At 71.4% G+C, this 56295-nt stretch carries 38 protein-coding genes and 2 pseudogenes; 12 read left to right on the top strand and 28 right to left on the bottom strand.

From position 1 onward, the window contains the following. The coding region (locus tag EAO72_RS09070) for a discoidin domain-containing protein (RefSeq protein ID WP_148016734.1) at positions 1–1112 on the top strand (1112 nt) is incomplete at its 5' end. A gap of 231 nt (positions 1113–1343) precedes the next feature. Here the strand turns inward: EAO72_RS09070 and EAO72_RS09065 are convergent. The 8 genes and pseudogenes from EAO72_RS09065 to EAO72_RS09030 form a co-directional block, all read right to left on the bottom strand. Further along, positions 1344–8915: a non-ribosomal peptide synthetase gene (locus tag EAO72_RS09065; protein ID WP_148016733.1), complete on the bottom strand. Its 7572-nt coding sequence runs from the start codon at positions 8913–8915 to the stop codon at positions 1344–1346. Then, positions 8912–20437 (bottom strand): non-ribosomal peptide synthetase, encoded by an 11526-nt coding sequence (locus EAO72_RS09060; RefSeq protein WP_315986295.1) that lies wholly within the window; start codon positions 20435–20437, stop codon positions 8912–8914. Before EAO72_RS09060 ends, EAO72_RS09065 begins: the two co-directional genes overlap by 4 nt. A gap of 163 nt (positions 20438–20600) precedes the next feature. Beyond that, positions 20601–23498 (bottom strand): annotated as a pseudogene (locus tag EAO72_RS44280) (non-ribosomal peptide synthetase); the annotation flags it as partial. A gap of 396 nt (positions 23499–23894) precedes the next feature. After that, a complete protein-coding gene (locus EAO72_RS09055) occupies positions 23895–24113 on the bottom strand; it encodes an MbtH family protein (protein WP_148016732.1) in 219 nt (72 codons plus the stop codon). Positions 24114–25459: 1346 nt separating this feature from the next. Continuing rightward, positions 25460–25684, bottom strand: coding sequence for a hypothetical protein (locus EAO72_RS09045; RefSeq protein ID WP_148016731.1), 225 nt, complete (start codon positions 25682–25684; stop codon positions 25460–25462). Between the two features lie 166 nt (positions 25685–25850). After that, positions 25851–26456, bottom strand: coding sequence for a maleylpyruvate isomerase family mycothiol-dependent enzyme (locus EAO72_RS09040; RefSeq protein ID WP_261991383.1), 606 nt, complete (start codon positions 26454–26456; stop codon positions 25851–25853). Between the two features lie 155 nt (positions 26457–26611). After that, entirely contained in the window at positions 26612–27277 is a 666-nt protein-coding gene (locus EAO72_RS09035; protein WP_261991382.1) for a Fic family protein, read from the bottom strand. Next, complete coding sequence (locus EAO72_RS09030) at positions 27267–27989, bottom strand: hypothetical protein (protein WP_261991381.1); 723 nt, start codon at positions 27987–27989, stop codon at positions 27267–27269. Before EAO72_RS09030 ends, EAO72_RS09035 begins: the two co-directional genes overlap by 11 nt. Positions 27990–28282: 293 nt before the next feature. Here EAO72_RS09030 and EAO72_RS09025 point away from each other — a divergent pair, with 293 nt between their 5' ends. Continuing rightward, on the top strand, positions 28283–28783 hold the full coding sequence (locus EAO72_RS09025) for a metallophosphoesterase family protein (RefSeq protein ID WP_148016739.1): 501 nt from the start codon (positions 28283–28285) through the stop codon (positions 28781–28783). Between the two features lie 198 nt (positions 28784–28981). On the opposite strand, the gene EAO72_RS09020 is transcribed toward EAO72_RS09025, so the two are convergent. Further along, a complete protein-coding gene (locus EAO72_RS09020; RefSeq protein ID WP_148016729.1) occupies positions 28982–29464 on the bottom strand; it encodes a lamin tail domain-containing protein in 483 nt (160 codons plus the stop codon). 588 nt (positions 29465–30052) lie between these two features. Between EAO72_RS09020 and EAO72_RS09015 the strand changes: the two genes are divergently transcribed. From EAO72_RS09015 to EAO72_RS09005, 3 genes are all read left to right on the top strand, one after another. Further along, positions 30053–30313 (top strand): hypothetical protein, encoded by a 261-nt coding sequence (locus tag EAO72_RS09015; protein ID WP_148016728.1) that lies wholly within the window; start codon positions 30053–30055, stop codon positions 30311–30313. A gap of 296 nt (positions 30314–30609) precedes the next feature. Next, complete coding sequence (locus EAO72_RS09010; protein WP_148016727.1) at positions 30610–31482, top strand: oxygenase MpaB family protein; 873 nt, start codon at positions 30610–30612, stop codon at positions 31480–31482. 174 nt (positions 31483–31656) lie between these two features. Further along, positions 31657–32967, top strand: a complete 1311-nt coding sequence (locus EAO72_RS09005; protein WP_148016726.1) for a PP2C family protein-serine/threonine phosphatase — start codon at positions 31657–31659, stop codon at positions 32965–32967. A 144-nt stretch (positions 32968–33111) separates the two neighbouring features. On the opposite strand, the gene EAO72_RS09000 is transcribed toward EAO72_RS09005, so the two are convergent. From EAO72_RS09000 to EAO72_RS08980, 5 genes are all read right to left on the bottom strand, one after another. Further along, positions 33112–33447, bottom strand: a complete 336-nt coding sequence (locus EAO72_RS09000) for a MerR family transcriptional regulator (protein WP_148016725.1) — start codon at positions 33445–33447, stop codon at positions 33112–33114. Positions 33448–34307: 860 nt separating this feature from the next. Then, positions 34308–37397: a glycoside hydrolase family 38 N-terminal domain-containing protein gene (locus EAO72_RS08995; RefSeq protein ID WP_148016724.1), complete on the bottom strand. Its 3090-nt coding sequence runs from the start codon at positions 37395–37397 to the stop codon at positions 34308–34310. A 78-nt stretch (positions 37398–37475) separates the two neighbouring features. Further along, positions 37476–38543, bottom strand: a complete 1068-nt coding sequence (locus tag EAO72_RS08990; RefSeq protein WP_261991380.1) for a glycoside hydrolase family 76 protein — start codon at positions 38541–38543, stop codon at positions 37476–37478. Positions 38544–38693: 150 nt separating this feature from the next. Further along, complete coding sequence (locus tag EAO72_RS08985) at positions 38694–38939, bottom strand: DUF397 domain-containing protein (RefSeq protein WP_148016723.1); 246 nt, start codon at positions 38937–38939, stop codon at positions 38694–38696. Next, positions 38936–39802: a helix-turn-helix domain-containing protein gene (locus tag EAO72_RS08980; RefSeq protein ID WP_148016722.1), complete on the bottom strand. Its 867-nt coding sequence runs from the start codon at positions 39800–39802 to the stop codon at positions 38936–38938. The genes EAO72_RS08985 and EAO72_RS08980 overlap by 4 nt, the downstream gene beginning before the upstream one ends. Before the next feature lie 136 nt (positions 39803–39938). On the opposite strand from EAO72_RS08980, the gene EAO72_RS08975 reads away from it, so the two are divergent. From EAO72_RS08975 to EAO72_RS08965, 3 genes are read left to right on the top strand one after another with little or no spacing between them, the layout of a single operon-like run. Further along, positions 39939–40391 (top strand): ATP-binding protein, encoded by a 453-nt coding sequence (locus tag EAO72_RS08975; RefSeq protein WP_148016721.1) that lies wholly within the window; start codon positions 39939–39941, stop codon positions 40389–40391. A 29-nt stretch (positions 40392–40420) separates the two neighbouring features. Beyond that, on the top strand, positions 40421–41041 hold the full coding sequence (locus EAO72_RS08970; RefSeq protein ID WP_261991379.1) for a DUF4333 domain-containing protein: 621 nt from the start codon (positions 40421–40423) through the stop codon (positions 41039–41041). A 58-nt stretch (positions 41042–41099) separates the two neighbouring features. Beyond that, entirely contained in the window at positions 41100–42302 is a 1203-nt protein-coding gene (locus EAO72_RS08965; protein WP_148016736.1) for a serine/threonine-protein kinase, read from the top strand. 258 nt (positions 42303–42560) lie between these two features. Here the strand turns inward: EAO72_RS08965 and EAO72_RS08960 are convergent, their stop codons facing one another. From EAO72_RS08960 to EAO72_RS08925, 7 genes are all read right to left on the bottom strand, one after another. Then, complete coding sequence (locus EAO72_RS08960; RefSeq protein WP_148016720.1) at positions 42561–42764, bottom strand: cold-shock protein; 204 nt, start codon at positions 42762–42764, stop codon at positions 42561–42563. Between the two features lie 405 nt (positions 42765–43169). After that, on the bottom strand, positions 43170–43508 hold the full coding sequence (locus EAO72_RS08955) for a MerR family transcriptional regulator (protein WP_148016719.1): 339 nt from the start codon (positions 43506–43508) through the stop codon (positions 43170–43172). Positions 43509–44440: 932 nt separating this feature from the next. Further along, a complete protein-coding gene (locus EAO72_RS08950; protein WP_148016718.1) occupies positions 44441–44860 on the bottom strand; it encodes a DUF4260 family protein in 420 nt (139 codons plus the stop codon). Positions 44861–44956: 96 nt separating this feature from the next. Further along, positions 44957–45880, bottom strand: a complete 924-nt coding sequence (lgt, locus tag EAO72_RS08945) for a prolipoprotein diacylglyceryl transferase (protein WP_148016717.1) — start codon at positions 45878–45880, stop codon at positions 44957–44959. 235 nt (positions 45881–46115) lie between these two features. Beyond that, positions 46116–46664, bottom strand: a complete 549-nt coding sequence (locus tag EAO72_RS08940) for a TetR/AcrR family transcriptional regulator (protein WP_148016716.1) — start codon at positions 46662–46664, stop codon at positions 46116–46118. Positions 46665–47156: 492 nt separating this feature from the next. Further along, positions 47157–47612 (bottom strand): VOC family protein, encoded by a 456-nt coding sequence (locus tag EAO72_RS08930; protein ID WP_148016715.1) that lies wholly within the window; start codon positions 47610–47612, stop codon positions 47157–47159. An 81-nt stretch (positions 47613–47693) separates the two neighbouring features. Continuing rightward, on the bottom strand, positions 47694–48272 hold the full coding sequence (locus EAO72_RS08925; protein ID WP_148016714.1) for a dienelactone hydrolase family protein: 579 nt from the start codon (positions 48270–48272) through the stop codon (positions 47694–47696). A gap of 85 nt (positions 48273–48357) precedes the next feature. On the opposite strand from EAO72_RS08925, the gene EAO72_RS08920 reads away from it, so the two are divergent. After that, the gene (locus EAO72_RS08920; protein ID WP_148016713.1) at positions 48358–48951 is read left to right on the top strand and encodes an ArsR/SmtB family transcription factor; all 594 of its coding nucleotides are present in this window, start codon (positions 48358–48360) and stop codon (positions 48949–48951) included. A 27-nt stretch (positions 48952–48978) separates the two neighbouring features. On the opposite strand, the gene EAO72_RS08915 is transcribed toward EAO72_RS08920, so the two are convergent. From EAO72_RS08915 to EAO72_RS08905, 3 genes are read right to left on the bottom strand one after another with little or no spacing between them, the layout of a single operon-like run. Continuing rightward, complete coding sequence (locus tag EAO72_RS08915; protein WP_148016712.1) at positions 48979–50073, bottom strand: sensor histidine kinase; 1095 nt, start codon at positions 50071–50073, stop codon at positions 48979–48981. Further along, the gene (locus tag EAO72_RS08910; RefSeq protein ID WP_148016711.1) at positions 50066–50785 is read right to left on the bottom strand and encodes a response regulator transcription factor; all 720 of its coding nucleotides are present in this window, start codon (positions 50783–50785) and stop codon (positions 50066–50068) included. Before EAO72_RS08910 ends, EAO72_RS08915 begins: the two co-directional genes overlap by 8 nt. A 9-nt stretch (positions 50786–50794) precedes the next feature. Next, on the bottom strand, positions 50795–51499 hold the full coding sequence (locus EAO72_RS08905) for a VanZ family protein (protein ID WP_148016710.1): 705 nt from the start codon (positions 51497–51499) through the stop codon (positions 50795–50797). A gap of 130 nt (positions 51500–51629) precedes the next feature. Here EAO72_RS08905 and EAO72_RS08900 point away from each other — a divergent pair, with 130 nt between their 5' ends. Continuing rightward, positions 51630–52286 (top strand): maleylpyruvate isomerase N-terminal domain-containing protein, encoded by a 657-nt coding sequence (locus EAO72_RS08900; RefSeq protein ID WP_148016709.1) that lies wholly within the window; start codon positions 51630–51632, stop codon positions 52284–52286. 105 nt (positions 52287–52391) lie between these two features. On the opposite strand, the pseudogene EAO72_RS08895 reads toward EAO72_RS08900, so the two are convergent. Further along, positions 52392–52553, bottom strand: a pseudogene (locus EAO72_RS08895) (type II toxin-antitoxin system Phd/YefM family antitoxin); the annotation flags it as partial. Positions 52554–52691: 138 nt separating this feature from the next. Here EAO72_RS08895 and EAO72_RS08890 point away from each other — a divergent pair. Both EAO72_RS08890 and EAO72_RS08885 read left to right on the top strand, forming a co-directional pair. Next, a complete protein-coding gene (locus EAO72_RS08890; protein ID WP_187284979.1) occupies positions 52692–53300 on the top strand; it encodes a TetR/AcrR family transcriptional regulator in 609 nt (202 codons plus the stop codon). A gap of 49 nt (positions 53301–53349) precedes the next feature. Then, positions 53350–53970 (top strand): SRPBCC domain-containing protein, encoded by a 621-nt coding sequence (locus tag EAO72_RS08885; protein WP_148016707.1) that lies wholly within the window; start codon positions 53350–53352, stop codon positions 53968–53970. 19 nt (positions 53971–53989) lie between these two features. Here EAO72_RS08885 and EAO72_RS08880 read toward each other — a convergent pair whose 3' ends face one another. The 3 genes from EAO72_RS08880 to EAO72_RS08870 form a co-directional block, all read right to left on the bottom strand. Further along, positions 53990–54814, bottom strand: a complete 825-nt coding sequence (locus EAO72_RS08880; RefSeq protein WP_148016706.1) for an HAD family hydrolase — start codon at positions 54812–54814, stop codon at positions 53990–53992. Next, positions 54811–55638 (bottom strand): inositol monophosphatase family protein, encoded by an 828-nt coding sequence (locus EAO72_RS08875; protein WP_148016705.1) that lies wholly within the window; start codon positions 55636–55638, stop codon positions 54811–54813. The genes EAO72_RS08880 and EAO72_RS08875 overlap by 4 nt, the downstream gene beginning before the upstream one ends. After that, positions 55635–56295 (bottom strand): HAD family hydrolase (locus tag EAO72_RS08870; protein ID WP_148016704.1); only part of this gene is annotated, 661 nt, incomplete at its 5' end. The genes EAO72_RS08875 and EAO72_RS08870, both read right to left, overlap by 4 nt.

The raw sequence follows: 56295 nt of genomic DNA, 5'->3' as shown, positions 1-56295 counted from the left end.
TCGGCAGCGCCGTCGCCTTCGACCACGTCACCCTGGCCTGGGAGTCGGCGGCTGCGAGCAGGTACCAGGTGCAGGGGTCCGACGACGGAGAGAACTGGACCGAGCTGACGCGCTTCCCGGAGGCCGAGCTGACGAGCCGCGGCGGCTGGCTCTCCGTGGACGGCAGGGCTGGGCTGGTGGTCCGTGACTCCGCGCATCCCCTCGCCGTCTACGGGGACATGGTGGTGTTGTCCGACGGTCCTGCCGAGGCCCTCACCGTGGAAGGGCATCCGAACGGAGATCCCGTCGCGCTGAAGGCGGCGGCGTCCCAGGAGGCGCCGCGGGCCGATGACTCCGCCGTTCATGCCAGTACCGCCGGCGGGCACCTGAGCCTGTTCAACCTCTCCCCCGACTCCGTGAAGACGGTGGTGGCTCTGCCCCGGCAGGGCGCCGGCATCGTTCTCTACGCCGGTTCGCAGACGGTGACCGTCTCCGGCACGGACTTCGCGGCCGAACTGCGCGGCGCGAGCGCCGCCGTCGCCCCGGCCCGGTTCACCCTGCGGCCTGCGACGGGGCGGTCGGTGCCGACGGGTGTCCGGGCGGATGTGGTCGACGCCGCGACCGTGCGGCTGACCGGGCCGTCCTGCGACCTGCTCGTCACTGCGGCCGGTGCCGGTGGACGGCACACGAAGGTCCGGCTGCGCCGCGGCCGGACCGCGACCGTGTCGCTGCGCGACGCCGTCCCGTATCCGCTCGACGATGCCGCGCTGGGATGCGACACGTTCCCGAACGCGCCGCGCCCCGCGGGCATGTCGGACCCGTCGGCCGCGGTGGACGGCGACCGGCACACGTCGTGGACACCGGGATCCGACCGGGCCCGGATGGTCGTGGACCTCGGCTCGGTGCTCCCCGTCGGGCGGGTCCGGGCGGAGTGGACGACGAGCAGGGTGCCCGGGGCGACGGTCGAGTTCAGCGACGACGGCGTCACCTACCGGTCCGGCGGGACGCTGCGGGGCCGCAACGCCACGACCGGCCTCACCGCCGGCACCACCGCACGCTATGTGGCGCTCGACGTCACGGGCTGGCGCAGCGGCCACGCACGCCTCAGGTCCTTCTCCGTGCTTCCGCGGTAAGGACTCCTGGCACCGCCCGCGCACCGGGCACGGCTTCGCCGGCAGCACGAGTCGCCGCCGACGGAGCCGTGCCCCCGGCCGGCCGGGCGGCACGACGTCCTGGTGGCCGGTGGTCGGTGCGCGCGTGCTGCGGTCTCGCCGAACCGTGTGGCGGGGCACCGACGCAGCATGTGCTTTGGCCCCGCGGGTCCGGGTCGCCGGTCCGTGCGGCCGTCCGGCGGGATACCGCCGCTACGGCGTGGTCGGTTTCCCCGGTGCCCCCGGTGCGGGCAGGAAGCCTGATCCGTGGAAGTACGTCAGATAGCGGATCAGGATCTCGTCGGTCAACGGTGGCTGGCGGACGCCCACGGCCGCTGCCGCGTCGGCCGTGCGCCGTGAGTCGAAGCGGCGCCGGTCCGCCGCCTCGTGGCCCGCTCGTCCCTCATCGCCGAGGAACAGCTGTGCCGCGTTGTCGGGTTGCGCCGCGACCCGGGCCTGCCACTGCTCCGCGGGAACGGTGCGCAGGTCATGGCCGAGGCCGGCGGCCGCTTCGAAGACCCGGTCCAGACCCGGCGCCTCCGGGTTGGTGAAGTGGTACGCCTGCGCACCGGGCCGGCCGGATACGGAGAGGGCCACGACCGCGGCACTGACGTAGTCCACCGGGACCCAGTCCGTCGACCCGTACGGCAGGTCCGGGACCGCGCCCGCCTGGAGGCAGCCCTTGACGAGCTGCCAGAGCAGGTCGCGGTCCTGACAGGCGCCGGTGGACGTGTCGCCGCTGATGCGTCCGGGGCGGTGGACGGTCACCGGCAGCCCGCGGTCACGGGCCAGGCCGACGAGTTGCTCGGCGACCCATTTGCTCTGCGCGTACCCGTCCGGCAGGGCGGGAGAGGGGCCCGTCGGGGTCGATTCCGTGATCGTGACGGGGCGTGGACCGGGAGCAGGGGCGTACACGCCGGTGGTCGAGATGTAGTGCATGCCGGGTGAGTCCGAGTCGGCGAGCAGACGCAGGAGTTCCTCGGTGCCGGCCACGTTGGGGGCGCGCAGATCACCGTAGGCGGCGGCGAAGTTCACGCGTGCGCCGTTGTGCAGGACCGGGCCGAGCCGGCGGACCAGGGCGGTGCGGCCCGCGGCTGAGAGCCCCAGGCCCGGGGCGGCGAGGTCACCGGGAACGGGGTTGATCAGGTCCGCGTACCGCGGTCGCCACAGGCCGTAGTGCTCCAGGTTGGCCCGCAGCCGGTGTCCCGCTCGGTGTTCGTCCTCGGCCCGTACGAGGCAGTCCACGGGGCCGCCGGTCGTCTCGATGAGGTCGCGGAGGAGGAAGGCGCCGAGGAAGCCGGAGGCGCCGGTCAGGAGCGGGCGGGCGGAAGGGCGCAGGGGCCTGCGGGCGGGGGGCGTGGCTTGACGCCCCGTCCCGCGGATGTCCGATGCCAGCCGGACCTCGGCGGCGAGGTCGGGGGTGGCCGCCTCCTTCCGTTGTGCCTCCCCCGCCCCGCTCCTCAGCAACCGGTCGACGCCCTCGACGGTGGGCGCCGCGAACAGGGCCCGCAGGGAGGGACGTCGGCCGCACCGTTCCCCGATCCGCCGGGCCAGGGTCACGGCCAGCAGCGAGTGGCCGCCGAGGGCGAAGAAGTCGTCCGTGACGCCTACCTCGGGCACACCGAGCGTCTCCGCGAACACCTCGCACAGGGCGTGTTCGCGCGTGGTGCCAGGCTTACGGCCTCCTGTCGGTGCCGTGTGGTGGGGCGCGGGCAGAGCGCGGCGGTCCGTCTTGCCGTTGGGCGTGACGGGCAGGGCCCCGAGACTGACGTGGGCGGCCGGGATCATGTGCTCGGGCAGGGTCGCGGCCAGATGCGCGCGTATGTCGGTCTCGTCCGGCCCGGGCGTACCGCCCGCGGGCACGGTGTACGCGACCAGGCGCCGGTCGCCGGGGCGGTCCTCCCGGACGGCGGCGCAGGCCGCTGCCACGCCGGGCAGGGCGGTGAGCGCCGCTTCGATCTCGCCGAGTTCGACGCGGAACCCGCGGAGCTTGACCTGGTCGTCGACTCGCGAGACGTAGACGAGTTCGCCGTCGGCCGTCCAGCGCACCAGGTCGCCGGTGCGGTACATGCGGGCCCCCGTGCGGTCGAACGGGTCGGCCACGAAACGGGAAGCGGTCAGAGCGGGCCGGCCATGGTAGCCGCGGGCGACTCCTTCGCCGGAGACGTACAGTTCACCGGCCACGCCGGGCGGCACGGGTTCCAGCCGGTCGTCCAGGACGTGGACGCGGGTGCCGTTGACGGGGGCGCCGATGGACACCGTGCGGTCGGGGGCGAGCGGACCGGCCGCGTGCTGGAAGCCGCTCATGGTGGCGCAGACCGTGGTCTCCGTAGGGCCGTACGCGTTGACGAGGAACCGGTCCCGCGCCCAGGCGTGCACCAGGGCCGGCGGGCATGCTTCGCCGGCGAGGACCATGGTGGTGCCGACGGGCAGCGAGCCGGGCGGCATCACCGCGAGTGCGGCAGGCGGCAGGGTGAGGTGGGTGACGCCCCGCTCGCGGACCAGGGCGGCGAGGGTGGGGCCGGGCAGCAGGGCGTCGCGTTCGGCGATCTCCAGGCAGGCCCCGGAGAGCAGCCCCATGCACAGTTCCCAGAACGCGGCGTCGAAGCTGACGGACGCCATGTGCAGCACGCGGCTGCCCGGGGTGACGCGCAGCCGCTCGCTCTGGGTCTTCGCCATGGCGCCGACGCCCCGGTGGGTGACCACGACGCCCTTCGGCCGGCCGGTGGAGCCCGACGTGTAGATGACGTACGCCGGGTGTGCCGGGTCCGGGGACGGAACGGGAACGGCGTGTGCGCCCGTGGTCGAGCCGCTCCCGGGCTCTTCGGCGTACAGGTGCGGCACGGAGGATGTGGGGAGGCGGCGGTGGATGGCGGGGGTGGTGAGCAGGAGACGTGGCCGGGCGTCTTCGAGCATGTAGGACAGGCGTGGGGCCGGGTAGTCGGGGTCGAGGGGCACATAGGCGGCCCCGGCCTTCAGGACGGCGAGCAGCGCCACGACGAGTCGGTGCGTGCGGGGCAGGGCGACGGCCACCCGGTCTTCGGGGCCGATGCCCTGTGCGGTGAGGTGGTCGGCGAGGGCGCCGGAGAGCGTGTCGAGTTCGCCGTAGGTGAGGGTGGTGTCCGCGTCGCGGACGGCCGGGGCCCCGGGGGTACGCCGTACCCACTGCTCGAAGAGCACGGGAAGCGTCGGCCCGGGCAGTTCCCCGGCGGGCCCCGTCCCCCAGGCGCCGACGCGGTCGCGCTCGGCGGGCGTGAGCACGTCGTACGTGTGCAGCGGGCGATCCGGGTCTGCGGTGACGGCGCCGAGCAGCAGAACGAGCCGGTCGGCGAGGGCGTGGACCGTTGTGGCGTCGAAGAGTTCCGTGGCGTAGTCGACGGCGGCCCGCATGCCGCTCGGGGCGCCGTTCTCGTCGTACGTCTCGGTGAAGGCGAACGACAGGTCGAACTTGCTGACCCCGGCGTCGACCGGCACGCCGCTGACCGTGAGGCCGGGCAGGTCGATGTCCGCGGCAGCGGTGTGGTTCTGGAGGACGAGCATGGTCTGGAAGAGCGGATGGTGGCTCTGCGCGCGGGCGGGGTTGAGCAGCTCCACCAGACGCTCGAAGGGAACGTCCTGATGCGCGTATGCGGATAGGTCGAACTCCCGCACGCGGTGAAGCAGTTCACGGAACGTCGGGTCGCCCGTGAGGTCCGTGCGCAGCACGAGCGTGTTCGCGAAGAAGCCCACCAGGTCCGAGGCCGCCTCTTCGGTGCGGCCTGCGACGGCCGTACCGAGCGGAATGTCGTCACCGGCGCCGTGCCGGGACAGTACGGTCGACAGGGCGGCCTGAAGCACCATGAAGACGCTGCATCCGCTGGTACGGGCGAGGTCTGCGAGCCGTCGCGCGGTGGTGCGGTCGAGGGCGAAGTCGTAGGTGGCTCCCGTGTGCCGGGGCACGGCGGGACGGGCGCGGTCCCAGGGCAGTTCGACGATCTCCGGGATGCCTGCCAACGCTTTCTGCCAGTAAGCGAGTTGACGTGAGACGACGCTTTCGGGGTCGTGCTCGTCGCCGAGCAGGCGGCGCTGCCAGAGCGTGTGGTCGGCGTAGTCGACGGGCAGCACGGTCAGCGCGGGGTCCTCGGAGCGGACCCGGGCCCGGTAGGCGGCGCGCAGGTCATGTGCCAGGGGCGCCAGGGACGAGCCGTCGGCGGCGATGTGATGGATCACGAGCACCAGGACGTGGGCGTCTTCGGCCAGGCGCAGCAGGGTCGCCCTGAGCGGGAGCCGGTGCTCGATGTCGATCGGTTCGGCCGTGGCGGCCCTGATCCGGTCGGCGGCCTTGTCCTCGTCGACGGCTTCCCGCGTGAACGGGAGGCGGACCTCCTCCGCGGCGGTGATGTGCTGGTGCGGCCCGTCTTCGTGTTCGGGGAAGACGGTGCGCAGGGCTGCGTGCCGGCCGACGACGTCGCCCAGTGCCCGGTGCAGGGCTTCCGGGTCCAGCGGTCCGTCGATGCGGACGGCGAGGGGAATGTTGTACGTCGCCGAGGGGCCTTCGAGCCGGTGGAGGAACCACAGGCGCTGCTGGGCGTACGACAGCGGCAGCGTGGCAGGGCGCTCCTGCGGGACGAGGGCCGGGCGGGCAGGACGGTTCTCGTTCTGCAGGGCGGCGGCGAGCGCGGCCACGGTGGGGTTCTCGAAGAGGGTGCGGATCTCGGTCTCGGTGTCGAGGGTGGTGCGCACGCGGCCTGCAAGCCGGGTGGCGAGCAGGGAATGGCCGCCCAGGGCGAAGAAGCTGTCGTCGACGCCGACGCGTGGCACGCCGAGCACGTCGGCGAACAGTCCGGCGAGGATCTCCTCAAGTGCGCTGCGCGGCATCCGGCCTGTCGTGCCGGGCGGGGTGGCGGGCACGGGCAGGGCGGCCCGGTCGAGTTTGCCGTTGGGGGTCAGTGGCAGCACGTCGACCGGCTGGATGACAGCCGGCACCATGTACGCGGGCAGGTGGAGCGCGACGTGCGCGGCGAGCGGCCCGGGTTCCGCGGTGTGTCCTGGTGCGGGGACGACGTAGGCGGTGAGGGTCCGGTCGCCGGGCAGGTCCTCGCGGACGAGTACACAGGCGGTGCCCACGGACGGGTCGGCGCGGAGCACCGTCTCGATCTCCGCGGGTTCGATGCGGTGGCCGCGCAGTTTGATCTGCTGGTCCGCCCGGGCCAGGTAGTGCAGGGTGCCGTCGGTGCCTCGGCGCACCAGGTCTCCGGTGCGGTACATGCGTGCCCCGGCGCCGGCGAACGGGTCGGCGACGAAGCGGGTGGCGGTGAGGCCGGGCCGCCCCAGGTACCCGCGGGCGACACCGGCGCCCGCGACGTACAGCTCTCCTTCGGCGCCCGCCGGCACGGGCCGCATCGCCGTGTCCAGGACGTGGGCGCGCATGCCGTCGAGCGGCCGGCCGATCGGGGCCGCCCCGCCGGGATCGGCGTCGGGGCGCACGCGGTGGGCGGTGGCGAAGGTGGTGGATTCCGTGGGCCCGTAGACGTGGAGGACGACCGTGTCCCGGTGGGCGGCGGCGAGGCGCTGCAGGACGCCGGGCGCGGCGGCCTCGCCACCGGTGGCGACCAGGCGCAGCAGGCCGAGGGCGTCCGTGTCCGTTTCGGCCAGTACGTTGAACAGGGCGGTCGTCAGGAACGCCGCTGTCACGCCGTGGCGGGCGACGAGGTCCCGGAGCACGGCGGGCTGGAGCGTGCCCTCGGGCGCCACGACGYCGCGGCCGCCGTTGAGGAGCGGGGCCCAGATCTCGAAGGTGGACGCGTCGAAGACGTACGCCGAGTGCATCAGGACGGCGTCGGCCGCGCCGTCGTCCCAGTTCCGGTCGGCCGCGAGGGCTGTCACGTCGGCGTGGGTGACTCCTACGCCCTTGGGCAGTCCGGTGGAGCCGGAGGTGAACATCGTGTACGCCAGCCGGGTGCCGCCCGTGACAGCCGGGAGGGTTCCCGGGGTGTCCGGGCCTCCGTGGCGGACGCGGCCTGCGGCGTCGACGGTCAGCACGGTGATGCCCGGGTCCAGCTGACGTACCCAGGGGTGTGTGACGGCGTTCTCGTCGACGATCAGGACGCGCAGGCCCGCCACCTCCGCCGCACGGTTCAGCCGTTCGGTGGGCCACCGCGGGTCGAGAGGCACGTAGGCGGCACCCGCGCGCAGGACGCCCAGGGAGGAGGTGACCGTGGCGGTCGAGCGGGCCACGAGGATGCCGACGCCGTCCTCGGATCCGGTCCCGAGGCCGGTGAGGGCTCGCGCCAGGTCGTCGGAGAGGTCATGGAGCTGCCGGTAGGTCACTTGCTCCGCCGCGCCGGAAACAGCCACCGCGTCCGGGTGTTGGGCCGCGCGCCCGGCCACGGCGTCCGGGATGCTCTGCTCCCCCGCCGCGCGGCGCAGTTCGGCGCCGGTCCCCTGGGTGAGCAGTCTCTCGCGCTCTCCGTCCAGGAGGAGGGGTATCGCGTCGGCGCGTCGGTCGAGCCCCTGAGCCATCACGGTCAGCAGGCGACGCATGCGGGCGACGGTGCGGGCCACCTCGTCGCGGTCCAGGACCGCAGGCCGGTATCCGAAGGTGATCCTGAGGGCGTCGCCCGGCGCGATGGTGAGGGTGAGGGGGTAGTGGGCCGCGTCCGTGCCGCTGAATCCGGTGACGGCCAGGCCGGGCAGTCCCTGTTGCGCGGTGCGCAGGGCCTCGTCGTCCATCGGATAGTTCTCGAACACGGTCAGGGTGTCGAAGAGTTCGTCCAGGCCGGTGACCCCCCGTATCTCGGTCAGTCCCAGGTGCTGGCTGCCGAGGAGGCGGCCCTGTTCCTCCTGAAGCCGGGTCAGGAGTGCGGCCAGGGTTTCGCCGGGTGTGGTGAGCAGGCGTACCGGCACGGTGTTGATGAACAGGCCGACCATCGACTCGATGCCGGGGATCTCGGGCGGGCGACCGGACACGGTGGCGCCGAACACGATGTCGGGGCGGCCGGTGAGGTGCCCGAGCACAAGACCCCAGGCGCCCTGGACCAGGGTGTTGAGGGTGAGCCGGTGGGCGCGGACCGTCTCGCGGAGCCGGTGGGTCGTGGCGGCGTCCAGGTCGAGGACGAGCGTTTCGGGCAGTTCTGCGGAGCCGGGGGCACTCGCGCCGCGGGGCCCTGCGAGCAGGGTCGGGGCCTCGATTCCGGCCAGAGCCGTGGACCAGGCTTCCAGGGCGGCTGTGCGGTCCTGCTGCGCGAGCCAGTGGAGGTAGGCGCGATAGGGGGTGACCCGCGGCAGCGCGCAGTCGTCGCCCTCCGATGCGTACAGCTCGAACAGTTCCCGTACGAGGAGGGGCATCGACCAGCCGTCGAAGAGGAGGTGATGGCTCGTCATGACCAGGCGGTGGCGCCGGGGCGCGGTGCGCAGCAGCGTGAACCGCATCAGGGGCGGAGTGGTCAGGTCGAAGCGGCGGGTGCGGTCGGCGGCGAGGAAGGCGGTGAGGCGTTCCTCCGCCGTGCCTGCGCCCCCCGTGGCCGTCAGGTCTCGTTCCTCGAGCGGGACGGGAACCTCGGCGGCGACAGCCTGTACGGGCTGGTCCAGGTCCTCGTGGAGGAAGCCGACCCGAAGGTTGGCGTGCCGCCGCAGCAGGGTGCCGATGGCGGCGCGCAGTGCGGGAACGCCGACGGTGCCTTCGAGGTCGAAGACGAACTGCGCGGTGTAGACGTCGACGGCGTGCGAGTCGTACAGGGCGTGGAAGTGCATGCCGGCCTGAAGCGGCGTCAGCGGCAGTACGTCTTCGAGTTGGAACCCGGTCACTTGCGGCCACCCCACTTGTTCTGCAGTCGGTCGATCTGTGCCTGGTCGAGCGAGACCAGCGGAAGGTCGGACGGTGTGTAGCCGCCCGCGTCGGGTCGTTGCGCGTGTTCCGCGATGGCGCGCAGTGCCCGCACGAACGCCTCGGACAGGGAGCCCACGTCCTCCTCCTTGAGGAGGTCGCCGGGCCAGGTCCAGCGGGTCACCAGGCGCGGGCCGTCGGGCAGGTCCTCGGTGTGCGCGTTGATGTCGATGACGTGGTGCACGGGCATGTCCGGGTCCTGGCTCCGTGGCCCGCCGCCGTCGAGCAGGACGTCCCAGTCGGCGCCTTCGGTGTGGTCCGCCGGACCCGGGGAAGCGGCGTACCGTCCGAGGTAGTTGAAGCCGATCTGGGGTTCGGCCGCGGTGGCGAGCCGGGAGCGCGTCGCCGGGTTGAGGTGGCGCAGCATTCCGTAGCCGACGCCGTGGTCGGGCACGGTCCGCAGCTGTTCCTTGACGCGTTTGACGGCGCGTTCGACCAGTGCGGAGTCGAAGCGTCCGGGGTCGCGGGCGTCGAGGGGCCCGGGATCGAGCCGGACCGGGTAGAGGCTGGTGAACCAGCCGACCGTACGGGACAGGTCGAGGTGGTCGGCGATCTGCTCGCGGCCGTGGCCCTCCAGGTCGAGGAGGACGGTGGTGCCGTCCCGCCGGGGCCCGCCGGGGCCTGCGGCGCGTTCCGCCCGCCAGGAGCAGACGGCGAGGGCCAGGCCGGTGAGCAGGACGTCGTCCACTCCGGCGTGGAAGGCGCCGGGGGCGGTGGTGAGCAGGGATGTGGCCCAGGTGGCGGGCAGGTGTGTGACCAGTGTGCGGGTCCCGTCGGCGGTGTCCAGATGGGGGTCGAGCGGCCGGTATCCCAGTTGGGGGTCCGGTGTGCTCAGCACGCTCTGCCACAGCGGGAGTTCGGTTCCCCGGGCGGCACTGCGCGCCTGGGACGTCAGAAGGTGTGCCCAGGTTCTGTAGGGCGTGGTGGCGGCGGGCAGCGCCGTGGTTGAGGGCCGGCCCCTGTCCGCGGACGCGGTTTCCGTGACCGTCTGCCAGGCACGGGCCAGATCGGCTGCGAGGATCCGCCACGAGACGGCGTCGACGGCCAGGTGGTGCACGACGAGCAGCAAACGTCCGCGGGCGTGCGGCCCGGCATCGCCCCAGACGGCCTCGATCACGTCCCCGTCCGCGGGCCGCAGCCGGCTGCGCGCCTGCTCTCCCGACGCGGTGACGGCGGCGCGGGCGGCTTCCGCGTCGAGGCCGGCGATGTCGACCCGGGTGAAGCGGCGGCGGGCCTGCACGGCGCCGGGCGGCAGGGCTTCCAGGACGGGTTCGTCCGAGGCCGGGCGGCTGACGCGCAGACGGAGCATGTCGTGGTGGTCGATGAGCAGTTGGAGGACGGCCACGAGCGTGTCCTCCTCGGCGCCCGCGGGCGTGCGCAGTACCCCGGACTGGTTGTAGCCGTCCGTGCTGCCGGGCCGCTCCAGGAGCCAGGCGGCGATGGGCGTCGGCGGCATCTCGCCGGTGCCCTGTTCGGCCGGTGCGGTGGCGTCCTGGCCGAGTGGGGTGGCGACGGCCGCGATGGCCTCGGGGGTGCGGTGGACGAAGACGTCGCGCGGGGTCACCCCGAGCCCGGCCTCGCGGACGCGGCTGACGAGCTGGATGGAGAGGATGCTGTCGCCGCCGAGCGCGAAGAAGTCGTCGTCCGTGCGGACGGCCGGGCTGCGCAGGACGGAGGTGAACACGTCGCACAGGACACGTTCCTGTGCGGTGCGCGGCCGGCCGCCCGGCCGGGTGGCGACAGGGCGCTCCGGGACGGGCAGGGCTCGGCGGTCGGTCTTGCCGTTGGGCAGGAGCGGCAGGGCGTCGAGGGCGACGAAGACGGCCGGCACCATGTACGGCGGCAGGGCCGATGCCAGCCGGGCGCGCAGTTCGGTGTCCGTCGGGCTCGCGGAGCCGCTGCGCTGGTCGGCAACGGTGTAAGCAACGAGGCGCCGCTCGCCGGGCCGGTCCTCGCGGACGAGGGCACAGGCGGCGGTGATGCCGTCGAGCGCGGTGAGCGCGGTCTCGATCTCGCCGAGTTCGATACGGAAGCCGTGCAGCTTGACCTGGTCGTCGGCGCGGGAGACGTAGGTGAGGAGGCCGTCCGCGCTCCGTCGGACGAGGTCGCCCGTGCGGTACATGCGGCTCCCGGCGGGGCCGAACGGATCGGCGACGAACCGCGCGGCGGTCAGGCCTGGACGCCCCAGGTAACCGCGCGCGAGGCCGTCGCCCGCGATATGGAGCTCGCCGATGACGCCCGGCGGCACCGGGAGCAGCCCGGCGTCCAGGACGTAGGCGCGGGTGTTGTCGACGGGGCTGCCGAGCGGCACGCTCCCCTCCACCGCGGCGGTGTCCGTTCCCGCGCCGAAGTGGTGGGCGGTGGCGTCGATCGTCGTCTCGGTGGGTCCGTACAGGTTGTGCACCTCGACCCGCCAGGCCTGCTCCGCGCGCACCGCCAGGGACCGGGTCAGCGGCTCGCCGCCGCACAGGACGGCCCGCAACGTCGTCGGCGCCTCGTCGGAACCGGTCTCGGTGAGGACGAGCGAGAGGTGCGAGGGCACGAACTGCACGATCGTCGCGCCGGCCTCGCGTACGCGGGCCAGCAGCCCGGCCGGGTCGTGGTTGAGCGCGGGCGGCACGGGGCAGGTGGAGCCGCCGTGCAGCAGCGGCAGCCAGGTTTCCCAGACCGAGGCGTCGAAGCTCGGCGAGGTACGGGCCAGGACCCGGTCCTCGTCGGTGAGGCCGAGGTGGCCGGCCATCCACGCCATGTGGTTGACCAAGGAGGCGTGGGTGACGACGACACCCTTGGGGCGGCCGGTGGAGCCCGAGGTGTAGATGACGTACGCGGCGTCGAGCGGGTCCGGCGCGGTGGCGGGCGGTGCCGCGCGCCCGGTGGACCAGGAAGCCCGGTCGTCGAGGGCGAGGCAGGGCACGGACGGGACGTACCGGGCAGCGCGGGTGGTGCCGTGGGTGAGGAGCAGCGCCGGGCGGGCGTCGTCGAGCATGTGGGTGATCCGGGCCTCGGGGTAGGCGAGGTCGACCGGCAGGTAGGCGGCCCCCGCCTTGACGACCGCCAGCATCGCGACGACCTGGTCGGCGGTGCCCTCCAGGGCGAGGGCGACGAGGTCGCCGCGTCCGATGCCCCGGTCGTGCAGGTGGTGCGCCAAGTCGTCGGAGAGTGCGTCCAGTTCGCCGAAGGTGAGCCGGTGCGCGCCGTCGTGTACGGCGATCGCACCGGGTGTTCTGGCGGACTGCGCCCGGAACGCCGCTGACGCCGTGCGTGTCGCGACAGGCCGGACCGGGCCGTGCGAGGCCCGCTCCAGGCTTGCCTGCTCGGCCGCGTCCAGCACGTCGACCGCGTGGACGCGCCGGCCGGGGTCGGCGGCGAGCGAGGCGAGCAGGCGGGTGAGGCGCGCGGCCAGGGCGTGGGCGGTGGTGTGGGCGAAGAGTTCGGTGGAGAACTCCAGAACGCCGTCGAGGCCGGACGGCCGGCCCGCGTCGTCGCGGGTCTCGGTGAAGGTGAAGGTCAGGTCGAACTTGCTGATCCCGGTGCGCACCGGCTGCCGCGTCACCGTGAGACCGCGGAGGCCGACGGTGGAATCCGCCTGGTTCTGGAGGACGAGCATGGTCTGGAACAGCGGGTGGTGGTTCTGCGCCCGTTCCGGGCTGAGGGCGTCCACCAGCCGCTCGAACGGCACGTCCTGATGGGCGTAGGCGGCGAGGTCGAACGCTCGTACCCGGTCGATGACTTCGGCGAAGGTGGGGTCGCCGGTCAGGTCGGTGCGCAGGACGAGGGTGTTGACGAAGAAGCCGACCAGGTCGTCGAGGGCTTCGTCGGTGCGTCCGGCGACGGCCGTACCGAGCGGGATGTCCTCACCGGCGCCGTGCCGGGACAGGAGCACCGACAGGGCCGCCTGGAGCACCATGAAAAGGCTGCATCCGCGGGCTCGGGCGACATCCGCGAGGGCCCGGTGGGTGTCCGCGCCGACGGGGAAGGCGAACGCGTCACCGCGGTACGTGGTGACGGCGGGGCGCGGCCGGTCGTACGGCAGTGCGAGCAGGTCGGGGGCGCCGGCGAGTGCGGTGCGCCAGAAGTCCAGCTGGCGGGCGGCCTGACTGGTGGGGTCGTCCTCGGCTCCGAGCAGGGCGCGCTGCCACAGGGTGTAGTCGGCGTACTGGACGTCGATTGCCGTCCAGGAGGGTTCCCGGCCCTCGGCGCGCGCCCGGTAGGCGTCTGCGAGGTCGCGGGCGAGCGGGGCCAGGGACCAGCCGTCGCCCGCGATGTGGTGCACGAGCAGCACGAGTACGTGGGATTCGGCGCCGAGCCGCAGCAGCCGGGCCCGTACGGGCAGTTCGGCACTCACGTCGAAGGGATGCGCCACCTCGGCCGCCAGGACTTCGTCGAGCCGGTCGGGGTCGGTGTCCCCGGGCGTCAGGTCGAGGTCGGCGCCACCGGCGTCGAGGACCAGTTGGCGCGCCACGCCGTCGGTCTCGGGGAAGACGGTGCGCAGGCTCTCGTGGCGTTCGACGACGTCCGCGAGGGCGCTCTGCAGGGCGTCCTCGTCGAGTGGGCCGTCCAGGCGGAGCACCATCGGCACGTTGTACGTGGCGGAGGGTCCTTCGAAACGGTTGAGGAACCACAGGCGCTGCTGGGCGAAGGACAGCGGCAGCGGATCGGGCCGGTGCCGGGCCCGCTCCAGCGGGGCCCTCGCTTCGTCGGCGCCGTGCAGAGCGGCGGCGAGGGCGGCGGGCGTCGGGTGGTCGAAGACGGCTTTGACCTGGACCTCCACGGCGAGCGCGGTACGGATGCGTGCGGCGAGCCGGGTGGCGAGCAGGGAATGGCCGCCCAGGGCGAAGAAGTCGTCGTCCGCGGCCGTCGCGTCCAGGCCGAGCACGTCGGCGAAGAGGGCGCAGAGGATTTCCTCGCGCGCGGTGCGGGCGGCTCGCCCGCGGACCGGAGCAGGGTGCGCGGGCGCGGGCAGGGCGCGTTGGTCCACTTTCCCGTTGAGGGTCAGCGGAAGCGCCTCGATCAGGACGAACGCGGCAGGCACCATGTAGGCGGGCAGGGACCGGCCGACGGCCCGCGCGAGATCGGCGGCTTCGGGTCGTGCGCCGGCGGCGGGCACCACGTACGCCACGAGCCGCCGGTCACCGGGTACGTCCTCACGGACGACGGCGAAGGAATCGGCGACGCCGTCGCAGCAGGCCAGCACGCCCTCGATCTCGCCGAGTTCGATGCGGTATCCGCGCAGCTTCACCTGGTTGTCCGCACGGGCCACGTAGGCGATCTGCCCGTCATCGGTCCACCGGACGAGGTCTCCGGTGCGGTACATGCGCCCGCCCTCCGCGTCGAACGGGTCGGCGACGAAGCGTGCGGCGGTGAGGCCGGGGAGCCCGGTGTATCCGCGCGCCACGCCGTGGCCGGCGAGGTACAGCTCGCCCACCACGCCCGGCGGGACCGGGCCCAGGGAGCCGTCGAGGACATAGCCGCGCATGCCGTCCAGGGGGCGTCCGATGGGGGGCGGGCCCGACGGCAGGCCGGCCGCCACGTCGTAGCGGGTGGCGAAGGTGGTCGTCTCGGTGGGTCCGTACACATGGAGGACGCGCACACCCGGCGCTGTGCCGGCCACTCGCTGCATCGCGTCCGGGGAGGCCAGTTCGCCGCCGGCGCAGACGAGCCGGAGGCCGGCGAAGGCGCCCGGATCGGTCTCGGCGATGACGTTGAACAGGGCCGTCGTCAGGAAGACGGCGCTCACGCCGTGCTCCTGGACGGCATCGCCGAGGGCGGCGGCCTCCAGGACGCCCTCCGGTGCGATCACGACCCTGCCACCACGCAGCAGCGGAGCCCAGATCTCGAAGGTGGAGGCGTCGAATACGTACGCCGAGTGCATGAGCACCGCGTCGGCGGCGCCGCCCTGCCAGGCCGAGTCGGCGGTCAGCGCCACCACGTCGGCGTGCGTGACCCCGACGCCCTTGGGCAGCCCGGTCGAGCCGGAGGTGAACATCACGTAGGCGAGGGTCCCGGGGCCCGGCACGACCGCGGGGCGGCCCGGCCGCTCCGGCGCGCCCCGCAGGATCCGGCCGAGCCGGTCCACGACGACGACCGGCACCTGCCGGGCCGTCGCGGCCACCCACGGGGAGGCGAAGGCGTCCTCGTCGACGACGAGGACGCGCACGCCCGCCACCCCGGCGACCTGATCGAGCCGCTCCCCGGGCCAGCCCGCGTCCAGCGGGACGTAGGCGCCGGCCGCACGGACCGCGCCGAGCGACACCGCCACCACGGCGGGCGACCGGGCGAGCAGCACCCCGATCCCTGACTCCGGGGTGATGCCGAGGCCGGCCAGGGCGCCGGCGAGGTCGGCGGATATCCCGTCGAGCTCGGCGTAGGTGAGGGCCGTGTCGTCGCCCGCGACGGCCACCGCGTCCGGTGTGCGGTGCGCCTGGGCCGCGAACAGGGCGGGCAGAGTGGCATCGACGGAGGCGGGCAGGCGGCCGCCGGTTCCCCAGTGGGTGACACGGGCGTGCTCGCCGCTCGTCAGGAGGTCATGGCTCGCGACGGGCAGAGCGGGCTCGGCGGCCGCCCGCTCCAGGAGCCGGATCAGACGGTCCGCGAGTGCGGCGACGGTGGAGCGGTCGAAGAGGGCGGTGGCGTACTCGATTCCGGCCGTGAGGCCGGCCCCGCCCCGCTCCTCGTCGAAGGCGAAGGTGAGATCGAACTTGCTCAGGCCGTTGTGGACGAGCCGGTCCACGACGGTGAGGCCGGGCAGGCCGGGGCGTGCGGTCTCCTGGTTCTGGAGGACCACCATGGTCTGGAACAGCGGGTGGTGGTTGCGTGCCCGGACGGGGTTGACGCTCTCCACGAGACGCTCGAAGGGAACATCCTGGTGCGCGTACGCGGCCAGGTCGAACTCCCTTACCCGTTGGAGCAGTTCGAGGAAGGTCGGGTTGCCGGACAGGTCCGTGCGCAGGACGAGCGTGTTCACGAAGAAGCCGACCAGGTCCTCCAGCGCCTCGTCCGTGCGGCCGGCGACGGGCGAGCCGAGCGGGATGTCGTCGCCCGCGCCGTGCCGGTGCAGCAGGGTGGCGACCGCCGCCTGCAGCACCATGAACAGGCTGCTGCCCGACTCGCGCGCCAGGCGCAGGAGTTGAGCGTGGAGATGAGGCGGTACGTCGAAGGTGTGGACGGCACCTCTCGGGTCGGTGGTGGCCGGGCGCGGCCGGTCCAGTGGCAGGTCGATCAGCCCGGGGAGGCCCGCGAGGGCGGTGTGCCAGTGGTCGAGCTGCCCGCGCAGGACGCTCTGCGGTGCGATGCCGTCGCCGAGGGCGGCGTTCTGCCAGAGGGTGTAGTCGGCGTACTGGAGCGGCGTGCCGGGCGCGCGTGCGGGCTCCCGGCCCGTGAGACGGGCCGCGTATGCCTCGCCGAGGTGACGGGTGAGCGGGGCGAGGGACCAGCCGTCTCCCGCGATGTGGTGCAGGACGAGCACCAGTACGTGGTGGCCGGGTGCCGATCGCAGCAGCAGGGCCCGCAGCGGAGGGTCGGTGACGATGTCGAACGGTTCGCGCACGGCGGCCAGGACGGCCTCCTCGAGGTCCGCGGGCGCCGTGCTCACGACGGGGAGGTGAGGTGTCGCCGCGTCGGCCGGAAGAACCAGTTGACGCGGTACACCGTCGCGTTCGGGGAACAGCGTGCGCAGCGCCTCGTGACGCTCCACGACGTCGCGGAGGGCGGCCCGCAGGGCGTCCGTGTCCAGGGCACCGTCGAGTTCGAGGACGAGCGGGATGTGGTAGGCGGAGCTGGGGCCTTCGAGCCGGTTGAGGAACCACAGGCGCTGCTGGGCGTAGGAGAGCGGCAGCGGGTCGGGTCGCTGCGCGGCGGGCACCACCGGCGGGCGGGTGTGGCCCCGCGGGTCGAGGACGCGGGCCAGGCCCGCGACGGTCGGGTGTTCGAAGAGGGTGCGGACGGCGATCTCGGCGCCCAGGACGGCCCGGACGCGGCTCACGACCCGCATGGCGAGGAGCGAGTGCCCGCCGAGGTCGAAGAAGCTGTCGTGCGGGTTCACGCGGGGTTGTTGCAGGACGTCGGCGAAGATGCCGGCGAGCAGACCCTCCTGGAGCGAGTGCGGCCCCGCGCCGTCGGCGGGGCCGGATCCCGCCGACGGCTCCGGCAGGGCCCGCCGGTCCACCTTGCCGTTGGGCAGGAGCGGAAGGTCGTCCAGGATGACGACGGCACCGGGAACCGCGTAGTGGGGCAGCGTCTCGGCGAGGGCCTCACGCAGGGCGACGGGGCGGGGAGCGGGGCCGCCCGTGACGGCGTACGCGACGAGGCGGCGCCCGCCCGCGCTGTCCGCACGGATCACGGCGCAGGCCGCCGTGACGCCGGGGCGCGCCAGGAGCGCGGCCTCGACCTCGCCCAGCTCGATCCGGAATCCCCGGAGTTTGACCTGGTCGTCGCCGCGTGCCACGTAGTCGAGCAGACCGTGGCGGTCCCACCGCACGAGGTCACCCGTGCGGTACATCCGTGCGCCCGTGCCGTCGAACGGGTCGGCGACGAACCGCGCGGCGGTCAGGCCCGGACGGTCCAGGTATCCGCGGGCGAGATGGGGACCCGACAGGTACAGCTCACCGGTGACACCGGGTGGTACGGGACGCAGCCGGCTGTCCAGGACGTAGGCGCGCATGGTGTCGACGGGGCGGCCGATCGGCACGGTCTCGTACGGTGCGCCTTCCGCCTGCCCGCCGCTCTCCCGGCCGATCACCTGGTGGGCGGTCGCGTCGATCGTCGTCTCGGTGGGCCCGTAGAGGTTGTGCACCTCGGCCCGCCACAGCTCGGCGATGTCGTCGGCGAGGGTGCGCGGCAGCGCCTCGCCGCCGCACAGCACGGCGCGCAGTGCGGGCAGCGGCGCGGCGTGTGCCGCCTCGGTGAGGACGAGGGCCAGGTGGGACGGCACGAACTGGGCGACGGTGACACCGAACCGGCTCATCCAGGAGACCAGGGTGCGGGGTTCCGTGTTCGCCCCGTCGGGCAGCACGCAGACTTCGGCGCCGTTCATCAGCGGAAGCCACAGCTCCCACACGGAGGCGTCGAAGCTGGAGGAGGTGCGTGCGAGGACCCGGTCGTCCGGAGTGAGCGTCAGGTGCCGTGCCATCCAGGCCATGTGACCGGCCAGGGCGGCGTGCGACACGACCACGCCCTTGGGCCGGCCGGTGGAGCCGGAGGTGTAGATGACGTACGCGGGATCCGCCGGACCTGGCGGGTCCGGTAGGGGCCCGGTGGGCGGTGCGGGCCGGGCCTCCCGGCCGTCGAGGGCAAGCCACGGAATGCCGCAGGCGGGCAGACCCGCGTGCACGTCCGCGGTGGTGAGCAGCAGGACGGGGCGGGCATCGTCGAGCATGTGGCTGATGCGGGCGGGCGGATACTGCGGGTCGACCGGCAGATAGGCGGCGCCGGCCCGCAGTACGGCCAGCATGGCGACGACGGTGTCCACGGACGGCGGCGCGGCGATGGCCACCCTGGTCTCGCGGCCTGCGCCGCGTTCACGCAGGACGTGTGCGAGGGCGTCGGCGCGGGCGTCGAGCGCGGCGTAGGTGAGGCGCGTGTGCGCGTCGCGTACGGCGACGGCGCCGGGAGTACGCACGGCCTGCTCCCTGACCGCCTCGGGAGCGGTACGGGAGGGTGGCGGCTGCTGCGCGCCGCGCCCCTGGGCCAGGAGGCGGTCCCGCTCCCCCTGCGCCAGCGGGTCCAGGTCGCTGACGGCCAGGCCGGGGTCGGTCACGGCAAGGGTGAGGACGCGGGCGAACCGGGCGCACAGCGCGCGGGCGGTGGCGGCGTCGAAGAGGTCGGTGGCGTATTCCAGGTAGCCGCCGATGCCTCCGGCTCCGTGCCGGATGTCTGCGGGGGCGCGGCCTGCCGGGTCGGTCGGTCTGCCGCTTCCGGGAGCCTCGGCGGGTCTCCCGGCCGGCCGGTCAGCGGCTTGGGCGGTTTCGGAGGCTCGCGCGGCTTGGGTGGTTGCGGCGGATCGGGTGGTTTCGGCGACTTCGGCGGATCGGGTGGTTTCGGTGACGTCGGTGACTTCGGTGAGCGAGAACGTCAGGTCGAACTTGCTGCCCCCTCGGTGCCGGGACCTGTCGCGAACGGTGATGCCTGGCAGATCGAGGGCCGCCCGTTCCTGGTTCTGAAGGACCAGCATGGTCTGGAACAGGGGGTGGTGGTCGCCGGACCGTTCGGGGTTGAGTGCCTCCACGATCCGCTCGAAGGGAACGTCGCCGTGGCCGAGGGCCGCGATGTCGAATTCCTTGACCCGGTCGAGCAGTTCGCGGAACGTCGGGCTCCCGGACAGGTCGGTCCTCAGGACGACCGTGTTGACGAAGAACCCGACCAGATCGTCGAGGGCCTCCTCGGTGCGTCCGGCGACCGCGGTGCCCAGCGGAATGTCGGAGCCCGAGCCGTGCGCCTGAAGCGTCACGGCGAGAGCCGCCTGGAGCACCATGAACGGGGTGCAGCCTGCCGCACGGGCGAGCCGGACGAGTGCGGCGTGCGCGGGGGCGGGCAGCTCGAAGGGCACGGCGGCGCCCCGGTGGCTGGGCACGGCCGGACGTGGCCGGTCGAGGGGCAGGTCCAGCAGGTCGGGGGCGCCCTGCAACGCCCCCTTCCAGAAGGCGAGCTGGGACGCGGCCAGGCTGTCCGGGTCCCCGTCGTCGCCCAGCAGCCGGCGCTGCCACAGGGCGTAATCGGCGTACTGCACGCGCAGCGGGGCCCAGTCGGGCGCGCCCGTGCCCTCGCTCCTGGCGCGGTAGGCGGTGCCCAGGTCACGGCTGAGCGGGGCGAGGGACCAGCCGTCGGCGACGACATGGTGAAGAACGAGGACCAGGAGGTGACGGGCCGGGCCCAGGCGGAGCAGATGGGCGCGGACCGCGGTGTCGGCCGTGAGGTCGAAGGGCCTGGTGGTCAGCCGGTTCAGCGTTTCCTCGGCCCAGGCGTCGGCGGTCTCTTCGGCGGGCGCGTGCTCGACGACGAGAGGGACGAGCGTTGCCGCGGCGTCCGCGTCAAGGACTTCCTGGCGGGCGACGCCGTCGTGTTCGGCGAAGACGGTGCGCAGGCTCTCGTGGCGCACGACCACGTCCGCGAGGGCGCCGCGCAGTGCGTCCGTGTCCAGAGGGCCGTCGAGTTCGAGGACGAGCGGAATGTTGTACGTGTCACCGGGGCCCTCGGCCCGGTTGAGGAACCAGAGGCGCTGCTGCGCGGAGGACAGCGGCACCGCCTCGGGCCGCGGCTGCGGTGCAAGGGCGGGCCGGGCCGCTGCTCCGGCGTCCAGTGCCGCGGCCAGGGAGGCGACCGTGGGGTGCTCGAAGAGCATGCCCAGGCCGGCTTCGGCGCCCAGGGCGGTCCGCACCCGGCCGGTGAGGCGGGTGGCGAGAAGCGAATGGCCGCCCAGGGAGAAGAAGTTGTCGTCGATGCCGACCACGGGTACGCCAAGGACGTCGGCGAACAGGCCCGCCAGGACCTCCTCGTAGGCGGTGCGCGGAGCGCGGCCGGTGGTGGCGACGGTGCGGGGGCGGGCAGGGCACCTTGCCGTTGGCGTTGAGGGGCAGCGCGTCAAGGGAGACGAACGCGGAGGGCACCATGTAGGCGGGCAGGAAGCGCCCGACTCGGCGGGCCAGGGCGGAGCCCTCCGGCCTGGCGCCGGGAGCGGGCACGACATAGGCCACGAGCCGGCGGTCGCCGGGTATGTCCTCGCGGACGACGACGCAGGCGCCGTGCACATCCGGGTCGGTGAGCAGCACGTTCTCGGTCTCGGCCGGTTCGATGCGGAATCCGCGGAGTTTGATCTGGCCGTCCACGCGTCCGACGTATTCGATGTCGCCGCTCGCGGTCCAGCGCACGAGGTCGCCGGTGCGGTACATGCGGCCACCGCTGGTGCCGTACGGGTCGGCGACGAACCGGGTGGCGGTCGGCGCGGGACTCCCCTGGTACCCGCGGGCGACGCCGTGACCGCTCACGTACAGCTCCCCCACGACGCCGGGCGGCACCATGGCGAGGGAGGGATCCAGCACGTACAGACTCATCCCGTCGAGGGCCCGGCCGATGGGCGGCACTCCCGCGGTACCGGCAGCGACCGGGTGGCGGGCGGTGAAGGTCGTGGTCTCCGTGGGACCGTACACGTGCAGGACGAGCGTCGCGGGCGCCTCGGCCGCCACACGCTGCATGAGGTCCGGGGTCGCGGCCTCACCCCCCGCGGCAACCATGCGCAGACCGGCGAAGGCCGTCGGATCCGCCTCGGCCACCACGTTGAACAGGGCCGTCGTCAGGAAGAGCGCGGTGAGACCGTTCCGGGTCACCATGTCGCGCAGCACCCGCGCGTCCACGACACCGCTGGGGGCGACCACCACGCAGCCGCCGTTCAGAAGCGGCACCCAGGTCTCGAACGTGGAGGCGTCGAAGACATACGCGGAGTGCAGCAGCACCGCGTCGCACACCCCGTCCTTCCAGGTGTGGTCGGCCGCCAGCGCGAGGACATCGGCATGGGTGACGCCGACACCTTTGGGCAGGCCCGTGGAGCCGGACGTGAACATCACGTAGGCCAGTCGGTCACCACGGGTCAGGCACGGCAGGGGGCCCGGTCGTGGCGGAGCGCCGCGTAAGACGCCGCCGAGCGCGTCGACGACGATCATCGGCAGGCCGTCGGCCGCCTCCTGCACCCAGGGCTCACCGGCGGTGGCCTCATCGACGACGAGGGCACGGACGTGGGCGGTCTCGGCGACGCGGGCGAGTCGTTCGGCCGGCCAGGCGGGGTCCATCGGCACGTACGCCGCTCCCGCGCCGACGATGCCGAGCGTGGCGGACACGACGGCCGCCGAACGGCCCACCAGGACACCGACGCCGTCTTCGGCACCGACGCCCCAGCCCGCCAGCACACTCGCCAGACTCTGCGCCGTCCGCGCCAGCTCCCGGTACGAGAGCGTGACGGTGCCGTCCACCACCGCCCGCGCGTCCGGCGTCCGGTGTACCTGTGCGTCGAACGCTTCCGGCAGGCTCGCGGCCACGGCTTCCACGGGCAGTGCGATGCCCCGTCCCTGCGCGTGCAGGACCGCGGCGGTGGTCTCGTCGACGAACGGCAGGTCGCGCAAGGGGGTCTCGGCGTCCGCTTCGGCCAGGGCCGACAGGAAGGAGACGACAGCCTGCTGGTGCAGCCGCACGTCCTCGGGACGGTACAACTCCGGGTTGGCGTCGAATCCGATCAACGGCCCTTTGCCCTCGGCTCGTTCGGAGACGAACAGGGACAGGTCGTCGACCGGTCCGATGGACAGCACGCGGGAGGCGCCGGGGCTGCCGGCGAAGTCGAGGTCGAAGTCGTAGCCCATGATGTTGACGACGACGCCGGTGAGGCGGCCTGCGTCGTCGGCCGTGTTCAGTTCACGGGCGAGTTGTTCGCGTGAGAACCGACGGTGGCGCAGGGCGCCGCGCATCTCGGCGGCGACGGCGCGGACGAGGGCGCCGACCGTCATGTCGGCGTCGACGGTCAGGCGCAGCGGCAGGATGTTGGCGGTCATCCCGACGATGTGCCGGAGCCCGCCGTGACGGCCGTTGGAGGCAAGGCCCACGGTGACGTCCGGCATCCCGGTGACCCGGCCGACGTACGCGGCCACGGCGCTGACGAGGACGGCGCTCCAGGTGGTGCGGTGGGCGGAGGCGAGCCGGCGCAGGCTGTCGAAGACGGCCACGGGCAGGGTCTCGCCGGTGTGCAGTTGGATGCCGGGCCCGTCGAGGGCCGCCGGTGGTGGAGCGTCGGTGCGCCGGCGGATGAGCGCCCGGCCGGCTTGAGCGTCCGGATCGCCGCCGGCGCGGGCCGGTTCCGTCACGCGGTCGGTGACCAGGTCCGCGAACCGCCCCGTCCAGTAGGCACGGTCGGCCTCGTACCGCTCCGAGCCGCGGTAGGCCATCTCGTCGGCGACGAGGTCGCGCAGGGGCGCGGCGGGCAGCTCGGCTTCGGCCAGGTTCTCGCCTCGCACAGCACGCCCGTAGAGGTCGGCCACGGTGCGGGCGAAGACGGCACCGCCGAGGCCATCGACGACTATGTGGTGAAAGCGCACGTACCAGTAGTGCAGCCGGTGGCCGAGACGCAGCAACGCGAAGTGGTGGTGCGGGGCGTCGAAGCTGTGGACGGCGGCCATGTCGTCGGCCAGGTAGCGCTCGGCCTCCCCCACAGGATCCTCGGCGTCGGACAGGTCGACCACACGGAGCCGGCTGATTCCCTCCGGTGAGCGGCGGACGACCTGCTGACGGACGGTCTCGTCGCTGACGACGAACTCCACGTTGAGGCTGTCGCACAGAGCCACAGCCCGGTCCAGCGCTGCGGCGAACAACAGCTCGTCGAGGCCTCCATGAATCTCGAAGCACTCCCCGATGTTGTATTTCGGACTGTCCGGATCGACCAGCTGCCCGTACCAGACGCCCTGTTGGGCCGCAGTAATCCCGAAGGGCTCGGCGGAAGCCGCGCGGGAGGGGAGCGATTCGTTTTCACGCATGCCGATTCACACCTTCGGGGAGAGTTTCTGGGGACGAAGAAGGCAGGCCGAAGCCGATCACGCCGGTGCGGCTTGCATCGCCGCGTGCGGCCGGTCACATCAAAGGAGTGCGACGCGGCGCCGCTGACAGCGGGCAGCACCGGAATCCTTGCCGACTCAGGCACCCGGCAAGGCGCTTCCCGGTTTTTCGCACATCAGAGATGAACCACCTGGCAGTCCACCCGGTGATTCACGACAGCCATATGAAAGCTGCATGAAGTCTTGCGGTCCAGATTTGACCGATGACCACTTCCGCCTGATCAATTTTGTTCGAATGAGAGCAAACTCGATCAGGCGGAAACGCCAGGCCCCTCAAATCCGACCAGGGCGAGTGACACCCTCGACGACTTGGACGCCTTACCCGGTGCCGGACTCCATCGCCCGCACCAGGCTGGCGGGTCGCATGTCCGCCCATGCGGCCTCGATCGCATCCAGACACTCCTGGCGCGACCCTTCCGGCCCGCCCACGCTCCAGCCGCCCGGGATGTCGATGTGCGCCGGCCACAGCGAGTACTGACCCTCACCATTGACCAGCGTCAGGAACCGCCCCGACTCGTCATCAAAAGGATTGCTCATGACCGCCCCCTGACCTGTTCTCACCTTTGCCACGACATGTTCATCTGTGCTTGTGGGGCACGGTTGCGCAGATCAATTCCCTGCGCCCACACCGCCGAGCTTTCAACCCCCTCGCGGTTGACTATCGGCCACGCGTGGCAGAAATATGCCAGCCCTGGCGATAGCGAGACCGCGCCGACGAGCCTGCCGAGATTTCCCCGGCTTCACCCGACCTCCACAATCACCATAGAGGACCCTCAGCGGCCGAAGATGCAAAACCCAGCCACTCGCTTGCGACTCTCCAATGGGACAACCAGGAAACGGGTCGCCCGAGACATATGCCAACCCGCCCGGACAGAAACATTCAGCCACCCCGTGCCCAAATTGTGCGAGTATCACTGAATACGACCCGAACAAATCCGGATAGCCGCCGGCGTGCGCCCGCAGACTCCCCGACATGAACAAATTCCGCCGCGCCCCCGTGCGCCGGTCACGCGCCCCGCCTTCCGCCCCCGCGCCGAGCGGAGTCAAGGTGAGAACAGGGGGCTTGGACTTCATGGCACCAGGCGCCGCCGGCGGCGGACGAGCAGGCAACGAACCGGCGCCGCGGACGACTCGTGACGCCGGAACGCGCAGACCGGCTTCCCGTGGTCTCCCGTGGCGCAGCCCGGCCAGGAAAGACTCAGCAGCGCCCCTTCGCGTCGTTGACCACGTTCAGCGGCGACGGAGCCCCGGTCCAGCGTCGCCACCATCGGCGGCTTCGCTCGACCGGCTTCGGAACGGCAACGGGGAGCGGCACGGAAACGGGGGGCGGGGCCGCCCGGTCCGGTTCCAGCCCGACCCTGCCCGGATGCACACAGACCGGGACCCGGTCGTCGACCGTGTACCGGAACCCGTCCGACGCGTCGAAGGGCCAGTGTCTGCTGGGTCGGTCCGCAACGAGGAAACCCGTACGGGGAAGCCGCAGTGCTGGGCAGAACCAGCAGCACGGATAGTCGGACTCGGGGTCGATCAAGGGTGTCCGCGCCGCGTCGTGCATACCTCGGGACGGTAGCGCAGAGCGGGAGGGCTGCGGCGGTCGGACTGGGCAGGAGGTGAGCCACGCCGCCGGCCGCAGGACCCGCACCGGCAGCACCTTGTGGGATGGAGCACCGCCGGGCACTGGATGCGCTGATGGCAAGGGCCGGACATGACCCGCAAGAAGCGGTTCGTCGCCGCCCGGGGCGGCTCCTCGGCTGTCGGCCCTTCGGCGGCCATGACGACGGGCCGGCCCAGCACCGGAAGGCCCAGCACCGGAAGGCCCGGCGCGCGGCTCGGCCTGGCACGGCCACAGCCACAGCCACAGCCACAGCCACAGCCACAGCCAACTAGACCACGCCGGTGGCGAACAGTTCGAGGTGTCCGCACCTGGGGCAACGGAACGCCTCTATCTGTCTCCGGGGCCGGCCCATCCGCTTGGCGCCCCCGAACACGCCCCGCTCCAACGCGCCCTCGATCCAGCGTGCGTACCCGCGCGAGTGCTCACCGGCGTCCTCGATGAATCCCTCCATCTGGCCGACGGTGCCGCAGTGAGTACATGTGTAGTCATTCATCCCGCGAGTGTAGGAAACGGCACGGACTACCCGCCAGGGCCGGCCTCAACCGACCCCGCGGAACGGTCACCCACCCTGTCCTGCTTCGACCCGACCCGGCCCATGGCTATGTGCAACGAATCCGATGAGCTGTCAGGGCGTCGGCCAGGGCGGAGTTTCTGCCTGTTCAGGTCCCCGCGGCAAGAGTGCGCACGCCCGGTCCCGCGAGCTCGTCCAGGGCTGATCGGCGACCGCAGACGGCCAGGAGCAGGGCGAGTACGGGGCCTGCCGCTGTGGGCCCGGTTCCAAGCGTCAGCTCGGCGTCGGTGGCCGTGAGCCGGACGCGGCCCATGAGCTCCTTGGCCCCGCCGAACGCCACCGGGGTGCGGCTCTGCAGACGGAGCGACCTGACCACGGTCCGGGGCGGGTAGGTGCGGGTGAGTCCCAAGGGGCGGCGGATGTCCTCGCCGTGGACGATCTCCTCGACGAGCCGGCTGTCGAGGGGCGCCGGCGGCGTCGACCTACGCGACGCCGCCCGGCGCAACCGCTCCAGGGTCTCCTGTGGTGTGGCCCCACGCTCGCGCGCCACTCCCCGGCTGTTCTGACGGTCGAAGTCGAACCCTGCCCGGGCGAGGCCCACGACGAAACCCAGGCGGGTTGTGCGCGCCGTGTCCACGAGGTGGGCGACCACGTCGTGCACCGTCCACCCGTCGCAGAGTGACGGCGTGGCCCACTGCTCGTCGTCGAGGTGCGCGAGTTGTTCGATCAGCGCCGCACGCTCGGCATGCACCATCGACCAGACGTCGACCGTCACGGCATCTCCTTCGTTGATCGCAGTGTTCCGAGAGTGAGGACTCCAAGGGTGGCCGGTACTCATCGCCGGGTGCCCGAATGGATGAGGTCGGGCGTTCGGCTCGGCGCCGGGCCCGCTCTGCCCACGAGGCGCCCTCATGCCCCTGAGGGTGTGCGATGTCGTCCTCGGCGGCCGAATCCGGTGGCCCTTCGATGGGTCGAGCGGATGAGGACGAAGACCATGGCGGCCAGGTCCGACGCCCCGGCGAGGTCGTCGGCATAGCGCGTGGTCTGCAGGGGGCCGACCTGGTCGAGTCGGACTCCTTCCAGCTCCAGGACGTAGGCGAGGGTGAGCATGGCTAGGCGGGCGTTGCCATCCGGAAAGGGATGGAAGAAGGCCACGTCCAGGTAGGCCCTGGCCGCGCGCGAGGCCAGAGGAACGTTCGGGTCGGCACTTTCGCGCAGACACTCCTCGAAGTCTCGCTGGGTGTGGGGTGTCAGTGCGTAGCGTTCCCGGCCGCCCTTGGCGAAGGCATCGCCCTGGCGGAACCGGACTTCGGGCAGGCCGAGGACCAGCTGCTGCCACTCGGTCAAAAGTGCGCAGGTGAGAGGGCGCCCGCGGGAAGCGTGGGTGCGCGACCGAGCCAGCGCCGCGAGCAGTCGATGACCTCGCGCGAGGTCGGCGGCGCGGCCCCCTTCCTCGCACCAGGTGGCGAGACCGTCCACGATGGGCTCGACCGGGGCGGGCATCCGACCGGCCGCGGAAGTCCAGTCGATCCGGCTTCTGACCTGGCTCCACGCGGCCAAGGCGTCAGTGGTCACGGTAGGGCCGCACTCCGGTCAGATCTACAGCGAACTCTTCCCCCACTGCGTCGATCAGGTTCCGCGACGGCACGGCCCAGCTCTTGAACCGTCCACCGATCGCCCTGACGACCGCGTCCTTCGCGTCTTCCGGTCCCATGCCCGTGGAGGCAAGGAACCACGTCAGCACTGTGTGACAGAGCCCGTACCAGCCGTCTTCGGCACCCGTCCGGTCCACGACCACTGTCACGAGCCGGGTGGCCGCCCGTTCCAGGTGCCAGCTGCGGTCATCGGCATCCGCGTCCATGGGTGGAGCCAACTGCTCAAACCGCTGCGCCAGCTCCTCCAACCAGTCGCGCCACTCCAGCAGCGAGGCCAGCACGGCGGCGGCCGTTGCTGTGGGCGCGCCCACGGAATGCGAAGTGCAGCACCAGCTGGTGACGACGCCACCGCCACCGCCCTCGCCGACCGCCCAGTGCCATCCGCAGGCCCACCGGCCGTATCGGGCTGCCAGGAGCGCGGTGACCTCGGTGGTGAAGCGATGTTCCTCTTCCCACCCGGCACCGTCGGGAGGCACCATCGAGGCAATCACCGTGGTGATCTCGGATGCCTCCGCCTCGCTCAGGGCGAAGGCGATGACGTGGGGATCGACGGCGGACCACGGCAGCCAGGCCGGGGCGAGCTCGTAGTCGATGGCCGTGGTGTTCCTCCAGAACCGGGCAGGACAGGACACCGACGGATCATGCCAGGGGCGCGTGGCTTCGGCACACGGTTTTCTGGCGCACGGCCTCTGCGGGCGTGGAGCGAGGGAGGCCAGGAACCGGACGGCCTCGGTGACGGCGGGCGGACGGTGGTGGTGCCGATCCCGAAACCAGCCGCGCGCAGAGCATACGACTGGCCTCTGCGCCGCCCCGGCCGTCGAACGTTACGTAGTCGCTCACGCACTTCTACGGTAGAACCGGACAGCCCCGAGGAGAAGGCAGGCGAATGGACGGCGACACCACCGGGAGGGCAGAGGACTCCCCCGTGCGGCTCCTGCTCACTTCGGACACCCATGTGCCCCTGCGTGCAAGGCGGCTCCCCGACGAACTGCTGCGCGAGACGGACCGGGCGGACGTCGTCGTCCATGCCGGGGACTGGGTCGACGTCGCCACCCTGGACCTGCTGGAAGGACGCGCGCGACGCCTCGTCGGCGTGTACGGCAACAACGACGGCCCGGAACTGCGGGCCCGGCTGCCGGAAGTGGCCCACGTACGGCTGGGGGGCCTGCGGTTCGGTGTCGTCCACGAGACAGAGGCCGCCAACGGGCGTGAGGCCCGTTGCGCCGTGCGCTACCCGGGCCTGGACGTCCTGGTCTTCGGCCACAGTCACATCCCGTGGGACACCGAGGCGCCGGGCGGGCTGCGCCTGCTGAACCCTGGGTCGCCGACGGACCGCAGGCGGCAGCCGTACTGCACGTACATGACGTGCACGGTGACGAACGGTGTCCTCGGCAACGTCGTCCTGCACCGTCTGCCGAGGCGCTGACTCCGCCGCCCGGCCAGGCGGGTGGTCAGCCGGATGGTCGTCTCGGTTCCGGACAGCGTCGCCGGCCGGCCCTGGATGGGCCGCCGGGGAGCGGGGCCGGGCAGGGCGGCTGCCCGGCCCCGCTGTGAGGGGACGGGAAGAGCTGCCTGCCGTGGGGCGGCAGACAGCCCTTCGCTGTCCCCGGCTTACTGCCTGGGGTCAGCGGCGGTGGTGGTGTCCGCGGCCCCAGGACTCCTGGTCGACGGTGCGGCCCCGGTCGTCACGCAGGGTCGCGGTGTCGGAGTAGTTGTCCCACACGTAGTGGTGACGGTCCTGGTAGAGGTCGGTGCGAGTGTCGCGGCCGACGCCCGTGTGGATGCGGACGGTGGCGCGGCCGGCGAGGCGGACGTCGTCGAAGCGGTAGCGGCTTCCGTCATCGGCGCGCAGGGTCCAGCCGTCCAGGTTCACCGCGCGACGGCTCTGGTTGGTGATCTCGATCCACTCGCGGTTCAGGGACCGGTTGGAGCCGTTGTCACGTCCGGGGCTGTCGGCCTGGACATCGCTGATCACGACCCGGGCGTGGGTGCGGTGGCGGTCGTGGTCCTGCGCGGAAGCCGGCAGCGCGACGGCCGAGACAACAGCACCGGCCGTGAGCACGGTCGCGGCGATACGGCGGGTAGCCGAAGAAGCAGACAAGGTGATGTCTCCTCAGAAACAGTGCCCATGCCGTTCGATTCGGCCGGCATGGGCGGTGCGAGTTCCCGACCCGTAGCGGGCCGAGAACCAGAACACTGCGCCCAAGAAGCGGCCCGTGGCAGACGCAGCCGGCCCGGTTACCAATCAGGGACATTTCTGCAACTCTCGGGTGCAAGCGGCACGCATATCCGACAGGCGTGGCCCTGACATTCACTGACCGCTGCACCCACCCGTTCAATCATCAACAGCAAGCCCTTCCATGCCCCGGCGCGCACCCTGGGGCGCCACCCGGCGCATCACTCGCTCGGCCGAGGCGATCTTCGTAACGGCCGTTCTTCACGTTTCTTCGCACACTTGGACCCGAGTCGGAAGGGTGGCCGACCCGTGGAGGGATGACGTGAACCCCTTCTCGAAACGGACTGCTGGATCACGCGCGGGAGGATCCTGCAGCTCTGTGTCAACGCCCACCACGTCGTCTCCCGCCGACGGACAGCACGGCCGGTCCCCATGCGTCGTGCCGGGCGCAGGGGGTACTCGAGGTGCCATACCGGCCCGCCCGTTCCAGGTCGGGCCCGCACCGAGGGGAGCAGTGACATGACCGACCGCAGGCCGCAGGGCACCGCCTACACCGGGGCGAAGGGCAGCCCGCCGCCGATACCCGCCGATGTACCCGACCAGCAGGTCCAGGACGGCGAGGACGCCCTCGACGTGATTCCCCCGCCGGGTTCCGAACATCTCGGAGACGAGACGGAACCCGCCGAGCCCGATCCCGATGAGGCCGGGGCGGGTCGCAACGCCGCGCGCAATGCAGGCATCCACCCGGAGCACCCCACCCCGGATGAGTCGACCGCGTGAAGGGCAGCCGTAAGCGAGGGTCCGGCCGGCGCGGCCAGGCGCTCGCGGGTCGCCGTACCGCGAGGGAACCGTCACAAGGCTCCGGGCGGGGCACCGCTACGGCACGGCGTGCCGGACGCGGGGCAGGAGGAAGGTGTGCGGCGGAGCCGCCGTCCCGATCACGCTCTTCAGGACAGCGCCTCCGGCCGTGCCAGGGAGACCCTGGACGCATCGGCGCGCAATGCTCCGGGACTCCCTGATCAAGGGCGCGGCGGCCAGGTTCCGGCGTGCCGTGGCGGTGAGCGCATACTTGCCGTATGGACACGTCCACGCGTGCCGCTGCCGGCCTGCGGGAGCGGCTGGGCAGCGCGATCTTTGCCCAGGTCGCCGGGCCCGCAGGGCCGACGAACCGCGCTCGTATCCACGGAGCGCCCGGCCCTCGGTGGTTCGGTCCGGACCGGCCGATCCGCACGGTCCACGGCGATGCGTCGATGTTCATCGGCGGGCTGCGAGCGCTCCTGCTTCAGTCCCTGCACCCCTTGGCGATGGCTGCCGTGGAGGCCCATTCCGGCTACCGCGGCGACCCCTGGGGACGGCTCCAGCGCACCAGTACCTTCCTCGCCGTCACCACCTACGGAACAGCGGACGACGCACAGCAGGCGGTCGACCGCGTACGTGCCGTACACAACCGGGTGCGTGGAACGACTTCGCGCGGAGAGCCCTACTGCGCCGCCGATCCGCGTCTTCTCGGCTGGGTGCATGTGGCCGAGGTCGAGAGCTTCCTCCTCGCCCACCAGCGATACGGGGCCGAACCGCTCGACGCGGCCGGGTACGACGGCTACATCGCCGACACAGCGCGGGTAGCGGAAGCACTCGGCGTCACCGAACCTCCGCGTAATCGCAAAGAACTCGCTGCCCGTCTCGGGGCCTACCGGGGTGAACTGCGGCCGACCAGGGAAGCGCGCGAGGCCGCACGCTTCATCCTGCGGCACCCTCCCTTGCCCTGGGTTGCCCGTGCCCCCTACGCCGTCCTCGCCGCGAACTCCGTCGCCGCCCTCCCCCCGTGGGCCCGTACGTCACTCGGGCTGCCCCGCCTTTCCGGAACAGCCGAAGCGTGCGTGACGCCGACCGGGCGAGCATTGACTGCCGCGATTCGCTGGGCCATGGCCCCACCACCCCCGTCGATTTGATCGCTCATATCACTCGCCGCTCCGGCGTCTCAACGACGAAGGCAAAACGGCTTTCCGGCTGCTGTCGACAGCTATGGATTCTCCCGCACCTGCACTGTTCTCAGCTGAGTGCTCACCCCCCGGCTATTGTTTGACCATGACGTAATTCTCCCGGCCCTAGGGAAGGTGTCGTTGATGAACGGCACGGAAGTGGCGCGTGCCAGAGTGCTGGGAGAGCTGATCGCTGCGAGTCATCTGATGACGCTGGAGCAGCTTCCCGGTACGGTCGCGTCGCATGCCCGTCGGGCGGGCTGGCCACACGTGCTCATCTATCTGGCAGACCTGCGGCAAGAACGGCTGTGCCTGCTCGCCGGCAACGTCGAACTCAGCCCCGGTGGAGTGGACGTGCCGTCCGAGTTGGCCGTCGAAGGAACGGTGGCCGGGCGAGCCTTCCAACTTGGAAGGATCTCACCGGCCTCGGCTTCCACGACGGGGCAGTGGTGGGTTCCCCTGCTGGACGGAACAGAGCGGCTGGGTGTGCTCCGGGTCGGTATGCCGGGTGCACAGGTCGAAGCGGATGACGATCTGGAGAGGCTCGCCGGTCTCGTCGCTCTTCTTCTGGAGAGCAAACGTGGAACGAGCGACCTCTACTCCAGGCTGGTTCGCCGCCGGAAAATGAAAGTGGCGGCGGAGATGGAATGGCGGCTGATGCCGCCGCGGACTTTTGCGACTGATCGGATCTTGATCAGCGCGGTCATGGAACCGGCTTACCAAGTCAGCGGAGACGCTTTCGACTACGCACTGTCGGGAGAGACCCTGCATCTTTCCGTCTTCGACGCCATGGGGCACGACACTGCTGCCGGGCTGACGGCCAATCTCGCGTTGGCCGCTGCGCGCGTCCACCGTTGCCAAGGTTCCGACCTCTTGCAGACAGCCGAAGGCGTGGGGGCCGCACTGACCGAGCAATTCGCCGGCAGCCGCTATGCCACGAGCCTCATGGCCGACCTTCACCTGCCCACGGGGGTCCTGACCTGGACGAACTACGGCCATCATCCCCCGGTGGTCATCCGCGGCAACCGCACCGTCGTGCATCTGTCCTGCCCGCCCGCACCCCCGCTGGGGACCGGGCTGGGCGTGCGCGGCGCCCTGCGCCGCGACCAGCTCGAACCCGGGGACCGCCTGCTGTTCTATACCGACGGCATCACCGAAGCCCGCAACAAGGAGGGACAGGAGTTCGGCCTTGACGGCCTGACCGACTTCCTCATCCGCCACCACGCCGACGGCCTCCCGGTTCCGGAAACTCTGCGGCGACTGGTCGAGCATCATTTGGCCTACCACCACGGCCGCCTCAACGACGACGCCACCGTAATGCTCCTGGAGTGGCACGGCCCGAATCCCTACCAGCCGGCGCAATTGAAGGCGCTGACGGGTCTGCCCCCGACCATCGCCGCAGACACGATCGCCTCTGCATGGGTCCAGCAGCCCACTGACGGCGGCACCACCTGATGACAGCCCGCCTCGCGGCCGTTTCCCGTTGGGTTCATGTCGCCGAGGACGAACGCGTCGGCTCGCCTGCCCTCAGGAAACGCAACTGGAAACGCACCAGGAAACGCAAGGCGCGTACGTCTCGGCCTGCCGGCCGGTCACCGGTCAGGCATCCGCCGCACTGGACGGCCTGACACCCTCACGGTATTCGGCGTTGATGCGCTGAGCCTCTTCGAGCTGGTCCTCGAGGATGACGATGCGGCAGGCAGCCTCGATGGGGGTGCCCTGGTCGACGAGTTCCCGGGCGCGCGCGGCCATGCGCAGTTGGTAGCGGGAGTAGCGGCGGTGGCCGCCCGCGGAACGGAGCGGGGTGATCAGGCGGGCTTCGCCGATGGCCCTGAGGAAACCCTGTGTGGTACCGAGCATTTCGGCGGCCCGGCCCATGGTGTAAGCGGGGTAGTCGTCGTCGTCGAGACGACCGAACGAGTCATCTGCTGTCATTTGCACCTCTCTGTGGAACGCGTGGAGGGGCCCTGGTGCCTTATGGCACCAGGGCCCCGAAGGGAACTGCTACACCATCTGCCGGCCTTTAATGCTGTGCCGGCCTTCTGTTTCCGCATCTCCCGACGTGATGCTGCCGGGGTTGCGGGGATCGCGGTTGCTCGACCGGAGACCACCTCACTATCGATGTCCTGCGGTACCCGGGCCCAGTCATTCCGCCCGGGCGATCCTGATGGCGCCTGGCCCCTCCGTTCTTCCCTCTGAAATGGGTCACTCACTGAACGCTGTTCTGCTCCATGGCCTGTGTCAGCGCCACTCCTCGCCAGCCGGCCCCGTCGCCCGTCCATCTTCTGCTCCGGCTTGGGACCCCACTGGCGAACCTCCCGGTGCGCGCGTCCGCAGCCGACGCCTTCACCGAGGTTGCTGCTCACTGACTTGGCTGCTGGGTTCTGCGCACGCACTTACGCGTACACAGGGCCGCCCCTGATCACCGCGGGCCACCCGGTCCGGTCGCCAGCCCCGTCGCCGTCCTGCAACAACCTGGCTTCGAAACTCCGCCACCGAACCGTCCTGCGAACTGCAGCCACCCGTACCGCACGTGCTCATGCCCGGCAGTTCATCCCTGCCAGGCCCTGCGGCCTTCTGGCTACGAGAGAAACCCTAGCCACACAGCCACCCAATGTCTACTCTCGTCGACATAGATTTCCATGCGGTCGCTCGTGAGGTAATTTCCCTCGCACGCTCGGCCCGCGTAGCCGGCACCGCGGTGCGCCCGCGGACGTCCGTGACGTCCCATCCGGGCTGCCGCCCCTACGCGTCGGTTCACGTGAATCATGCGGGACGACGTTCTCGCCGGGCGCTCACAGGCGCAACAGCACCGCCCGGGTCCCCAGTGTCGGTACGTCGATGGTCGTCGCGCCCCTGGCATCCGGTTCCAGGAGCTCACCGGCCGCGCCGAGGTAGTCCGCCGCCACGGTCTCCGTGACGGGGAAGCCGGGTGTGATCCGGCAGGCGACCGGCTCCGGCGCGTAGGACTGGAGCCTGACCAGCACGTGTCCGGGGGCGGGGACGGTGAGGCCCACGACCCGTACCCGGGGATCGCCGACCGTCAGCAGTCCGTAGGAGGCATCCGGCTCCTCGCCTTCCTCGGCCAGCGCCCGGACGGCGATCAGGGGCCGGCTGCCGGCGGCGGCCGTGCGCATCCCCAGCTCGGGGCCGGTGGTGTGCGGGGCCTCCCCTACGGCCACGCTGTAGCGGAACACGTGGTCGAAAGCCTGCTCGGAAGGGAAGTTCGTATCCCAGATGTTGTTGTGCACCCAGGAGAACAGGGTGCCGGGCTCGTCCTGAGCCAGCGACTGCGGATAGGGCGCGTACGGAATCGCGATCCCGCCCACCTGCACCAGCGGGGCGTCCTGGGTGGCCACGGCGGCGACCACGGTCTCCTCCTCGAAGCTCACCCAGCGCCGCACCGCGCGCATGTGCCGCGCCGATCCCGGCACCGTCGGAAGGCCGGTCCCCGTCATGCCACCGGTGGCCTCCATCCGGACGACCGGCTGTGACATGGCGAAGGGGAAGGCGAAGAAGGCGCTCTCCTTGGTCAGGGTCGCGCGCTTCACGATCCGGTTCTCAAGGTCGATGCGGGCCTGCCCGTGCGGGAGGTGTACGCGTACCCGCAGCAACTCTGTACCGGCGGGCGCGCACTCGTAGACCAGTGTCTCGCCGGTGGCGTCGCGGAAGCGGTCCACCAGCGCGGCCGGTGGAGCTGCCTTACGGGAGGCGAGGAGGTGCATCGACTCGTTCGCCGTGGTCTTGCTGGACTGGTGGTTGAAGCCGCCGGCCGTGGCGTACTCGTCGTACAGGTAACCGTTGAGGCCGAGCGTCGCGTCCTGCCGCACCAGTTGCCGGCCGGTCCGCTTGTCGGTGACGGAGCTGATCCACGCCGACCGCAGGTCGACGCGCACGCGCAGGAACTCGTTCTCCAGGACCGTGGACTCCGGGTCGTCGGCGGTGGCCGCCGTCGGTGTCCCCTGGCCCGCGACGATGTCCACGCGAACCGCCCCGTGCGCGGGCACGTCCACCGCCCGGAACAGAAGGAAGCGTCCGGCAGCCCGGTGCAGCTCGTTCGTCTGGGCCTCCTCCGTGTGCTCCAGCGGTGTGCCGTCGCGCGCGTCGAGCACCCGGACCGGATCCTCCAGCGGAACCGTGCTCTCCGGAAGGAACAGCCGGACCGTCTCCGAACGGGGCCAGCTGCACGTGTTGGTGACGTAGTAGCCGGCGAGGGTGCCCGCGCGCGGCGAGAGACGGCCGCCGAGTGCCGCGCCGGCGCCGTCGAGCAGCGTCTTCGCGTCGTCGTGGGCACGCAGCGCCTGCGCGTACTTCCAGTGCCACTGCCGTTCGCCGGAGGCGTGGCCGTGGTCGCCGTGCGTCCAGGGGTCACCGCCGCCCCAGGTGTGCTCGTTGAACAGGGAGGCGGCCCGGTAGACCCCGGGAGCCGACGCGGTGATTCCGGCGCCCGCCGCACCGAGGATCTCCGCGTGCCCGGCCACCGACTGGGCATCGGCCAGCGCCGCCTGACCGTCCCGGGTGGCCGCGAGCGGGACGGCACCGGCGCCGACGCCGTCCACCCACCAGTCGCTCCAGTCGCCCTCGAAGATCTCCAGCCGGTCCCCGTACCGGGATTCCGCGTCGGTGAAGAAGTCCTCGTTGCGCGAGGTGCGCAGGGCGGGGAAGGCCCACTCCTCGTTCCAGCGGCGCACGGTGTCCGCGATGACCCGGCGCGGTGGGCCGTTGTCCGCGAACTTGCCCAGGACCCGCAGGTGCAGGATGTCCCAGGGGTACGGGTCGCCCTTGAACTCCTCGTCCAGGACCGGGAACCCCGGGATGCCACGCCCCTCGTGCGGGTACTGGTGCGTGGCCAGCGCCGAAAGGTAGTGGGGCAGCAGGTCGTCGACGCGTTCGAAGGACTCGTCGAAGCCCAGGATCGAGCCCTCCATGTACGCCAGCCCGTGCGGGGTGTCCGTGCGCCATACCAGCACGCTGCGACCACTCGGCGCCTGCCACCTGAACAGCCGGGGCAGTCCCCCGCCGCCTGTGTGGTGCGGCACCGCACGGCCGGCCCAGTTGTGGGCCACCGACAGATAGCGGATGCCGCTGTCCGCGAGGACGTCGGGCAGCCCCACGACCTGCCCCGGGACGTCCGTCTGCATCGCCGTGGTGATGTCGATCCCATGGCGTTCGCGCAGCTCCCGTACAGGACGGAGCAGTTCGTGCAGTTCGTCGGTGGAGCAGGTCTCCGTGTGCAGGTTGAACGGCATCGCGGTCAGCTCGATGCGACCCTCGCGCACGCGTTCCAGGAACCGGGCGACCTGCTCCGGCGGACGGTTCTGCGACCAGTTCTCGAAGCTGAAGAAGCCCTCGACCGCCCAGCGGAACTTCGACGCGTCGGCCCGGTCGTCCGTGGCACGGCACAGTTCGAGCAGGGAGTCGAGGTACTTGCGGCCCTCGGCGAGCACCGTTCCCTGCGGGTCCGTGTAGCCGATGTCGAGATGGGCGTGCTGCACCAGGTGGAGTGTCCAGTGCCGCTGGGGGGTCAGCAGCACTTCGATGTGCTCACCCGGCGCCAGCTCGGGCAGCTCCACCAGGACCGGCAGGGGCGAGTCGACCTCGGGTACCAGCAGCCGGGTGTGGCCCTCGGGGCCGGGTATCAGCTCGCTGCGCAGGGAGGTACCGGACAGGGTGGTGACGTGGGCCCGCGTGAGGGGGCGGCCGGCCTGTACCCGTACGGACTGCAGGAGTCCGCCGTCGCCGTCATGACGCAGCAGTGGCTCGCAGGAGAGCCGGACGTCGTGTCCGCCGAGGACGCCGGTGGCGCTCACGCCACGGTCGCGCAGGATGTCGCGGGCGATGTCGGAGTCCCACCAGGAAGGGCGGGACAGGTCGGGGCGGGGCATGGAGAGGGTTCTCCGCTCTGGCGTGGTGTGCCGGTTCGGTGCGTTCGGGGTCAGTGGTGGGGCGCAGGGGGTGCGGGGTCAGGAGCCGTCGGTGGCGAGGCCTGCGAAGATCTGCACCATCGCCGACTGTTCGAGGGTCTCTGCGGGGGCGGCCGCGTCGTAGTCGCCCCCGCCCGACGGCTGGAAGCGGAAGAGACCGTTCGACGGGTCCCGGTTCTCCTTCCAGGTGCGCTCCGCGTACGCCTTCTCCACCTGCGGGTAGGCCTGTCCGGGGTGTACCGCGGACAGGATCCGAAGGTTGTCGAAGTAGATCGCGTTGAAGATCGCCGGCTGGTCGTGCAGGCGCTCACCCTGCTTCCAGTAGGCGAGCGAGCCGTCCGCGTCCTGCACGGCGCGCTTGAGGTAGGAGCGGTCCCCCGTCACTTGGTAGAGCGTCGTCGCGGTCCCGATCATGGCCCCGGAGTTGTAGGTCCACAGGGTGGGGTCGACGCTCCCGTCGTCGCCCCGGCTGTTGCGGTAGAGGCCCGGGGACTCGCGCAGGCAGGACCAGTTCCACTCGTACCATTTCCTGGCGCTGGTCAGGTAGCGGCTCCGGCCCGTCTCCTGGTGGAGTCGGGCGGCGAGTTCCGCGGCGAGCCCGGTCACGTTGGCGGCGCGCGTGGTGTTGGCCGGGGAGTCCACCCAGTCCATCCCGCCGGGGCACTCCTTGGCCGGGTCGTCGTCCCAGCCGCGGCTGACGATGTCGAAGGTAAGTTCCGCCCGGTGGAGATAGGCGGGGTTCCCGGTGGAGGCGTACTGGTCCAGCAGCGACAGGCCCACCACGGAGTTGTCGTCGTAGAAGACGTCGCCGCCCTGGCCGAGCGGTGCGGGGAGGTACGAGTCGTAGCCGGGGCGGCCGTCACGGGGTTCGAAGTAGAGCTCCAGGGTGGCGAAGCGCTCGGCCGCGTCCGCCGTGTAGCGCTCACCCGTGCCGGGGAGGCCGGCCATGTCGACCGTCGCGGCAGCCGCCTCGCGCATCGGCCAGAGGTAGGAGTAAGCGTTGTCGGCGCTCCGGCGCGGGGTCTTCTCCTGGTACAGGCCGTGGTTCTCCGCCCCCTGGTACAGGTGCTTCTGGAGTGCGTCGTACGTGTGGACCGCGCGGTCCACACGTACGACGCACTCCAGAAGCGGGTTTTCAGTTCTCTTCCAAGAGCCTTTAAAAGCCTTTACGTCGCGGCTCACCGGGWCGCGGRAATCCACGACGTGGATACCGCGTCGTGGATTCCCGCGACCCGGTGGCACGCGATCGGGCCGGGGTCAGCCCCGGGAGGCGTACGCGACGAAGGCCGACCAGGCGGCGGGGGCCACGTCGACGTGGGGGGCCTGGAGGTTCTTGGAGTCGCGGATGTGGATGGTGGCGGGGGAAGTGGCTACCTCGATGCAGTTGCCGCCTTCGCCGGTGCTGTAGCTGGACTTGCGCCAGTCGTAGGCGACCTCGATGCAGGCTCCGCCCTCGCCGCCGCTGTAGCTGCTCTTGAACCAGTGGAGTTGCTCGGTGTTCATCGCTCTCCCAGCATCTTCTCGATGAGCGTCAGGGACTCCCTCGGGGTGAGAGCCTGCGCCCGCATGATCCCATAGCGCTCGTTGACCAGGCGGACTTCATCGGGGTCGGTGATCAGGCGTGCGTGGCCCTGCACCTCGGTGTATGCGACTTCCTTGCGGCCTCTGGGCGTCAGCAGAATGAATGGCCCGTCCAGGTTCGGGTGCTCTTCAGCGGACGTGGGCATTACCTGAAGTTCGACGTTGCGCATGCGGCCTGTGTGAAGAAGTCGTCGCAGTTGGCCGATGTGGGCCGTGCGTCCGCCGATTGGACGCTGAAGTACGGCCTCTTCGAGCACGTAGCTGAAGGTTGGCAGGGGCCAGCGTTCGAAGACCTGCTGTCGCGCCAGTCGATCCCCCACGCGCTTCTCGATGGTGGCTTCGTCCAAGAGTGGTCGTCGTTGAGTGAAGAGCGCTCGCGCATACTCCTCGGTCTGGAGCAGGCCCGGTACAGCCTGGTTGCTGTAGTCGTGCAGCGCGACCGCCTCCGCTTCGGCCCGCGCATAGTCCCGGAACCAGTCCGGATGCCGCGTCCGCGACCGCGCCAACGCCTCCCGTACCTCGTCCGCAGCCGCCGCCAGTACCCCGCCCGCGCCCAGCACCTGGTCCACACGCTCAAGGAAGTCCGGCTGAGGCGTCCGTACGCCCCGTTCCACCGCCGACACCAGGTCCTCCCCGCAGTGCGTCGCGAGGCCCAGCTCCCGCTGGCTCAGGCCCGCGCGTTCGCGCAGGACCTTGATCTGTTTGCCCAGCGCCCTGAACAGGTGTGCCGTACCGTCCGATTCGGCCGGGCGCTCCGGTCGTTCTTCGCGTTCCGCGTTCGCCATCCGTCCCGTACCGCCTCTTTGTCCGTACCGGTCACGGCCGACAGCCCGTACAGCCGCCGGGGAGGACCCGTACAGCTTCGCGGCGTCGTGGTGTCACTCCTGGTCAGCGTACGAGTACGCGGACACGCTGAGTCACATGAACGCCGAAATCACCCTTGCGGGCGCCGAGTTCGTCCAACGCCTCAGCTCCACCCGTCGTGGCGCCCGGCTGGCCCGCCGGCTCGCGGCGCATCAGCTGGACGAGTGGGGAGTGCCGTACGGGAGTGAGCTGTCCGACGACGTGGCGGTGGTCGTGGCCGAGCTGGCGGCGAACGCGGTGGTGCACGGGTACGTACCGGGACGGGACTTCGAGTTGCGGTTGCAGGTCCTCGGCGCGGGCGGGGTCAGAGTCGAGGTCTCGGACGCGCGGGGAGAACGGCGGCCGGAAATGTGTGCACACGCGATTGATGCGGAGTCTGGGCGCGGTCTTCGTCTCGTGGAGGCGCTGGCGGCGAAGTGGGGCGTGGCCGAGCGCGTGGTCGGGAAGACGGTGTGGGCGGAGGTTGCAACCGGGAACCGGGGCAGCGATTGTGCGCGTCCCGGGGGGTGACATGAACAGTTCTTGACTGAGGAGGCCCAGTGCAGACGTCAACGGGGAGCCGGATCGTGGTGCGGGCAGCAGGGGCGCTGCTGGCCGTGGCGTTCGCCGCAGGGTGCTCGGTGAGCGTGGGCTCGAAGGAAGTGAAGAAGGACGAGGTCGCCAAGCAGGCGTCAGCGGCCCTGGGCAAGCAGGTCGGCCAGGAGCCCGACGACGTCACCTGTCAGGACGACCTCAAGGCCGAGGTGGGCGCGACCATACGGTGTGAGCTCACGGCGGACGGCAAGAAGTACGGCATGACGGTCACCGCGAAGTCGGTCGACGGCGACAAGGTCAACATGGACTTCAAGGTCGACGAGGCCGCGGGCGCGGACAAGTCGGCGGAGCCGACCGACGCGGCGAGCACGGGCACCGGTGGCGGGGGCCAGGCCGTGAACAGGGCGGAGGTCGCCCGTCAGGGCAAGGCCGCGCTGACAGCCCAGGTCGGCAAGGCACCCGACGCCTTCTCCTGCCCCGCGGACCTTCCGGCGAAAGTGGGCGCCACCATCCGCTGTCAGCTGGCGTCGGAGGGCAAGCAGTACGGCGTGACGGTGACCGCCAAGTCGGTCCTCAACGGCAGGGTCAGCATGGACTTCAAGGTCGATGACGCCGCGACCGGCTGATCCCGCATCCCGGCCTGCGTCATACTGAGCCGCCGGAATACAGGGGGGCGTGCGGCGCATGGGGTACGGGGCGGATGGTGCGGGACTGCCGACGAGTGTCGGCGGGTACGCCGTGGAGCGGGAGCTGGGCGCCGGCGGGATGGGCGTCGTCTATCTGGCGCGGTCACGCGGCGGGCGTGCGGTGGCCGTGAAGGTGGCGCGCTCGGAGCTCGCGACCGACCCGCACTTCCGGGAGCGGTTCCGCGCCGAGGTCGAGGCCGCGCGCAGTGTGGGCGGCTTCCACACAGCGCCGGTGGTGGACGCGGACCCGACGGCGGCGGCGCCCTGGCTGGCCACGGCGTACATCCCCGGGCCCACACTCGGCGCGCTGATCGAGGCCGAGGGCCCGATGGGCGAGGCGCCGCTGCGGCAGCTGGGCGCGGCGCTCGCCGAGGCGCTGGCGGCGATCCACCGCTGCGGACTGGTGCACCGCGACCTCAAGCCCGGGAACATCATCATGGCCTCGGACGGGCCGCGGGTCCTGGACTTCGGCATCGCGCGGGCGCTGGAGTCGACCCGCCTGACGGCCACCGGTGTTGCCTTCGGGACGCCGGGCTTCCTGGCGCCCGAGCAGGCGCAGGGGCTCGAAGTCGGAGGCGCTGCCGATGTGTTCGCGCTCGGGGCCGTGCTCGTCGCGGCAGCGGGCGGAGCGGCTTTCGGGGCGGGTACGCCGATGGGGCTGATGTACCGGTCGGTGCACGAGGCGCCGGATCTTACCGTGGTGCCGGAGGGGCTGCGGCCGATCGTCGCGTCGTGCCTGGCGAAGGAGCCCGGTGAACGACCCACGCCGGAGCGGCTGTTGGACCTGTTCGTGCCCAGTGGCCCGACGTACACCCCGACGGTGGCGGTGCCGCCTCCACCTGCGTACGCACCCGCCGCCGCAGCTGCCGTCCCGTTCCACCGGGCGCCGACCGGATTCGGGCCGCCGAACTATGTGGAACCCGACACCGGGGCCGACATGGACTTCATGGCGGTCGGCCCTGACAGCTTCCTCCTGGTCCATGCGGCGGGGGTCGAGCTCGGTACGCCGGCCGGTGAAGTGCGGTTCACGTGGGCGGACATCAGCACGGTCGAGTACGCGGCGACGAGCCCGAAGCACCTGGGCGTCACCGTCCGGCTCCGCAACGGTGCCGCCTACCCGTGCGTGATCGCCGCTCGGAAGCGGGCCCGGCTGCGGGAGTGGCTGGAGGACCTGCCGCTGATCCTGGAGTACTTCAGTTAGGGCGGAGCGATGATCCGTGCGCGAGGGATCCATTCAGAACCTTCATTGATACGGCGTGCGTCAATGAATTCCCGGAATTCGACATCATGCGGGCGTGGAACAACGGCCGCTCGCGTATGTATTTCTTTGGCGAGGCCCGCAGCCTCGGGGAGGAATCCGCAGACGTTGCTGCCGAACTCGGAAAGCGCCGGGAAATGACCGTAGCCGGGGCCCGCACCCCGAGGGATGCGGGCCCCGGCTACGGAGCGCGTGCCGGCGTCAGACGGGAAGGATGTTCTCGGCCGTCGGACCCTTTTGACCCTGCGCGATGTCGAAGGTGACCTTCTGGCCTTCGAGCAGCTCGCGGAAGCCCTCGGCGGCGATGTTCGAGAAGTGGGCGAACACGTCGGCGCCGCCGCCGTCCTGCTCGATGAAGCCGAAACCCTTGGCCGCGTTGAACCACTTCACAGTGCCGGATGCCATGTCATATCTCCTTGTGGGGCAGTACGCCGGGACCCGCGATGCGCGGATGCCGGGTCGCCGCGATGATGCCCCGCCCAGAGAAATGAACCGGAAATACAAAACGCTTTCGTCGGCTGAAAGTGCCGACGAAAGCGTTGAAGTATTTGGGAAACCACAACTGCAACTGGTATCGACAGTAGCATGCACTGGGGAGTCCGGTGCGGTTAATGGTTTCGCTCTGCTCGGTGAGGTAAACACGTTGTGCGCGCGGCGCCTTAAACTCTCGTCCCACGGCCGTAGATATTGACCCACCGCACAGGCGGCGTTCCTGGAAGGAAAGTCACTGTTTCCGGCTCGGTGCCCCATCGGCCGTATGCGGGCACCGAGCCGATCAGGGCCGCGCGGCGTGGGGCGGGCCCCGTTGCCTCAGCCCGTGGTCGTCGGGCTCTCCGATTCGGCGGCGCGGCGGAATTCGGCGTTGATGCGCTGGGCTTCCTCGAGCTGGTCCTCGAGGATGATGATGCGGCAGGCGGCCTCGATGGGGGTGCCCTGGTCGACGAGTTCCCTGGCGCGTGCGGCGATGCGCAGCTGGTAGCGGGAGTAGCGGCGGTGGCCGCCCTCGGAGCGCAGCGGGGTGATGAGGCGGGCTTCGCCGATGGCCCGGAGAAAGCCCTGGGTGGTGCCGAGCATGTCGGCGGCCCGGCCCATGGTGTAGGCGGGGTAGTCGTCGTCGTCGAGCCGGCCGAACGAGTCGTCTGCCGTCATTTGCACCTCTCTGTGGAACGCGTGGAGGGGCCCGGGTGCGTATCGCACCCGGGCCCCGAAGGAACTGCTACACCATCTGTCGGCCCTGTTGAGGCGCCGACCCTATGTTTCCGCTGACCCGACCGGAAAGGTGCCGGGGTTGCGGGGATCGCGGTTGCTTGACCGGAGACCACCTCACTATCGATGTCCTGCGGTACCCGGGCTCAGAACTCGGCCTGGGCGATCCTGATGGCGGCTCCTCCGTTTCTTTCCCTCTGGGATCGATCACTTACCTACTGCTGGTACTGCTGTACTGCTTCCTGCGTACTGCTCCGTGACCTGTGACAGCGCCACTCTCCGGCAGCCAGCCCCGTCGCCCGTCGTGCGTCTGCTCCGGCTTGGAACCCCACTGCCGAACCTCCCGGTGCGCGCGCCCGCAGCCGACGCCTTCACCGAGGTGCTGCTCACTGAACTGCACTGCTGGGTCCTGCACTTGCGTGAACCGCTGTACTGCTCGTGGCGGCCCCTGATCACTGCGGGCCACCCGGTCCGGTCGTCAGTCCCGTCGCCGTCCTGCAACAAACCTGGCTTCGAAACTCCACCACCGCACCGTCCTGCGGACTGCGTTTACTGCTGCCCGGCAGTTCATCTCTGCCGGGCCTTGCTCGATCTCGGCTACAAGAGAAACCATAGCCAGGCCACCGCCCAATGTCTACTGCGAGCGGGACAGATTTTCGGCGTCGGGGCAGAAAGATAGTCGGCCGCCGCCGCCGTACGGTCGTCCCTGGTCGAGCGCACCGCGCTCGGCAGGCTCCAGCTCGGTGGTGCGGAGGTAGTCGGCGGACGTCGAGGATGGGCCCGGTGCCGCGTACGAGGCGGAACATCTCGGAGATGTGCACGGTGTCCCCGGTCCGCGCGCAGTCGAGGAGCGCGCGAAGCTGCTTGGTAGGCGCTCAGCGCTGCCAGCCGTCGGCAGTGCGCAGTCCGTAGCCGAGCGCCCGGTCCGAGGCGATGTGCAGCAGCCAGCCGAGCGCGAAAGTGAACAGCCCGACGTTGGCACCTGGTCCGTCGCCCGGCAGGAAGGGGACGACGATGAGCCCCAGAAGGGGGACGATCGGCCGGTGGGCGAGGTTGTAGGCGGGCACCTTGCCGCGTGGGAGCTGCCCGGGTTCGCGCGGCCCCGACGGCCCGACGAGCAGCGTCAGGTCGGGAGCGATGAAGCCCAGTACGCCCAGTGGAATCGTCCCGCCGCCGTGGTTGACCATCTCGAGCACGGTCCAGGCCAGCAGAAACACAGAGAGCAGGGCCCAGGCGCCGCGGACCAGGCCCGATGCCGAACTCCGGTTGGTCTTGTGGCGCGTTGGGGATGTCATGCGTTCACTCCTTGCGAGGCGACGATGGCGAGATCCACTTGGGGCGGAGCGCTAAGGGTTCGGAGTAGCTCTCCTGGAGTGAGTTCGTTCGGACCGTCAGTCGGCATTCGCCCTGGCCGGGGTGCCGGTGGACGCGTCGGCGTTTGATGTCGGCATGGTGTTACGAGGCTTGCCGCCCTTCTCCGTTCCGCCCTCGCCCTGGGGCCGCGACAGGTTTTCGATGCCGGGGAGGCGGCGGGCCGATACGACGAGGTAGGCGATCGCGCCGAGGAAGACCGCGACGGAGGTCCAGTCGTTCAGGCGCAGGCCGAGGAACGTGTGGGCCTCGTCGATGCGCAGGTACTCCGTCCAGAATCGGCCAGCCGTGTAGGCGGCGGCATACAGGGCGAAGGCCCGGCCGTGGCCGAGTGCGAACCGCCGGGCCGCCCAGAGCACCAGTGCGGCGACGCCGATGTCCCAGAGTGACTCGTAGAGGAAGGTGGGGTGATACGTGGCGATGTCGAGCATTCCGAAGGGGCGGTGTGCGCGGTCGATCTCCAGGCCCCAAGGGAGCGTGGTGGGGCGGCCGTAGAGCTCCTGGTTGAACCAGTTGCCCCAGCGGCCGATCGCCTGGGCCACGGCGATGCCCGGGGCGATGGCGTCCGCGAAGGCGGGAAGGGGGATGCGGCGGCGACGGCAGCCGATCCACGCGCCCAGGCCGCCCAGGGCGATGGCGCCCCAGATGCCGAGCCCGCCCTCCCACACGTACAGAGCCCGGATCGGCTCGCCGTGGTCGCCGAAGTACGCGTCGGGGCTGGTGAGCACGTGGTACAGCCGTCCGCCGACGAGGCCGAACGGCACGGCCCAGATGGTGATGTCGGCGATGACGCCCCGGTCCCCGCCCCGTGCGACCCAGCGCCGGTTGCCGAGCCGGACGGCTACGAACACGCCGAGGATGACGCAGAAGGCGTACGCCCTCAACGGCACCGGGCCGAGCTGCAGTACCCCGGTTGATGGGCTGGGAAGGTAAGCGAGATCCATGGACACCCCGTAGCAGGCTTGGTGAAGGGGATTGGTCATCACGCGTGCACCGGACGGCCTCCTGCCGGAGCTCCTTGTCCAGGAGCGGTGACCGCTGGGCATCCCGAGCGGCAGTCGTCCGGGCATCGCCCGGTCGAGCGAGCATTCAGGGCCGGCGCCTGAGAGCGGTGCCGAGTGCGGCGATCCCTAACAGGAGCAGGGGGGAGGCCAGGAGTGGAACGCTTGGCGACGGCCGTCACAGGGCATCGCCGCCACTCTTGTTCTGGAGTAGGTCGGTGAACGCCTCGCAGCCGGTGCGCCATGTGGCATCCAGGTCCGCGCCGGGAGGGAATCGGCCGTCGAGTTCAAGTGTCACCATGCCGTGGACGAACGCCCAGAACGACCGCGCGATATCGATGTCGCCATGCACCGCGCGGGCCAGGGGCATCGCCGCGCGGTCTTCGAGCCCTTCGGGGAGCGCGGCGCGGGCGAGCGGGCGAGTGTGGGTAAGGCGGTAGAGATGCGGACCGGCGAGCGCATGCTGCCGATAGGCGCTCGCGAGCACCAGCAGGGGCGGATCGTCGCCGATCTCGGCCTCGGCAGCCTCCATGTCCTGCGCCAGGCGAACCATCCCCTGAGCTTGAAGCCCGGCCTCGACAGCGGCCTTGTCGGGAAAGTGCTTGTACAAGGAAGGCGCCCGGATGCCGACGCGCTCGGCAATGCGTCGCATCGACAACGCCTCCGGCCCTTCAGCGTCGAGCAACTCCCGGGCAGCGGCCATGATCTGCCGCGCACGGTTGTCCATGACGGGCCGCACTGTTTCGCCTAGGGGAGTGTTCACTGCAGCCCTTTCGCTCCGCGAATGATCAACGCGGCTAACGCCGTTAGTTATGGGGCGTCAAGTTACGGCTACTGGCGTTAGCCGTCAAGGGCGGCCGGGGTGAACTCAGGTCCCCTCGCAGTGAATCGCGGGAGAGCGCCACCAAGACGGCGCATCCGCCCGCTCCCCGGAGCGGTGCTCCCGCCCCGGCGTCGACTCGGTTGCCCGGTACGTTGCCGAACGCGACCCCGCTGCACGCCGCCGCATGTAAATCCGAGCGCATCAGGGTGATCGTTCTCAGCGCCAACCGCTGTACCGACGTCCCCCTAGGTCGTGTGCGACCTGCGGGTCTGCGCCGAGATCTTCGCCGGGGCGGCCGCCGACGCGGATCGCCCCGCGCGAGGGCGGGGCGACAGGGCGGCCGCCCGGGCATGTCCGGCGGGCTGTGGCGACCCGTTCGTGCCGCCGCGACTGCTGTCAGACGACGTCGAATTCGTTGCCCTCGGGGTCCTGCATGGCGGCGGCGAAGAACTCCATGTCCGGCTCCTCCCTGATCTGGAGCACGGTGGCGCCGGCGGCGACCAGCCGCTCCGCCGTGGCCCTGACCCGCTGGGCGCGGACGTCCACCGGGACGGCGCGGCCCCCGCCGACCTTCAGGTCGAAGTGCCAGCGGTTCTTGGCGGCCTTCGGCTCCGGAACCTTCTGGAACCACACCCTCGGTCCCTTCCCCGCGGGGTCGATGATCGACTCCGGGATGTCGCCGGCACCCGGCGGCAACTCCTCCTCGGGCACCCCCATGTCCTCCCAGTACGCACGCCACGTGGCGTGCCCGGACGGCGGAGGCTCGGGGACGTAACCCAGGGCCTCGGCCCAGAAGGCCACCATCCTCTGTGGATCGGAGCAGTCAATCGTCAGCTGCACGGTCATCTCCATGCCTGGGAGCATCCCAGGCAGGTCTGACAGCCGGCCCCCGTTCGCGGCACGTCCGGCCGAGTCGGGGCGGGGTCCGTCCGGCTACCGCAGACCGTTCAGGAACTCGATGGCCCGCCCGGTCAGCAGCTCCGCCGCGGCCCGGTCGTAGGACGGCAGCGAGGAGTCCACGAATAGATGGTTCTTGCCGGAGTAGAGGAACAGCTCGGCTTCCTCCGTCGCGTCGGTCAGCTCCGTGGCGGCGTCCAGGTCTCCTTCCTCGGCGAAGAACGGGTCGCCGTCCATCCCGTGCACCTGCACCGGGACGCCGGCCGGCCAGGCCTCGCCGAACTCGGAGACGGGCAGGCAGGCGTCGACGAGCAGCGCGCCCTTGGCGCCGGGACGGGTCTGGGCCAGGCGCTGCGCCGGCATGACGCCGAGGGAGAAGCCCATGTAGACGATGTCCTCGCCGAGCGGCTGCGCAGCGGCGATTCCGCGCTCCATGACGGTGCCGAATCCCGTCCGGCTCGCATGGCCGATGCCGTCCTCCAGGGTCTTGAAGGTGTGCCCCTCATAGAGGTCCGGCACATGCACGGTGTGGCCCGCCCGGCGGAGTTCGGCCGCGAAGGCCTCGACCCCGGTGGTCAGCCCCTGCGCGTGATGGAACAGCACAACCTCGGTCATCGTCTGCCCGCCTTCAACTCGCTGATTCGTCCTGATGAACGATCCAAAAGTTTGGAACAATCCGCGATGCTAGTCTAATCGAATTATGCCGAGCAATACTCCGGACTACGACCTCGACGAAACGATCGAGCTCACCACCGCCGAGCAGGTGCGGGCCATCGGAGACCCCCTGCGCACCACGCTCCTCGGTCTGCTGCACGAGCGCGCCGCGACGGTCACCGAGCTCGCCGCCGCGGTCAAGCGGCCGAAGAGCACCGTCGCGCATCATGTCGGGGTCCTGACCAAGGCCGGTCTGCTGCGTGTGGTGCGGACCCGCAGGGTCCGGGCGATCGAGGAGCGCTACTACGGCCGCACCGCGCGGATGTTCTTCGTCGGCCTGGGCAGGCAGTCACCCGACGGTCAACTGCCGCCCGACTTCAACGACTTCGAGGTCGCGGCGAAGGAGTCGGCCCCGGCGTACGAGCTCGGGCAGCTGCGGGGGTTCATCCGGCGGGCCCGGATCTCCGACGAGCAGGCGGCCGCGTTCTGGGAGCGCGTCGAGCAGGTGATCCACGAGTTCGACACGCTGCCGCGCAGTGGTGACACGGTCCACGGATTCGCCGTCGGGGTCTATCCCATCCCCGGCTTCCCGACCCTGCCGCCCGCGCCGCCCGCGCCGCCCGCTGAGGAACAGGACTGACGCCTCCGCTCGTCCGGCCGGGTCCGGTCAGCCGGCTGCCCGGCTCCCCGTGCCCGGCAGTCTGACCGTGACGAGGAGGCCGCCCGTGGGGCGGGCGGCGAGGTCGAGGGTTCCGGCGTGGGCGCGGACGATGCTGTGCACGATGGCCAGGCCGAGCCCGGCGCCCGCGTGTTCGTCCGTGCGCACGCGTTCCGTACCGCGCTGGAAGGGTTCGGTCAGGGTGGGCACGAGTTCCGGGGGCAGCACGCGGCCCGTGTTCTCGACCCGCAGCACGCTGGTGTCGCCGTGCGCCTCCGTGTGGACCGTGACCGTGCCGCCCGTGGGCAGATTGTGGACGACGGCGTTCTGGACGAGGTTCGTCACCATCCGCAGCAGGAGCTCCTCGGAGCCGCTGGTCCGGGCCGCCGTGCCGGTGACGTCGAGGGTGATCCGGCGTCCTTCGGCGAGCGGGAGCAGCGTCTCGGCGGCTTCCTCGGCGAGGAGCGAGAGGTCGACGTTCTCCCTCGTGAACGTGGAGCGGTCGCTGCGGCTGAGGAGCAGGAGCGCCTCGGTGAGGCCGATGGCCCGCGTGTTCACCTCGTGCAGACGGTCGATGAGCGCGTCCCGGTCCCGTGTGGGGTCCTTGCGCGCGACGTCGAGCAGCGTGCGCGAGATCGCCAGCGGGGTGCGCAGTTCGTGGGAGGCGTTCGCGGCGAACCGCTGCTGCTCGGCGACGTGGGCCTCGAGCTGTCCGAGCATCGTGTCGAACGTGTCGGCAAGCTCCCGGAACTCGTCCTGGCGGCCCTTTATCCGGATCCGGTGCGACAGCGACCCGGATCCGGCCCGCCGTGCCGCGTCCGTGATCTGTGTGAGCGGCGCGAGCATCCGGCCGGCCAGGAACCATCCGCCCACGAGGCCGAACACGAGCAGCGCGGCCATCGCGACGGCGGCGGGCGGCGCGAACGTGTGGATGAGGAGGTAGCGGTTGGGCGAGATCCCGAGCAGGCCCTGCGGGTTGTCGGGTACGTAGCGCAGCAGGTAGACCCAGACCACGGCCAGCAGCAGAGCGCCGGCGACGGCGAGGAACGCGGCGTAGCTGAGGGTGAGCTTCAGCCGGACGCTGAGCCCCGGGCGTCTACGCATGGGGGCTGCCGGGGCCGGGGGCGTTCGTGGCGGCGCCCGACGCGGAGTCCGTACCCGTGTCGATCCGGTAGCCGACGCCGGGCACCGTGGCGATGAGCCACGGTTCGCCGAGCCGTTTGCGCAGGGCCGAGACGGTGATGCGTACGGCGTTGGTGAACGGGTCCGCGTTCTCGTCCCAGGCCCGTTCCAGCAACTCCTCCGCGCTGACGATGCCGCCCTCGGCGGCGACGAGGACCTCCAGCACGGCGAACTGCTTACGGGTCAGTGCGACGTACCGGCCGTCGCGGAAGACCTCCCGGCGGAACGGGTCCAGCCGCAGGCCCGCGATCTCGCGGACCGGGGGCCTGGCGTACGCGCGCCTGCGGTCGAGTGCCCTCAGCCGCAGGACCAGCTCCCGCAGTTCGAACGGCTTGGTGAGGTAGTCGTCGGCGCCGAGCCCGAACCCGGACGCCTTGTCGTCGATCCGGTCGGCGGCGGTCAGCATGAGGATCGGGATGCCGCTGCCGGAGGCGACGATGCGGCGGGCGACCTCGTCGCCGGAGGGTCCTGGGATGTCGCGGTCGAGGACGGCGAGGTCGTAGGAGTTGACGCCGAGGAGCTGCAGGGCCGTGTCGCCGTCGCCCGCGATGTCGGCGGCGATCGCCTCCAGCCGCAGACCGTCACGGACGGCCTCGGCCAGATAGGGCTCGTCCTCCACGATCAGTACGCGCATGAGTGAAGCCTAGGACCGGCCGGCCGTGGCGGGGTGGAGCCGGTCCGTGGGCGCCTGCGCCCCCGTACGCCACCAGCGGCGCGACGCGAGTCCGGCCAGTACCGCGCCGGTGGCGTTGACCAGGACGTCGTCCACGGAGGACACCCGGTCCAGCTGGAAGACGTACTGCGCGATCTCGACCAGGGCCGAGCAGCCCGCTCCGAGCGCCAGGATGCGCGGCACGGACGCCAGTGCCGCGAACCGCATCGGGGCGAAGAAGCCCAGCGACGCGAAGACCAGCAGGTTGCCGGTGATCCCGAGCGGCCCCATCGTGACCAGGTCCCGCAGCGGCACCAGGCTCACCCGGGCGGGCGCGGTGCCGGGGGCGGCGCCCGGCATCAGCGTCATCCCGAGGAACGGTGCCGTGCCGTGGACCATGCCCACCTCGGCCAGCGACATCCGCCACGGCGAGGCCCCGTCGGCGGGGCGCCGGATGCGCGCCAGCAGCCACACCACGAGCAAGGACAACGGCAGCGCGACCAGCGTCATGAGCACGAGGCCGTTGAACGTGTCGTAACAGCCGTGCCACCGCCCCGCCATGCACCGCGGCGCGGCCATCCAGAGCATCCGCCGCATGGGGAACGCGGCGGCCGCCAGGGCGAGGACCGCGAGGCCGGTGAGCACGATCCCGCGCACGCGACGGGGCGGCGCGGGCGGGGTGGTGGTGTGGGTCATGGACCTAGGGGAGTGGCAGGCCGGTTGCGGGGGCGTATGCGGTTTTCGATACGCCCGCGATACATGGCGTACCGGAGGCCGCAGACGGACGGAGGCGAGCGTCGGGGCCGGGCGCTGCTAGCTTGCGGCGATGGATCTCTTCTCCCTCTCATGGGCGGCGCTCCGCACCGCGGTCGCCGGCCTTCCGGACGAGGCCTTCGCCCGGCCGTCCGGCTGTACCGGCTGGCTCGTACGGGATCTGGTGTGCCATCTGGTCATCGACGCCCAGGACGTCCTGATCACGCTCGCCACGCCCGTCGCTGCGGAGCCGACGCGGGACGCGGCCACGTACTGGGAGGTCTCCGCCACCCCGCCGACCGGTGACGACCCGCTCGATGCCCTGACCGTGCGCCTTGCGGCGGCGTACGAGGAGCCGTGGCTGCTCAGGTTCCACCTCGACGACGTGGGGTCGGCCGCGGGCCGGGCCGCGGTTCTCGCGGATCCCACGGGCCGGGTCGGCACCCGTGAGGAGGTGTTCACGGTCGACGCGTACCTCACCACGTACGTCCTGGAGTGGACGCTGCACCATCTCGACCTCATCGCCCATCTCCCGGACGCGGCGGAACCACCGCCGGAGGGCCTCGCCCGCTCGCGTGCCCTCCTGGAGTCGATCGCCGGGGCGGCGTTCCCCGCCTCGTTCTCCGACCGGGACGCCCTGCTCATCGGCACCGGGCGACGGGCACCGACCGAGGCGGAGACGGCCCGACTCGGCGGTCTGGCCGCGCGCGTGCCGCTCTTCCTCGGGTGACGGACCTCCGTGCGGATCCCGTGGGACGGGGCGGCGACGGTCAGCCGACGCGACCCACGTGGATCACGATCACGGTGACGTGGGCTTCCCGGATTTCGTACATCACGCGGGAGCGGCCGACGTGGACCCGAGTTCCTGCGGGTTGATCAGTACGGCCGCGAACTGGCCGTGGTCGGTGATCGTGATGCGCTCCCGCGCGTTCGAGGTTCTGCGGACAAGGGAGCCGAAGCGCGCGCGAGCCTCGGTGATCGGCACTGTGTCACTCATGTAATGAAATGTGCACTTGATTGCCCTTCTGTACTGCGGGTCACTCCCCTCGCTGGTTTTCGATACGCCTGTTGCGTAACTCCCCGGGCGGCGCTACCTTCCTTTTACGAAACGGTCGTAGCGATAAGGGGTGGGCCCGTGGAACCGGCAGTCCGGCGCGGTCGGCCGCGCAGTGAGGCGGCGGACGTCCGACTCATCGGCGCGGCCCTGGAGTTGCTGCTCGAACGGGGCTACGACGCCTTCTCGGTCGACGAGGTGGCGGTGAGGGCCGGGGTCGCCAAGACCACGCTGTACCGGCGGTGGCCCACCAAGGACCACCTCGTCGTCGCCGTCGTGGCGCGGATGCAGGACGAGGTCCCCGTCGAGTACCGGGGCGACGTGCGCGCCGACCTCACCCGCTACCTCAACGCCATCGTCGACGGCCTCGGCCGGATGCGGCTCGCCGGGCGCCCCGCGGCGTCGGGCGACGCGTCCGCCGGGCTCGTCGCCGAGGTCGCCGCAGCCGCCGCGCGCCACGCGGACATCGGCTCCGCGGTGCAGGCGATGTTCGTCCGGCGCAACGCCCTGGTGCTCCGGCTCATCGAACAGGCCCGGGATGCCGGGGAGTTGCACGAGGGCGTCGAGCCCGAGGTGCTCTTCGACCAGCTGGCCGGCGCCCTGTACTACCGACTGCTCATCACCGGCCGGCCCATCGACGCCGCGTACGTCGACCGGCTGGTGGCCGGTGCGCTGCGGGGCGCCGCCTGAGGCGGGCCTGGCCCCGGACCGCGTAAACCTGACGAGAGGAAGTACGACGATGACCGCCGCCTTACCGCCCACGCAGACCGGTACACCAACGGCTCCCGATACCGCCCCCGTTCCCGCCCGGCGCCGCAGGCGTCGCGTACTCCTCGGGGCAGGGGCGGCGCTCGTCGCCCTGCTCGGCGGGTACACGGTGTGGAGCAACACCCAGCCCATCCGGCTGACCGCCTCCATCGAGATCGAGGCGTCATCCGACGAGGTCTGGCAGGTGCTGACCGACCTGTCCGCCTATCCGCGGTGGAACCCGTTCATGACATCGAGCGAGGTGACCTCGCAGGGCGGTCGCCTGGAAGAGGGCGCGACCCTGCGCAACGTGATGCACGACCGGACCGGGGACAGCGTCTTCAACCCGGAGCTCCTGACCGTGGAGCCGGGCCGGGAGCTGCGGTGGCTCGGGAGGATGGGGCCCGGCTGGATCGCGGACGGGGAGCACCGGTTCGTGATCGAGGAGATCGGCGACGGCCGGGTCCGCCTCACGCAGAGCGAGTCCTTCACCGGGGTCGCGGTGCCGTTCTTCCGGGGGAAGTTGCGGGCCGACACCCTTCCGCAGTTCCGTGCGATGAACGAGGCGCTGGCCCGGCGGGCGGAGGCGGGCACGGGCGCCGGGGGCGTCTGAGGCGCCCCCGGCCGCCGTGTCACGGCAGCGGTCCGTCCAGGACGCGCCCCACCAGGTCCGCCACCGCTCCCTCGGAGCAGGCCGCGACCACGATGTCCGCGGCCTTCAGGACCTGGGGGTGGCCGTCGCCGACCGCCGCGCCGAGGCCCGCGAGGCGGATCATGCCGGTGTCGTTGGGGTTGTCCCCGATGGCGGCGATCCGGGCGATGTCCATGCCGTAGCGGGCGGCCAGTTCGCGTAGCGCGGCCTCCTTGCCGGCGCCGGGCGGCAGTACCTCCAGGTAGGTGTCCTCCGACTGGACGAGCAGGGCGTCGGGGCAGTGGAGGGTCACCAGTCCGGCCAGGGACGCGGGACGGCGGCCGTCGGAGATCAGCATCACCTTCGTGGGCGGTCCGTCCGGCGGCCCGGGGAGCAGGGCGATGCGGTCGCGGCGGGCGTAGTCCGTCAGGGCGGGCGCGTCGCGCAGGATGTGGGCGTCGCTGCCGCTGAAGGCGACCGCGCCCACGCCGTCGGGGAGGGCGGGCACCACCAGGTCCCGGAGGCCGGGCCAGACGGGGCCCAGGTCCAGGTCCAGGAGGTGGTCGCCGGTGCGGGGGTCGGTGATGCGGGCGCCGTTGTAGAGGATCATCGGGGTGTCCAGGCCGAGTTCCCGGTGGTACGGGGTGGCGGACTGCTCGTTGCGGCCGGTGGCGATGAAGACCGTGCCGCCGCAGTCCCGGTAGCGGCGCAGCGCCTCGACGCTGCGGGGGACGAGGCGGAGGTCCCGGTCGACGAGGGTGCCGTCCAGGTCGGTGACGATCCAGGCGTGGCCCGGCCCGGGGGCGGGGGAGGGGATCGCGGTCATCGGTCCGTCCCTGCGGCCCGGGTGGTGTACCAGCGCGTGAACTCCCGCAGCGCCGTGGGCTCCAGGTCACGGGTGTACGCCAGGTAGCACGGCTGGTCCCAGCCGGGGTCCCCGCCGAACGGGACGTACGTGCCGCCCGCCCGGTCGACGAGCATATGGGCGGCGCAGATGTCCCACGCGTTGACGGTCGTGCCCAGCGCCGCGTCGCACCAGCCCGCGGCGACATGGGCGAGGGTGAGCGCGGCGCTGCCCGTGCGGCGGACGGTGCCGTAGCGGGAGACGAGGCCGGCGAACCGTACCGGGGACTCGGGGTCGCCCGACGCGAGCTCCCGGCTGTTGGGGAAGCCCGTGATGAGCAGGGCGCGCGACTCGTCGGCCGTGCCCGCCGACACCAGCGGGCGGTCGCCCAGCCGGGCGCCCGAGAGGTCGGCGGAGAAGACGTGGCCCGCGACCGGGTCGACCACGGCGGCGGCCACCGGCCGGCCGTCGATGACGGCGCCGATCGCGGTGCAGAAGAACGCCAGGCCGTGGGCGAAGTTCGCGGTGCCGTCGATCGGGTCGACGTACCAGGAGACACTGCCGCTGCCTTCCTTCCGGCCGCCCTCCTCGCCGATGACCGTGCTGTCGGGCACCTTGCCGAGCAGGGCGTGCCGGATGCGCTCCTCGGCCCGCCGGTCGTGCTCGGTCACCGGGTCGTGCTCGTCGCGCTTGAACTCCACGTCCATCCGGCCGCGGAACGCCGCCCGCAGATCGGGCGCGACGGCGAGCGCGGCCTCCACCGCCACCGTGCGCAGGTGGGCGGAGAGTTCTTCGGTCTCGTTCATGCGGGGTCCCCTCGGTCGGCCGTGTCGGGTCCTGGCAGTGCGGAACGGAGGAGTTCCAGAAGTCCTTCGCCGTCATGGACGACGGTGTCGGGCTGGGGGCGCGCGGTGGGGTCGAGGCGGTCCTCGGGGCGCATCAGGATCGTGCGTCCGACGCCCGCCCGGATGCCGCACACCACGTCGCGGTCGTAGTGGTCGCCCACGTACCAGCAGTCCGCCGGGTCCGTGCCCAGCGCCCGGGCCGCCAGCAGGAGCAGATACGGGCCGGGTTTGCGGTGTCCGGTCTCGTCCGAGTAGACCTGCACGCCGAGGTGGGGCGCGAGGCCGCCGGCCGCCGCCATCTCGCGGTTGAGCGCGCCGGCCAGGGTGTTGCTGACGATGCCGGTGCGGATGCCGTGCTCTTCGCAGAGGAGGAGTACGTCGGTCATGGCGGGGTCGTGGGCCTTGTCGCTCTCGGCGAGCACCAGGGCGCGGCACAGCGCCGTCGCCTCGGCCGTGACCGCGGCGCGGGCCGGTGCGGGCCAGTCGGCCGCGATGAACTCCGACCACAGCTCCCGGTGGGTGACCTCGCGCGGGGCGGTGGAGCGGGCGTTGCCGTTCTTCCAGTCACCGTACGCGGCCCGGCCCGCGCGGATGTCGTGCAGCACGCGCTCCCGGTCC

It is taken from the genome of Streptomyces sp. OR43 (assembly GCF_008042275.1).
Lineage (GTDB): Bacteria > Actinomycetota > Actinomycetes > Streptomycetales > Streptomycetaceae > Streptomyces.
Note: the sequence above shows the minus strand (reverse complement) of the source record. Positions and strands in the feature narration are given on the sequence as shown.

What these genes read in the sequence shown, in the direction of transcription:
- EAO72_RS08920 (WP_148016713.1), top strand. Translation starts at nt 48,358, where the DNA reads ATGCCGAGCAATACTCCGGACTACGACCTCGACGAAACGATCGAGCTC.
- EAO72_RS09000 (WP_148016725.1), bottom strand. Translation starts at nt 33,447, where the DNA reads ATGACAGCAGATGACTCGTTCGGTCGTCTCGACGACGACGACTACCCC.
- EAO72_RS09055 (WP_148016732.1), bottom strand. Translation starts at nt 24,113, where the DNA reads ATGAGCAATCCTTTTGATGACGAGTCGGGGCGGTTCCTGACGCTGGTC.
- EAO72_RS08950 (WP_148016718.1), bottom strand. Translation starts at nt 44,860, where the DNA reads ATGACATCCCCAACGCGCCACAAGACCAACCGGAGTTCGGCATCGGGC.
- EAO72_RS08915 (WP_148016712.1), bottom strand. Translation starts at nt 50,073, where the DNA reads ATGCGTAGACGCCCGGGGCTCAGCGTCCGGCTGAAGCTCACCCTCAGC.
- EAO72_RS08965 (WP_148016736.1), top strand. Translation starts at nt 41,100, where the DNA reads ATGGGGTACGGGGCGGATGGTGCGGGACTGCCGACGAGTGTCGGCGGG.
- lgt (WP_148016717.1), bottom strand. Translation starts at nt 45,880, where the DNA reads ATGGATCTCGCTTACCTTCCCAGCCCATCAACCGGGGTACTGCAGCTC.
- EAO72_RS08875 (WP_148016705.1), bottom strand. Translation starts at nt 55,638, where the DNA reads ATGAACGAGACCGAAGAACTCTCCGCCCACCTGCGCACGGTGGCGGTG.
- EAO72_RS08985 (WP_148016723.1), bottom strand. Translation starts at nt 38,939, where the DNA reads ATGAACACCGAGCAACTCCACTGGTTCAAGAGCAGCTACAGCGGCGGC.
- EAO72_RS08910 (WP_148016711.1), bottom strand. Translation starts at nt 50,785, where the DNA reads ATGCGCGTACTGATCGTGGAGGACGAGCCCTATCTGGCCGAGGCCGTC.
- EAO72_RS08925 (WP_148016714.1), bottom strand. Translation starts at nt 48,272, where the DNA reads ATGACCGAGGTTGTGCTGTTCCATCACGCGCAGGGGCTGACCACCGGG.
- EAO72_RS09010 (WP_148016727.1), top strand. Translation starts at nt 30,610, where the DNA reads ATGGACACGTCCACGCGTGCCGCTGCCGGCCTGCGGGAGCGGCTGGGC.
- EAO72_RS09045 (WP_148016731.1), bottom strand. Translation starts at nt 25,684, where the DNA reads ATGAATGACTACACATGTACTCACTGCGGCACCGTCGGCCAGATGGAG.
- EAO72_RS08940 (WP_148016716.1), bottom strand. Translation starts at nt 46,664, where the DNA reads ATGGACAACCGTGCGCGGCAGATCATGGCCGCTGCCCGGGAGTTGCTC.
- EAO72_RS08930 (WP_148016715.1), bottom strand. Translation starts at nt 47,612, where the DNA reads ATGGAGATGACCGTGCAGCTGACGATTGACTGCTCCGATCCACAGAGG.
- EAO72_RS08960 (WP_148016720.1), bottom strand. Translation starts at nt 42,764, where the DNA reads ATGGCATCCGGCACTGTGAAGTGGTTCAACGCGGCCAAGGGTTTCGGC.
- EAO72_RS08980 (WP_148016722.1), bottom strand. Translation starts at nt 39,802, where the DNA reads ATGGCGAACGCGGAACGCGAAGAACGACCGGAGCGCCCGGCCGAATCG.
- EAO72_RS08975 (WP_148016721.1), top strand. Translation starts at nt 39,939, where the DNA reads ATGAACGCCGAAATCACCCTTGCGGGCGCCGAGTTCGTCCAACGCCTC.
- EAO72_RS08995 (WP_148016724.1), bottom strand. Translation starts at nt 37,397, where the DNA reads ATGCCCCGCCCCGACCTGTCCCGCCCTTCCTGGTGGGACTCCGACATC.
- EAO72_RS08880 (WP_148016706.1), bottom strand. Translation starts at nt 54,814, where the DNA reads ATGACCGCGATCCCCTCCCCCGCCCCCGGGCCGGGCCACGCCTGGATC.
- EAO72_RS08900 (WP_148016709.1), top strand. Translation starts at nt 51,630, where the DNA reads ATGGATCTCTTCTCCCTCTCATGGGCGGCGCTCCGCACCGCGGTCGCC.
- EAO72_RS09040 (WP_261991383.1), bottom strand. Translation starts at nt 26,456, where the DNA reads ATGGTGCATGCCGAGCGTGCGGCGCTGATCGAACAACTCGCGCACCTC.
- EAO72_RS08905 (WP_148016710.1), bottom strand. Translation starts at nt 51,499, where the DNA reads ATGACCCACACCACCACCCCGCCCGCGCCGCCCCGTCGCGTGCGCGGG.
- EAO72_RS09005 (WP_148016726.1), top strand. Translation starts at nt 31,657, where the DNA reads ATGAACGGCACGGAAGTGGCGCGTGCCAGAGTGCTGGGAGAGCTGATC.
- EAO72_RS08885 (WP_148016707.1), top strand. Translation starts at nt 53,350, where the DNA reads ATGACCGCCGCCTTACCGCCCACGCAGACCGGTACACCAACGGCTCCC.
- EAO72_RS09015 (WP_148016728.1), top strand. Translation starts at nt 30,053, where the DNA reads ATGACCGACCGCAGGCCGCAGGGCACCGCCTACACCGGGGCGAAGGGC.
- EAO72_RS08955 (WP_148016719.1), bottom strand. Translation starts at nt 43,508, where the DNA reads ATGACGGCAGACGACTCGTTCGGCCGGCTCGACGACGACGACTACCCC.